Genomic DNA, 56879 nt, shown 5'->3' with positions numbered 1-56879 from the left:
AGCAGCTCGCGCTGGCCGTGGGTCCGGCGGTGGGCGGGCCGATGGCGGCCTCGCTGCACGCGCCGTACATCGTGGTGTTCCTGCTGTTCTCGCTGGGGATCACCGTGCTGGCCCTGCGTCTCGGGCGGCAGCTGACCACCGTGCAGGACCAGCCCTCGGCGGCGGGCAGCCGGGTCGTGGCGCAGGGCGGCACCGAACAGGCGCCGGCTCCGGCCTGACCGCGCGCGTCACAATCCGACGCCGGCGGTCCTCGGCAGCAGGAACTCGCACCAGACGGCCTTGCCGCCGCCCGGGGTGCGTCTGCTGCCCCACGCGGAGGCGATCGTCGCGACGATGGCGATGCCCCGGCCGGACTCGTCGCCGGGCTCGGCCCGGCGGCGTCTGGGCAGATGGTCGTCGCCGTCGGTCACCTCGATGATCAGGCGGCGGTCGGTGCGGCGCAGACGCAGACGCATCGGCGGTGTGCCGTGCTGGAGGGAGTTGGCGACCAGTTCGCTGGTCGCCAGCACACCCAGGTCGTGCAGCTCGGCGGGGAAGCGCCAGCTGGTCAGGACGCCGGACGCGAAGGCACGCGCGCGGGGCGCCGCCTCGACCCCGCCGAGCAGTTCCAGCGCGGCGTTGCGGAACAGCTCGCTCTCGGGGCCCGGGCGCGACGGGTGCTGGAGGACCAGGACGGCGACGTCGTCGTCGTGTTCCGGAGTGACACCGGCCGAGCGGACCAGACGGTCGCAGACGACCTGAGGGCCGCCGGTCGCTCCGGCCAGGGCGCGCTCCAGTGAGGCGATGCCCTCGTCCAGGTCCTCGTCGCGGCGCTCGACCAGGCCGTCGGTGTAGAGGACGGCGGTGGATCCCGGGCCGAGCGGCACGGAGCCGGAGGCGTGCATCCAGCCGCCGGTGCCCAGCGGCGGGCCGGTCGGTTCGTCGGCGCGCCGGACGGTGCCGTTCTCGTCGCGCACCAGGATGGGGAGGTGCCCCGCGGAGGCGTACACCAGGCGGCCCTCGTTCGGGTCGTGGATGGCGTAGACGCAGGTGGCGATCTGGTTGGCGTCGATCTCCATGGCGAGGCCGTCGAGCAGCTGGAGCACCTCGTGCGGCGGGAGGTCCAGGCGCGCGTACGCCCGGACGGCCGTGCGGAGCTGGCCCATGACCGCCGCCGCGCGCACTCCTCGTCCCATCACGTCGCCGATGACCAGGGCGGTGCGTCCGCCGCCGAGGGTGATGACGTCGTACCAGTCGCCGCCGACGGCCGCCTCGGTGCCGCCGGGGTGGTAGGTGGCGGCGACGCGCAGGTCGTCGGGCTCCTCCAGCTCCTGCGGGAGCAGGGAGCGCTGGAGGGTGACGGCTGTCTCGCGCTGCCGGCGCTCGCTGGCGCGCAGCCGCTCGGCGGCCTCGGCGTGGTCGGTGACGTCGGTGGCGAAGACCAGCACACCGCGGCCGTCGCCCTCCCCGGCGGGCGTGCAGGTGAACGTGTACGAGCGGCCGTCAGGCGCCTTGCGGGACTTGACCGTCCGGGGCTTGCCGCTGCGCAGGACCTGGTCGAGGAGAGGCAGCAGGCCCAGCTCGTCGAGCTCCGGGAGCGCTCCCCGGGCGGGTGCGCCGACGGGGCGGAGGCCGAAGGCGGCCGTGTAGGCGTCGTTGAGGTAGGCGATGCGGTGGTCCGGGCCGTGGACCAGGGCGACGAGGCAGGGGACGCGGTCGAGAACCTCGCGGACCTCCAGCTCGTCGACGGCCGGCAGCGGCCGGTCCGCGTCGGTGAGCCTCTCCGCGCGGGCCGCGGGCACGGAGCCCTCTCCCCGCCGGTCCGGGGATGCCGTCTGCTCGGTCCGCGCTGCGGCGCGGCGCTGCGTTCCGGGGAGCCGGGCGCTCCAGCGCGTGAAGTTCACGAATCCTTGCCTCGTGTAGTTGTCGGCGGCCGGATACCGGAACCGGCCGGGGCCCGGGGGCCGCACCGGAGCGGGCCCTCCCGCCCGCGGTGGTGGACCAGTGTGGCAGGGTCCGGCCGGGCCGACATCCGCTAGACGCCGGTCCGGCCCCAGGAGTTCCTGGGTCCGGTCAGGACGACCCCTTCGGGTTGTGCGGTGGGTCGTGGGAAGGCTTTCCACCGGCCGCCAGTTCGAACTCCGCCCGAGGATGTTCGAGTGATCCGAGCGAGACGATCTCCCGCTTGAAGAGGCCCGCGAGCGTCCACTCCGCGGCCACGCGCGCCTTCCGGTTGAAGGTCGGCACCCGGCTGAGGTGGTACGTGCGGTGCATGAGCCAGGCGGGGTAGCCCTTCAGCTTGCGGCCGTAGACCTGGGCGACCCCTTTGTGCAGCCCCAGGGAGGCCACGGATCCGGCGTACTTGTGGGCGTACGTCTCCAGGGGTTCGCCGCGCAGGGAGTGGACGACGTTGTCGCCGAGCACCCGGGCCTGGCGCAGGGCGTGTTGCGCGTTGGGCGCGCATTCCCGCCCTTCCTCCCCCGCGGTGACGTCGGGTACGGCGGCGGCGTCACCGGCGGCCCAGGCGTGGGGGGCGCCCTCGACGGACAGTTCGGCGGTGCAGCGCAGCCGGCCGCGCTCGTTCAGGGGCAGGTCGGTGGCGGCGAGCACGGGGTGCGGTTTCACTCCGGCGGTCCACACGACGGTCCGCGTCGGAAAGCGCGACCCGTCGCTCAGCACGGCCACCCGGTCGGCGCAGGAGTCCAGCCGCGTCTCGAGGCGCACGTCGATGTTGCGCCGCCGCAGCTCCGTCACGGTGTAGCGCCCCATCTCCTCACCCACCTCGGGGAGGATCCGGTCCGACGCCTCCACCAGGATCCACTTCATGTCCTCGGGGCGGACGTTGTGGTAGTACCGCGTGGCGTAGCGCGCCATGTCCTCCAGCTCGCCGAGCGCCTCCACACCCGCGTAGCCGCCGCCGACGAAGACGAACGTGAGGGCGGCGTCCCTCACCCCCGGGTCACGCGTCGACGAGGCGATGTCCATCTGCTCGAGGACGTGGTTGCGCAGCCCGATGGCCTCCTCCACGGTCTTGAAGCCGATGGCGTGATCGGCGAGCCCCGGGATCGGCAAGGTGCGCGCGACCGACCCGGGTGCCAGAACCAGCTCGTCGTACTCGATCCGCCTGCCGTCCGTCCCCTCCTCGTCGGTGGCCGGGGTGCGGACGGTGGCCGTGCGCGCGGCGTGGTCGACGGCCGTGGCCTCCCCGATGACGACGCGGCACCGGTCGAGGACACGACGCAGCGGTACGACGACATGACGAGGGGAAATGGCACCGGCGGCCGCTTCGGGCAGGAAAGGCTGGTACGTCATGTACGGGTCCGGCGTGACGACCGTGATCTCGGCCTCGCCCCGTCCGAGCTCGCGTTTCAGTCTCCGTTGCAGGCGCAGGGCCGTGTACATCCCGACGTAGCCACCGCCGACAACGAGAATGCGCGCACGTTCCTTCACCCTCCCATGACGCACCCGTCGCTTCCGTTTGTCCACAGCCCCGACGAATTGTGTGACCGTAGGACGCACCTGCCGGTGGTTGGCCGAATTGCCGACACAGCACCGATCACCGCAGGTCACACCGCATGATCGGCACCCTGGTGAAGGAACATTCGCGACGTATACGACTCGTGCTCCGATCGAGGGGCGCTCCGTGCGGAACGTGCCCCTTCTGAATTGACCCCCTCTCAACTATGTTCATGTGTCGACGGGGTACAGGGGGATGTGCTCGTCGGATCCGCGACGGGCGGGACCGACAGGCCGGTCCCGTTTTCACGCCCCGGACGTCAATGGCGGGGAGAGTCTCCGGGGGGAGACGTCATTACCGGGGGATACACATGCATGTGCAGGACTCTCGATGGTCGTCCGCTGTCGCCTCTGGCGCGACGATGAGCGCCGCCGCCGGCGGGCGCCCGGACGGCACTCGCACCACACCGCTGCGCGTCGACGCCCAGCGCAACCTGGAGCACGTGCTGCGTGCGGCGCGTGAGGTCTTCGGCGAGCTGGGGTACGGCGCGCCGATGGAGGACGTGGCGCGCCGGGCACGGGTCGGCGTCGGCACGGTGTACCGGCGGTTCCCGAGCAAGGACGTGCTCGTACGCCGGATCGCCGAGGAGGAGACGTCCCGGCTGACGGAGCAGGCGCGTGCCGCTCTGGGGCAGGAGGACGAGCCGTGGTCGGCGCTGTCGCGCTTCCTGCGCACGTCGGTCGCGTCCGGCGCGGGGCGGCTGCTGCCGCCGCAGGTGCTGCGGGTCGGCGTCGCGGAGGAGCGGGGGCTGCCGGAGCACGCGCGGCTGCCGCAGCAGCGGACGCAGCCCGCGGGGGAGCTGCGGCTCGTGCCCGAGGAGCGGGCGGAGGACCACGGTGGCGCGGCGGAACTGCTCGACGTGGTCGGGCAGTTGGTGGAACGAGCCCGGGCGGCGGGGGAGTTGCGGGCGGACGTGTCCGTGTCCGACGTGCTGCTCGTCATAGCGACGGCTGCGCCCTCCCTGCCTGACGCGGCCCAGCAGGCGGCGGCCTCCGCGCGTCTCCTGGACATCCTCCTGGAGGGCCTCCGCAGCAGGCCGAGCTGACCTGCGGTCTTTTTCCACCGCGTGGGCCGGCCCCCGTACGGCACGGGTGCCGGCCCACGCGTGTCGCACCCACGGGCCCGCGAGGTCGCCCGGCGTCGGTGCGGGCCGAGGGTGTTGGCGCACCTGGCGCCGACAGGGTGCCGCCGCCGCGGCCACCCTCCCCCACTCTCGGCTTCGCTCGAGCGGGAGGCACCCCCCTCGCCCTGAGCGGCACGAATGCCCGCGGTGGGCGGAACCCGGTGGCCGCCCCGCGCCGGCGATGTCGGCGTAGCCGCGTACGGCGGGGGGAGGCGGGGTGGGGGTGGGCGCCCGCAGCGGCTGGCGCGTCCGCACCGTTCACTTACCGACAGGCACAATCGCGCCAGACCGAGGACGTCCACCCCCAGCGCGACCCCGTGCCACCCACCGGCCGTAGGCGCTGCATCAGCCCTCACCGGACGGAGCCCTGCGCCGCAGGCGTAAACCTCAAACCCCACCGAACGGAACCCCGCGCCCCAGGCGTAAACCTCAAACCCCACCGAACGGAACCCCGCGCCCCAGGCGTAAACCTCAAACCCACCACACGGAACCCGCGCCCCAGGCGCCCCGCCTCAGCGCGGTCCCGCTGCCCCAGCCCCCAGCGCACCCCGCTGCGGCGCGATCCCCGCCGGCACCGCCCGCTGCCGCGCAGGCGTCCCCGTCCAGCACGTCCCCCGCCGCGCCAGCAGCCTCCGCAGCCACACCTCCAGCGCCACCAGGTCCGCCAGCCCGTCCAGCGGCAGCGCCTCCCCCTCAGCCGCCCCCCGCAGCGCCTTGCGCACGACCCGCGCCTCCACCAACCCCGCCTGAGCCAGCAACGGCGTGTCGAACAGTGCGATCAGCGACCCCGCCGCCACCCGCAGCCCCGTCCGCGCGGCCACCGCCGTCGTGGGGACCGCCGGCGCCCCCCACCCCGCCGGCAGATCCCGCACCCCCGCGCCCTCGAGCACGGACCGCAGGATCGCCGCCCGCGCGCCCGGCCGTACCCGCAGCGCCTCCGGCAGGGCCCTGCAGGCCCGCACCACCTGGTTGTCGAGGAACGGCGTGTGCAGCCGCTGCGACCGGATCTCCGCCGCCTGTTCCAGCACCCGTACGTCCGACGCGTACCGTGCCAGCGCCGCACGCGCCCGGAAGTCCCCCGGCCGCTGCCCGGGGCCCACCTCCGACCGCCACGTCGACGCCTGGAGGCGAACCGATACTTCAGCCAGCGCCTCGCCGGTCAGCCACCGCGCCGCGGGCCCGGGCCGGCCCCAGGTCAGTGCGGCCAGCGAGGCGTCCGCGGCGCCGCCGGGACCGTCGTCGTCCAGCTTCTTGTGCAGCAGCCGCTGCGCGAGGGACTCCAGCCCGGTCCGGTACGGCGTCCGCGCCAGCCTCCTCGCCGCCGCGTACACCCGCGCCGGCACCATCACGGACCCGTCCGCCTTGGCCAGAGCGGCGACCGGCCGCACCAGATGCCGCCGCTTACGGTCCATCAGCAGATCGGCGAGCCGCGCGGGATGAGCGTCCAGCACCTGCTTGGCGCCGTGACCCGTGAAGTGGTCCGCGCTGCCCGCCGCCAGCCGCGCCCGGTGCCGCGCCGCAGCGACCAGCGACGGGCCCGGCTCGTCCGTCAGCGGGACATCCAGCTCGACGTAGGGAAGCGTCGACTCCTCCCCGGCGACCACCACATGGTGCAGCCGAGGATTCGCGGCGAGTGCGCCCGCCCGCTCCAGTTCTCCCTCGTCGCGCCCTCCTGCGTCCCCGGCGGCCAGGTCGTTGAAGGTGACGGCCAGGAGCCGCTCCCCCGCGCCGGTGCCGTGTCCCAGCACGGTCCCCGGTCTCCCCGGCAGCCCGGCGGCCAGCAAGGCCAGGGCACCCGACGCCGGCCCTCCGGACAGATCCGCGCCGATCCCCGCCACCGGCGTCCCCCGCTGCGCACGCCGCTCCGCGGGCCCCATGCCCGGCACCGGTCCGGGGTCCATGTCGGCGCCGGGCACATGACGGGGCGCGGCCAGCCGCGTCCGCACCGCCTCGACCAGCGCGTCCCGCACGGCGTCCACCGCGTGGTCGGGGTCGGCGGGCGGGGCGGCGACGGCCAGGGAGGCGACGGGTTCGTACCCGGCGATCTCGCGGGCCCCGGCGCGCAGGATCAGCGCGTGCCCCGGCGGAACACGCTTCACGCCCTCGTACGGGGTGGAGTCCTGGAGCGCGGCGGGCACGTCGGGCGCCGCGAGCAGCGCGGCGAGGTGTCCGAAGTCGAGGTTGGCCTCGACGAGGTCGGCGAGCGGCAGGGCGGCGGTGGCGTAGGCGACGCCCCGTTCGAAGGGGGTGTAGAAGACGGGCCGGGCGCCTGCGAGGTCGCTGCACACGGTGACGCGGCGACCGACCTGGACGACCGCGGTGTAGCTGCCCGGCCAGGCGGTGAGATGCCGCAGAGCCCCGCCCCGCGCGGCGAACAGCGCGACGCGCAGCTGTTCGTCGGAGGCGCCGCAGGTGCCGAGGACGGCGACGCGGGTCTGTTCGTCGGCGGCGACCACCCGCACCTCGTCGGGGCGCCAGTCCCCGACGGCCCACAGCGGGTCGGGGTCGCCCCACAGCAGGTGGGAGCCGACGGGCTGCAGGGTCTCACCGTCGACGCCGGTGGTGCCGGCTGAGCCGACGGGGCCGTATCCCCCGGCCGCCGCGGCGGTGCTGCTCCATCCCACCAACCACCGCATCGCCGCCTCCACAAGCTGTGGACAACCAACCCACCGTACGAACCGGTTCCCCATGCTGCCATGAAGGAGGCGCTCGGTAACGCCGCCGGAGCGGTGTGTGCTCCGTCGAGTGCGCCCCGGCGGATACACCTACCCTCGGCGGGCGTTGGCGGACCGCGCACCCGAACACCCGCCCGAGACACGGAGATCGACATTCGGGCGGTCGCCGCCCACCAGGCCACTTCGACGCGAATGCGCCCCCGATGCGCGCCCCCAAAACCACCAACGCGCCCTTAACTACCTGGATAGAAGCGCGGATTCGCCGAAACGAGCGGCATCGATTTTCGGCCAAATCGAAGCGGTGAGATCACACTCGAACACGCTCCGTACAGGCTTTGCGCACCACAGCGGGGCGTACGGTCCGGGAGGCGGAGCTCGTCTCCCGGACCGTTCCGCCGCCCGCGGGGATGAAGGCGGCGGTGTTCCCCCAGCCCACTGGATCCAGTACAGCGGGCCGACCCACGCACGGACCATGGAATCGCTCCCGGTATGGCCGGAGAAGAGCGCACGGACAGGCGCACGGCCACACACCGGGAGCACGCCGCAACTGCGCGTATCGGACCCGTACTTCAGTACGGACCACAATCCCGCCATCCGGAAGAATGCCCCTTAACGCTTGGGATGCGGCGAACTACGCTGGGTTTACGAATGCCGCGTGGTTATGCCAGAGCGGCAGCCGTCTGTGTCGAGGGGTGGCGCATGTCCAGGGAGCAACGCGGGCCGAACGAAAAACTCGGCGCCGTTCTCGCCCTCGCGGGAATCAGCAACGCCGGCCTCGCACGGCGCGTCAACGATCTCGGCGCACAGCGGGGACTGACGCTTCGCTACGACAAGACGTCGGTGGCACGCTGGGTGTCGAAGGGCATGGTGCCGCAGGGCGCCGCCCCGCACCTGATCGCCGCCGCCATCGGCCAGAAGCTGGGCCGCCCCGTGCCGCTGCACGAGATCGGCCTGGCGGACGCCGATCCCGCGCCCGAGGTGGGTCTCGCCTTCCCCCGTGACGTCGGCCAGGCGGTGAAGTCCGCGACCGAGCTGTACCGGCTGGACCTGGCCGGCCGCCGGGCAGGCTCCGGCGGCATCTGGCAGTCCCTCGCCGGGTCGTTCGCGGTGAGCGCGTACGCCACGCCCGCCTCACGGTGGCTGATAACCCCGGCCGACAGCTCGGTCGCGCGCGAGGTGAGCCCGTCCGAAGGCTCCGGCGCACCGCTCAAAGTCGGCCACAGCGATGTGCAGAAACTGCGGGAGGCCGCGGAGGACGCCCGCCGCTGGGACTCCAAGTACGGTGGCGGCGACTGGCGTTCGTCGATGGTCCCGGAGTGCTTGAGGGTCGAGGCGGCCCCGCTGCTGCTCGGCTCCTACTCCGACGACGTGGGCCGCTCCCTCTTCGGCGCGGCCGCCGAACTCACCCGCCTGGCGGGCTGGATGGCGTTCGACACGGGCCAGCAGGAGGCGGCGCAGCGCTACTACATCCAGGCCCTGCGCCTGGCCCGCGCGGCGGCCGACGTGCCCCTCGGCGGGTACGTCCTCGCCTCGATGTCGCTCCAGGCGACGTACCGCGGCTTCGGCGACGAGGGAGTGGACCTCGCCCAGGCCGCCCTGGAGCGCAACCGCGGCCTGGCCACCGCCCGCACCCTCAGCTTCTTCCGCCTGGTCGAGGCACGCGCGCACGCACGCGCCGGGGACGCCCAGGCGGCCGGCGCCGCGCTGAAGTCGGCGGAGAGCTGGCTGGAGCGGTCCCGCCCCGGCGACAGCGACCCGACCTGGCTCGGCTTCTACTCCTACGACCGGTTCGCCGCCGACGCGGCCGAGTGCTACCGGGACCTGAAGGCGCCCCGTCAGGTGCGCCGCTTCACCGAGCAGGCGCTGTCGAAGCCCACCGAGGAGTTCGTGCGCTCGCACGGACTGCGCCTGGTGGTCTCCGCGGTCGCCGAACTGGAGTCCGGGAACCTGGACGCCGCCTGTGAGCAGGGCGTACGGGCCGTGGAGGTGGCGGGCCGCATCTCCTCCGCGCGCACCACGGAGTACGTCAGGGACCTGCTGCACCGGCTGGAGCCGTACGGCGACGAGCCGCGCGTGGTCGAGCTGCGCGAGCGCGCCCGCCCGCTGCTGATGACCACGGCCTGACCTGCCCCGCCCCCGCCCTTGGTTTGAAGCCGTTGTCAGTGGCGCAGTGCACTATCGACGCGGGAGGTGGCGCAGGTGGCGGCGGGGTCGTACGACTGTGACGTGGTGGTGATCGGCGGCGGGATCGTCGGCCTGTCGACGGCGTATGCCATCGGGCGGGCCGCCCCGGGCACGCGGGTGACCGTGCTGGAGAAGGAGCAGGGCACGGCCCGGCACCAGACGGGACGCAACAGCGGGGTGATCCACAGCGGCATCTACTACCGCCCCGGCTCCCTGAAGGCGCGGTACGCGGTGTCGGGCGCGGCCGAGATGGTCAAGTTCTGCGCCGAGTACGACATCCCGCACGCGGTGACGGGCAAGCTGATCGTCGCCACGGAGCGCGAGGAGCTGCCCCGGCTGCACGCCCTGGTCCAGCGCGGCCGGGAGAACGGCCTGTCGGTGCGGGAGCTGTGCGGCGCGCAGATCGCGGAGTACGAGCCGGAAGTCGAGGGCCTCGCCGCGATCCATGTCGGCACCACCGGCATCTGCGACTACGCGGCGGTGGCCCGCCGGCTCGCGGATGCGTCCGGTGCGGACGTGCGGCACGGCGCGGAAGTGGTCCGGATCGACCGCCGGCCCGACCGGGGCGTGGCCGTGCTGACGGCGGCCGGCGACATCGTGCGCGCCCGCACGCTGGTGAACTGCGCGGGGCTGCACTGCGACCGGATCGCGCTGCTCACGGGCGACGAGCCGGGCGCCCGCATCGTGCCGTTCCGCGGGGAGTACTACGAGCTGGCCCGCCCCGAGCTGGTGCGGGGCCTGGTCTACCCGGTGCCGGACCCGGCGTTCCCCTTCCTCGGCGTCCACCTCACCCGGGGCACGGACGACGGGGTGCACGTGGGGCCGAACGCGGTCCCGGCGCTGGCCCGCGAGGGCTACGACTGGCGGACGGTGCGGCCGCGCGAGCTGGGGGCGACCCTGACCTGGCCGGGCTCCTGGCAGCTGGCCCGCCGCCACTGGCGGTACGGCGCGGGAGAGCTGCACCGCTCGCTGTCCAAGCCGGCCTTCGCGCGGGCCGTGCGCCGGCTGCTGCCCGCCGTGCGGGACGAGGACCTGGTGCCGACGGAGGCCGGGGTGCGGGCGCAGGCGGTGCTGCGCGACGGCACGCTGGTCGACGACTTCCTGATCCGGGAGGCGCCCCGCGCGGTGCACGTGCTGAACGCCCCCTCGCCCGCCGCGACCGCCTCGCTGCCGATCGGCCGGGAGATCGCCCGCCGGGCGCTGGCCGGCCTCGCCGAGAGCGAGCGGTGAGCGCGCGTGGCGGGAGCGGCCGTCGGGCGGGCGTGCGCGGCCGGGCGGCCGTGCGCGCCGTCCCCGTAAAATCGAGGGCACTGTGTCTGATTCCGTGATGAGCACCCCCGAAGCACCGCACGCCGAGCGGACCGCCGGCGAGCCGGCCCCCCGCGCCCGCGCGAAGGGGGAGCCGCGCTTCCCCGACGGCCCGAAGGCCGACCCCGCCGGGTCGCACTTCGAGCGCCGCATCCGCAGCTTCCAGCCCCGCCGCAGCCGCGTCACCGCGGGTCAGGCGGATGCGCTGCAGCGGTTGTGGCCGGCGTGGGGGCTCGACATCGACGGCAGCCGCCGGCTGGACCTGACCGAGCTGTTCGGGAACGGCCGGCCGGTCGTCCTGGAGATCGGCTTCGGCATGGGCGAGGCCACCGCGGAGATGGCCGCCGCCGACCCGGACACGAACATCCTCGCCGTCGACGTCCACACCCCCGGCCAGGGGCATCTGCTGCACCTCGCCGAGAAGCGCGGCCTGACCAACGTGCGCGTGGCGAACGGGGACGCGATCATCCTGCTGCGCGAGATGCTCGCCCCGGACGCCCTGAGGGGGCTGCGCGTCTTCTTCCCGGACCCGTGGCCGAAGAAGCGGCACCACAAGCGGCGGCTGATCCAGCCGGAGTTCCTGACCCTGGCCGCGTCCCGCCTCGCGCCGGGCGCGATCGTCCACTGCGCCACCGACTGGGAGCCGTACGCGGAGCAGATGCTCGAGGTGCTGACCGCGCACCCCGCCTTCGAGAACACCCGGGAGGACGGCGGTTTCGCGCCGCGTCCCGCGTTCCGGCCGCTCACCCGTTTCGAGCGGCAGGGGCTGGACAAGGGTCACGTGGTGAACGACCTGCTCTTCCGCCGCGTACCGCACGACGACCGCGCCGGCCGCCCGGACGGGGACACCGTCTGACCTCCTCCGGGGCCCCGCGCCGGCACGCAGCCCTGCCCCTTCCTCGTTAGGGTCGAATCCGTGGCCAGCAGCCCTCCGTACCCGCCGTACCCCGGCGCAGCTCCCGGCAGCACGCTGCGGCACCCGCATTGGTGGCAGCGCCCGGCGGTCCGCTACGGAGCGATGGTGACGCTGCTGGCCCTGTCCGGCCTGGTGATCCTCGCGCTGGTGCGGGAACAGACCGGCACGCAGGGCTTCCTCGTGGGTCTGGGGCTGGCCGTGCTGCCGGTCCCGCTGCTGCTCGCGGCGTTCCGCTGGCTGGGCCGGGTGGAGCCGGGCCCCTGGCGGAACCTGCTGTTCGCCTTCGCCTGGGGAGCCTGCGCGGCGGCGCTCATCGCGATCGTGGCGAACAGCTTCGCCACCCGGTGGATAGCCACGACCACCGCCGACCCGGCCGGCGCCGACACCCTGGGCGCGACGGTCATAGCGCCGGTCGTGGAGGAGACGGCGAAGGCTGCGGCGGTGCTGCTGCTTTTCCTGTTCCGCAGACGCGACTTCCACGGGATCCTCGACGGTGTGGTGGCGGCCGGATTCACCGCGACCGGTTTCGCGTTCACCGAGAACGTCCTCTACCTGGGCAACGCCTTCGGCACCGACCAGCTCACCGGCGGCAGCGGCATCGCCTCGGTCACCGCGGCGACCTTCTTCGTGCGTATCGTCATGTCGCCCTTCGCGCATCCCCTGTTCACCGTGCTCACCGGCATCGGGTTCGGCGCGGCCGCGCTGGCCGCCGACCGCCAGCGGGTGCGGCGCGTCCTCCTGCCCCTCGCCGGGCTGCTCCTCGCCATGGGCATGCACGCCCTGTGGAACGGCTCCGCCACGCTCGGCCAGTTCGGCTTCATCGCGGTGTACGGGGCGTTCATGATGCCGACCTTCGGGCTGCTGACCTGGCTGGTGGTGTGGACACGGCAGCGGGAGCTGCGGACCGTGCGCGCGGAGCTGCCCGCGTACGCGGTGGCGGGCTGGCTGCGCCCGTCGGAGCCGTTCGCGCTGGGCTCGATGCGGGCCCGGCGCCTCGCCCGGAAGTTCGCCCGCGAGCACGGCGGCAGACCGGCCGCGCGGGCGGTCGCCCAGTACGAGGCGTACGCGACGCAGCTGGCGTTCCTGCGCCACCGGGGCCGTGCGGGGAAGGCGGGGGCGGACTTCGTGACGCGGGAGCGGGAGCTGCTCCTGGAGCTGTGGCACCGGCGCGCGGCGGCCCGTCCGGCGCTGGAGCACGCGGCCCGGCTCACGGCGCCCCGGCTGCCGTACGGCGCGGGTTGGGCGTACGGGCCCGTCCCGGCGGTGTGGCCGCCGCAGGGGCAGCCGACGTATCCGGCGTACGGGGAGAACCCCTACCGGCGCTGAAAAGGCCTCGGACATGCGGAACCGGCAGCCCTGACGTCGGGGGGTCGTCGTCGGGGCTGCCGGCGTTCACGGCGTCGGAGGCCGGGAGCCGGCCTCCGTGGTGGCTCAGATGCTGAGGCCCTTGCCGGCCAGCCAGGCGGCCGGGTCGACACTGCCGGAGCCGGTGTGAACCTCGAGGTGGAGGTGGGCGCCGGTCACGTTGCCGGTCGCGCCGACACGGCCGATCACGTCGCCGGTGGCGACCTTCTGGCCGACGCTGACGTTGATCGACGACTGGTGGGCGTACCAGACCTCGGTGCCGTCGTCGAGCGTGAGCACGGTCTTGTAGCCGTACGAGCCGTCCCAGCCGGCGGAGGTGATCGTGCCGGTGTGGACCGCCTTGATCAGGGTGCCGGTGGGCGCGGCGAAGTCGAGGCCGGTGTGGTAGCCGGAGGACCAGTAGGCGCCCGCCTGACCGAAGGTCGAGGTGATGGTGTACGAGGAGGTCGGGAGCGCGTACTGCTTGGCCAGCTCGGCGAGGCGCTCGGCCTCGGCCTTCTTCGCGGCCTCCTCCTCCGCCTTCTTCTTGGCGGCCTCGGCCTTCTCCTTGGCCTCCTTCTCGGCCTTGGCGGCGGCCTCGGCGGCCTCCTTCTCGGCGGCGGCGAGGGCGGCGGCCTGCGCCTTGCTCTGCGCCTGGCCCTGCTGCTGCTCGACCTGGGCCATGATGCGGGCGCGCAGCGCCTCACCGGCGTCGGCGCCCTCCTCGGCGCCGGTGTCGGCGGCGGCCATCCTGCCGATGTCGCTGAGGGGGGTGCTGGATCCCTTGGGCGTTTCCTCGTCGGAGATGAGGGAACCCACGTTGGGAAGGTCGGGCATGGAGATGGAGACGGGCGGCTTGCCGGTCTGGGCGCTGGCCATGCCGCCGGCGCCGACAGCGGCTATGACGCCGACGCCGAGGACGGTGGAGCTGCGGGCGAGTCCGCCTCCGCGCTGCTTGGCGACGCGGTGCCGGCCACGCACGGGCCGCACGGACTCCGCGGTGGGGTTCCACTCCTCGAAGGGGCCCTCTTCGACGCCGGGGGCGCCGTACGCGAAGGTGTCGTTCGGCTTGAACGGGGCCTCGGGGGCAGGCGGGTTGGACGCCACGTGGGCGCGCTCCTTTCCTTCCGTCTTCGCCTACCGGGTTAGCTGACGGGTTCGGAGCGGGAAGGTCTCCTACGCGCGTATACGAACCGTGTTTCCACGGCGGTATCCGCCCGATTCACCCCATGGTGGTGGTTCCCCGGTTCCCTTGCGGGATTCGGCGCATGCGCACGGAGCCGACTTCTGTGACGGCTGGGACGACCGCGCTGCGTTATCGAACGTTAATAGACGCGGGGGCCGGATTCCAAGCCGTTCCTCTTGATCGTTAACGGTTTTCGCGTGGACTTAAGCGCCACGAGCGGGCGAAAACGGGCGAGTTGACCGCGCCTCGGACGACCGGCCGAACCTGACGGTTCGTCAGTTGTTATGCGCTGCGACGCCGTTCGCTCACTGTGCGTGAAAGGCGGGGTGGAGGGCGCGTGAAGAGGAGGGCGACGAGCACCGCCATGGAGAAACACCGAGGGCCGGAACCCTTTCGGATTCCGGCCCTCGGCCTTCAGTAGCGGGGACAGGATTTGAACCTGCGACCTCTGGGTTATGAGCCCAGCGAGCTACCGAGCTGCTCCACCCCGCGTCGGTAAACACGAGTGTACGGCATCCACGGGGTCCGGTGCACATCGCTTCCCCGGCGGGCGCGATCAGCCGCCCAGCAGGTGCGCGTTCGGCGCCTTCGCACGCTGCTCGAACTCCGGCAGCACCAGCACCGTGGCGCCCCCGTCCGCCAGTACGGCGCTGCCGTCGGCGTCCGTCACGAAGGTGTCCGGCTCCCGCCAGGCCGTAACCACCCGGCGCACCCCCGCGTCCAGGATCAGCCGCGCGCAGGGCGCAGGACGGGACGCGCGGCGGGCGCACGGCTCCAGGCTGGAGTAGACGGTGGCGCCGGCCAGCCGCGGGTCGGTGGGGTCGGCCTTGGCGAGCGCGGCCTCCTCCGCGTGCACCACCGGGTCGTCACCCTCCCGGGAGTGGCCCCGCGCCAGCTCGGTGCCGTCGGCGGCGACCACGACCGCACCGACGCTGAACGCGGTCCCGGAGGGCGGACACTGTCCGGCCAGGTCGCAGGCGAGGGCGAGCCAGTGGCGGTCGGCGGCGGACGGCAGCGCGCCGGTGCCCGGCGCGGTGGGCTCGTAGCGCATCAGGACGACGTCGCCGACGGGGCGGGTCTCGACAAGGCGCAGCCGGCCGCCCTGGTAGGGACCGGGGCCGAACAGGCGGGGGGCGTCCGGGTCGCCGACGAACAACGGGGCGAGGACGAGTTGGAGCTCGTCGGCGAGGCCCTCGGTCATCAGCTGGGTGTGGATCTGCCCGCCGCCCTCCACCATCAGCCGCCGTACCCCGCGCACGTCGTGCAGGTGCTCCAGCAGCCGCCGCCAGTCCAGCACGTCGCCGAGCGGCACGACGTCGGCGGCGATGCCCAGGGCTCGGGCCCGTTCGGCGCCCTTGCCGGTGGTGTACAGGACCTTCTCGCCGCCGGTGTGCCAGAAACCGGCCGCCGGGTCCAGGTCGCCCGAGCCGCTCACCGTGACCTTCAGCGGGTACTCGGGCAGGCCGTCGGCGACCCGGGCGGCGCGCCGCCCGGGCGAGTTGACCAGCAGGCGGGGATTGTCGGCGCGGATCGTGCCGGCGCCGACCAGGATGGCGTCCACGGACGCCCGTACCTCGTCGACCCGGTCGAAGTCGGCCGGGCCCGACAGCAGCAGCCGCTCGGGGCCGGTGTCGTCCAGATAGCCGTCGAGGGAGACGGCGGCGGACAGCAGGACGTACGGGTACGGCATCGGCGGGCTCTCCCGGGTGCGGGCGGCGGCGGGACCGCTGCGCGGTCCGGCTCCAGTCTGGCAACCCGTGCGGCCGGGGGCGGAGGTCAGGGCTCGATCAGGCCGACCCGGATGGCGTACCGGGTGAGTTCCAGCCGGTCCTTCAGGCCCAGCTTGGCGAGCAGGTTGGCGCGGTGCCGCTCCACCGTCTTGGGGCTGATCACCAGCATGTCCGCGATCTGCTGCGAGGTGTGGCCCTCGGCGACGAGCTTGAGGATCTGCTCCTCGCGGTCGGTGATGGCCTTCGCGGGCAGGGACCGGCCCTCCCGCGCGAGGTCGAGATAGTTGTGGATGAGGGCGTTGACCGCCCCCGGATAGAGGAAGGGCTCGCCCCGCATGGTGGCGTGGCAGGCCTCCACGAGGTCGCGGTCGGCGACCGACTTGAGGACGTACCCGGAGGCTCCGGCGGCCAGCGCCTCGAAGAAGAACTGCTCGTTGTCGTACATGGTCAGCACGAGGATCCGGGTCTCCGGCAGGGTGCGGGAGAGTTCACGGGCCGCCTGCAGACCGGTCAGGCGCGGCATGGCGATGTCGAGGATAGCCAGGTCGGGGCGGTGCTCCCGGGCCAGTTCGAGGGCCTCGGCGCCGTCGGCGGCCTCCGCCACCACGGTCAGGTCCGGTTCGCCGTCCAGGATGAGACGGACCCCCCGGCGGACCAGCGCGTGGTCGTCGGCGAGGAGGATGCGGGTGGGGGAGGCGTCTGTCATGGTTCAGCGTTTCCGGTCGGGGGACGTCGGTCACGGGGGCGGCGCGTGCGCGGGCGCGGAGCGGCGCACGACGGCCGGGGTGGTCGAGGGGACGGACTTCCGCTCGGGTCGTACGGGGACGAGGACGTGCGCGGGGAAACGCGCGGGGACGGGCACGGCGAGCCGCAGCTCGGTACCGCCCTCAGCACGGGGTTCCACGGTCAGCTCGGCGCCCACCAGCAGCGCCCGCTCCCGCATGCCGCGGATGCCGGCGCCCTCGTCGGCGCCGCCGACGCCGCGGCCGTCGTCGCGGACCCGCAGCTCGACCCCGCCGGGCGTGCGGCGCAGCGCCAGCTCGGCGCGGCGCGCCCGCGCGTGCCGCGCGACGTTGGTGAGGCCCTCCTGCGCGACCCGGTAGAGGACCAGCTCGGACTCGTGGTCCAGGTCGGGCAGGTCGGGGTCGAGGCAGTGCTGGACGGACAGTCCGGGCCCGCCGAACTCGGTGGCAAGCGCCTTGAGGGCACTGGCCAGGCCCAGCTCGTCCAGCACGCCGGGGCGCAGCCGGCGGGCGATCCGCCGGATCTCCTCCAGGGAGGCGCGGGTGGTCTCCTGCACCTGGCGCAGCTCGTCGCCGAGCTCGGCAGGGGCGTGGTCGGCGGCACGCTTGAGCTGGAGCAGCACGGCGGTCAGCGACTGGCCGACCTCGTCGTGCAGCTCACGGGCGATACGGCGGCGCTCCGCCTCCTGCGCGGACAGGGCCCGCGCGCTGCTGGTCGCCCGCTCGTCCTCCAGCCGGTCCAGCATCGTGTTGTACGTGGTGATCAGCTCGGCGATCTCGCCGCGCCCGCCGACCGCGGTCCGGTGCCCCGGGCGGAGCAGGTCGGTGGTGTTCATGGCACGGGTGAGGCGCTGCAGCGGGGCGAGTCCGACGCGCAGCAGCAGCGCGTTGGCGACGAGCATGGCGGCCAGGCCCACGGTGAGCACGGCGGCCTCGGTGAGCAGCACCGGCGTGGACACGGTGACGGGCCCGAGGAGCAGGGCGGTGGCGACGATCAGCACGACGGCGTTCAGCAGGAAGATGCGCCAGAACAGAGGCACCCGGTTCCGCCTCCTCGCCGTCGTATGCTCAAGGCCCCGACGGCCCGCGGCCGGGGGCGCGGCGCGGACCGTCACCGTCCAGCCTCCGCCCATGACCGGGACGGCGCCATCGGTGACAGTCCCCATTTTCCCGGCGTGTGCGGACCCCTGCACAGGCTTGTGTGCGTGCCGGTCCCCCCCTGGAGTTGGGGGGCACGACGGATGGCTCCGGCCGTGCGCCCCGGGCGACCCTGGAGGGACCGTACCGGGCGGGTGACGACCTCGGCGCACGGGCAAACTCCTGGATATCGGCCCGAGTTCACGGCATGCCGGCGGTTCGCGCACGTCCCGGTGCTCGGAGCGACGGCCGTCGACGGTGTGACCGGACGGCCACCCCCTGGGAAGGAGGAGCCGTGCCCCAGTCCGACGACGACCGCCTGGTCGATCTCGCGGCCCGACTCGAGCACGAGGACCCCCGTTTCGCCCGCTCCCTCGCCACCGGCCGCCCGACCCGCCCGCGCGAGTACCGGCGGACCAGTGCCTGGTGGGTGCTGATCGCGGGGCTGGGCATGCTGGTCGCGGGCATCGTCGTGCCCGACGGGCTGCTGATCGCGGCCGGCCTGGTGACCAGCGGCATCGGGGTGCAGCTCATCGACCCCTACGAGCGGCCGGGTGACGACGACGTCCGGCGCCCGTCACCCCGCTGAGCCGCTCCTTCCGAAGAACGCGAACGGCGCTCGTACCGGCCTGGCCGGTGCGAGCGCCGTTCGCCGCGTCGGGGGGGCTCCCCCTCCCGCGGGAGGTAGGCCCTGTGGGACTCGAACCCACAACCAATGGATTAAAAGTCCACTGCTCTGCCAATTGAGCTAAGGGCCCCTGGCGATGTTGCCTCCCCGAGCATAGCCGGACGTGGCCGGGGAGCCGATCGGGTATCGGCAGGCGCGTGGCGGCCGGAGGGGGCACAGATGCGCGAGGGCCCGCGCGACGGGTGTCGTGCGGGCCCTCGGCGGTCATTCCGGTGAGGCGGTGTCAGCCGTTGCGCTTCCAGCGCGGCTTGTCCTCGCGGCGCTGGAACGAGCCGCCGCCGCGGTGGTCGTCACGACGGCCGTTGGGCCGGTCGTGGCCGCCGGGGCGGAAGCCCGGGCGGTCGCCCTGACGGTCACGGTTGAACGGGCGGTCGCTGCCCCGGTGGCCGGGACGGTCGTCACGGCGGAAGCCGCCGCGGTCGCCGCCGTCCCGTCGCTCGAAGGAACGGCCGCCGCGGTCGCCGCGGTCGTCACGGCGCTCGAAGGAACGGCCACCCCGGTCGTCACGACGGTCGTCACGACGGAACCCGCCACGGTCGCCACGGTCGTCACGGCGGAACCCACCGCGGTCGTCACGACGGTCGTCACGACGGAAACCGCCACGGTCACCACGGTCGTCACGGCGCTCGAAGGAACGGCCACCCCGGTCGTCACGACGGAAACCGCCACGGTCGCCACGGTCGTCACGGCGGAACCCGCCACGGTCACCACGGTCGTCTCGGCGGAACCCGCCACGGTCACCACGGTCGTCACGGCGCTCGAAGGAACGGCCACCCCGGTCGTCACGGCGGTCGTCGCGACGGAAACCGCCACGGTCGTCCCGGTCGTCACGGCGCTCACGCCGCTCGTACGGGGCCGAGGCCGCCGGGCGCTCGGCGCGCTCGGTCCGCTCGACGTCCCGCGCGGTCGGCTGCTCCGGCAGCGTCACCTCGGCCTCGGCCTCGGCCACCACGGCGGCCGCCTCGGCGATCACGGCCTGCGGGTCCTCGCCCCGCTCACGCGCGGCGCGGGCCAGCAGCCGGTCGGCCTCCTCGCGCAGCTCGGTGGCGCGGCGCTGGGCGCGCTCCAGCTCCTTGGTGAGCTGGCCGACCTCACGCTCGGCCTGCTGCGCGGCGTTGCCGGCGGACTCGGCCTGCACCTCGGTCATCGAGCGGGCGCCGGTGATCTCGGCGACCTCCGGGTCGAAGGCCGCGCCGCCCTGGATGATGTGACGCGTGGCGTCGACGCCCGCGTCCTCCATCAGGCGGAAGATCTGGCGCCGCTGGTGCGGCAGCGACAGGGAGACGACCGTGCCGGTACGGCCGGCGCGCGCCGTGCGGCCCGCGCGGTGCAGGTAGTCCTTGTGGTCGCCGGCCGGGTCGACGTTCAGCACCAGGTCGATGCCGTCGACGTGGATGCCGCGGGCGGCGACGTCGGTGGCGACGAGGACGTTGACGTAGCCGTCCTTGAAGTCGGCGAGGGTGCGGGTACGGGCGCCCTGGGTCATGCCGCCGTGCAGCGCCTCGGCCTTCACGCCGCTGTCGCGCAGCTGCTCGGCGACGCGGTCGGCGCCGAGCTGGGTGCGGACGAAGATGATGGTCCGGCCCTTGCGGGAGGCGATGGCCGCGGTGACCGGCGCCTTGTCCTTGGGCTTCACGACGAGGATGTGGTGCGACATGGTCGTCACCGCGCCCTGCGCCGCGTCCACCTCGTGCGACACCGGGGAGTCGAGGTAGCGGTCGACGAGGGTCTTGATCTCGTTCTCCATGGTGGCGGAGAAGAGCATGCGCTGACCGCCCGCGGGGACCTGGTCGAGCAGCTCCGTCACCTCGGGCATGAAACCGAGGTCGGACATCTGGTCGGCCTCGTCGAGGACGGCGATCTCCACGTTCTCGAGGGAGCAGGCGCCGCGGTTGATGATGTCGCGCAGCCGGCCCGGGGTGGCGACGAGGACGTCGACGCCGCGCTCGAGCGCGTAGATCTGGTTGCCCATGGAGGTGCCGCCGCAGACGACCTTCATCTTGAGGCCGAGGACGTCGCCGTAGGGCTGGAGGGCGTCGGCCACCTGCATGGCCAGCTCGCGGGTCGGCGTCAGGATGACGGCGCGCGGCTTGTGCTTCTCGGTGCGGCCGCCGGCGAGCTGCGTCAGGGTCGGCAGACCGAAGGAGAGGGTCTTGCCGGAGCCGGTGCGTCCGCGGCCGAGGATGTCCTTGCCGGCCAGGGCGTCCGGGATGGTCGCGGCCTGGATCGGGAAGGGGCTGGTCACGCCGTTCTGCGCGAGCTTGCGCACGACGCCCTCGGGCAGGCCGAGGGAGGCGAAGGTGAGTTCGGGGGCCGCCGCCTCGATGGCGGCGGTGGCGTCGGTGTCCTCGGTGTTCTCGGGCACGACGACGTGATCAGTACTGGCGATGGGCATACGAATGCGAAACCTTCCGGAGTCTCTTCGGCACGCGCCCGTCAACTCCGTGATTCGCAGTTCGCAATTACGACCGCCTCAATGCGGTCCACCACGGCAAGGGAGAGAGTACGCGCCACACGGCGCGCTCTGCAGTGGCGCCGGGCAAATAGGATCAAACGATCTGCCACCATACGCACCCGGGCCCCTCGGATGCAAATCAGCAGGTGAGAAGCGCGGGACGGGCCGCGCCGACGCTAGGCCGGCGCCCCCGCGCGCGGCGCGGGCTCCCGCTGGGCGAGCTGGGTGTCGGGCGGCTGGTGGGCGGACGAGGAGGGCTCGGCCTGGGTCGGCTCGGACGTCGGTCCCGGGTCCTGCGGCGGGTCCGAGGGCTGCGGGTCCGGGGTCCGGCTGGGCCCGGGCGGGTCGGGGCGGTCGTCGGGCGTCGGACGCGCGGGCTCGTCCGGGCCGCCGCCGTCTGACGCGGGGCGGCTCTCCTCGGCGGACGGCCGGTCGCCGGACGGGGACGGGCGCTCGCCCTTGCGCTTCTTCTTCCCGTCCTTCCCGTCCTCGTCCTTGCCGTCCTTCTCGTCGCGCCCGCCGTCGGCCCCGGCCGCTCCGTGGCCGGCCTGGCCGCCCACCCGGTCGGTGCCGCCGTCCGGGGCCTCGCCGCCCGAGCGTCCCGCGGAGTGGGACGGCGCCGCCTTCCCTCCGGCGTCGTCACCCACGCTCACGCATCCGGCGGCGGCGGCGACGGCCACGACCGTGGCGGCCAGGCGGACGGGTACGTACAAGCGGCGCACGGGGCCACCTCCGGTTGGAGTACAGGGTCGACAACCCCAACTCCCGCCACCCGCAGGAGGACACGCGGACGGCCTATCCGTAGCCGAGCGCGTGCAGCCTCGCGTCGTCGATCCCGAAGTGGTGCGCGATCTCGTGCACCACCGTGATCTCGGTCTCCGTGACCACGTCCTCACGGGACTCGCACATCCTCAGGGTCGGCCCCCGGTACACGGTGATCCGGTCGGGCAGCACCCCGGCGTACCACTCCCCCCGCTCGGTCAGCGGCGTCCCCTCGTAGAGCCCGAGCAGCTCCGGGTCGTCCGCCGGCGGCTCGTCCTCCACGAACACCGCGACGTTGTCCATGAGCCGCGTCAGCTCCGGGGGGATCCGGTCGAGCGCCTCGGCGACCAGCTCCTCGAACTCCTCGCGCGTCATCTCCAGCACGAAGCCATTGTCGGGGACGATCGGTCCGTACGAGAGGCGGGCGACGCCCGCATATCCGGCCGCCCGTAGGGGCATAGGGGATCAATGGCCCGCGTCCCGACTGCCGTCATGAACCTGATCCACCGCTTCCCACGGCTCCCGCAGGCCCCGACCCGCCGCCGGCGGTCCGGCACCCGGCCCCCTGCCGCGCCGGCCCTCGCTCTCACTTCCGGGGCACGCCCGCGCCCCTGGGTGCGCGCCCTCGGTCTCGTCTCGGTGGTGCTGCTCGGCGCGTGGCTCGGCCTGCTCGTCGTCGGCAACGTCCGTGTGCCGGTGGGCCCGATGGACACCACCATGACCCTGCGGCCGTCCTTCACCGGCGGCACGAAGATCAACGTGTCGCCCCTGGGCGCGCTGCAGCTCGACAGCCACATCGCGCCGGTCCGCCTCGACGTCAACGTCGACCAGCTCGACCCCGAGCGCTCCCGCGCGCTGGTCGACCACCCTGAGCGCCTCTCGGGGCTGCAGGACGAGGTCACCGACGACATCACCCGCGGCACCGCGGACCTCGCCGTGCGCTCCTGCGTCGCCGTCGTCACCGGCGCCGCCACGCTCGGCCTCCTCGTCTACCGCCGTCCGCGCCGCGCCCTGGCCGCCGGAGGGCTCGCCCTCGGGCTGCTGGCCGCGTCCGGCGGCACGGCGTACGCGACCTGGAACCCGGACTCGGTGCTGGAACCGAAGTTCTCCGGCCTGCTGTCCTCCGCACCCTCGCTGGTCGGCGACGCGCGCAGCATCGTGACCGAGTTCGACGTCTACCAGCAGGAGTTGGCCCGTCTGGTCACCAACGTGACCAAGCTCTACGACGCCACGTCCACGCTCCCCGTCTACCAGCCGGACCCGACCACCATCCGGGTCCTGCACGTCTCCGACATCCACCTCAACCCCGCGAGCTGGAAGATCATCGCCTCGCTGGTGGAGCAGTACCAGGTGGACGTGATCGTCGACTCCGGCGACACGATGGACCACGGCACGGCCGCCGAGAACGGCTTCTTGGACCCGATCGAGGACCTGGGCGCCCCGTACGTCTGGGTGCGCGGCAATCACGACTCGCTCGTCACCCAGCGCTACCTCGACCGGATGAGGAACGTGCACGTCCTGGACGATGGCCGGGCGCGGACCATCGCGGGCCTGCGTTTCGCCGGGATCGGCGATCCGCAGTTCACCCCCGACCGCACGCAGAGGACGGGCGCCGAGCAGTCCCAGGAGCTGGCGGGCGCCCGGCTCGCCTCCGCGATGCGGGACCAGAAGCGGGCCGGCACCCCGGTGGACGTGGCGGTCGTCCACGAGCCCTCGGCGGCCCGCGAGGTCGACGGGACCGTGCCGCTGGTCCTCTCCGGCCATCTGCACCGGGAGGACACCGAGGTCATGCGGTACGGCACCCGGCTGCGCGTCGAGGGCTCCACCGGCGGCAGCGGCCTGCGGGCGATCGAGGGCAAGTACCCCGACCCGATCGAGACGTCGATCCTCTACTTCGACCGGGACACCAAGCGCCTCCAGGCCTGGGACTCGATCGAGCTGGGCGGCCTCGGGCTCACCACGGCGGAGGTCAGCCGGCACCTGCCCGAGGAGAACCAGCCGGGCGCGGGCAGCTCCCCGTCCCCCTCCGGAAGCTCCCCCGGCGCACCGTCCGGCAGCCCGTCGGGGACGACCCCCTCGCCCCCCACCGCCACGCCGTCGCGCCCCCGGTCATGAACCGTTTTGGCGAACCATCCCGCCATCCCATATGCTTCTCACGTCCCCGACGCGCTGAGAAGCGCCCAGGCGGGCCGATAGCCCTCATCGTCTAGCGGCCTAGGACGCCGCCCTTTCAAGGCGGTAGCACGGGTTCGAATCCCGTTGGGGGCACGCACCACCCTGTGCGACACTGTCGTACGACACAAGCTTGGTCCTGTGGAGCAGTTTGGAGTGCTCGCCACCCTGTCAAGGTGGAGGCCGCGGGTTCAAATCCCGTCAGGACCGCTGATGTTTCACGTGAAACATCGCGGCTGGGTAGCTCAGTTGGTACGAGCGTCCGCCTGAAAAGCGGAAGGTCGCCGGTTCGACCCCGGCCCCAGCCACAGCAAAGGCCCCGATCTCCGATCGGGGCCTTGTTGTGTGCCCCGGCAAAATGGCTCGCCGCGCTTTTCGGCGGTCTGAGATCCTGGAGTCCGTATGTCTACGCACTCTGCCCCCGCCCTCGGCTCCCTCGCCTCCCGCCTCTCCGAACTGTCGCTGCGCGATGCGCACCGGCTCGGGCGGCGGCTCGAGGGCGCCCGCAAGATCCGCAAGCCGGAGGCGCGCACCGCCGTGCTCGGCGAGATCGAGGCGGAGGTCGCCGCGGCCGAGAAGCGCATGGCGGCGCGCCGGGCCAGGGTGCCGGAGGTCAGGTATCCCGAGCAGCTGCCCGTCAGCCAGAAGAAGGACGCCATCGCCGAGGCCATCCGTGATCACCAGGTGGTGATCGTGGCCGGTGAGACGGGATCCGGGAAGACGACGCAGATCCCGAAGATCTGCATGGAGCTGGGGCGCGGCGTCCGCGGCATGATCGGGCACACCCAGCCCCGCCGGATCGCGGCCCGTACGGTGGCCGAGCGGGTGGCCGAGGAGCTGGACACCCCGCTCGGCGAGGCCGTCGGCTGGAAGGTCCGCTTCACCGATCAGGTGGATCCGGAGGCCACGTTCGTCAAGCTGATGACGGACGGCATCCTCCTCGCGGAGATCCAGACCGACCGCGAACTGCGCGCCTACGACACGATCATCATCGACGAGGCGCACGAGCGGTCCCTGAACATCGACTTCCTGCTCGGCTATCTCGCCCAGCTGCTGCCGAAGCGCCCCGACCTCAAGGTCGTCATCACCTCGGCGACGATCGACCCGGAGCGTTTCTCGCGGCACTTCGGCGACGCCCCGATCATCGAGGTCAGCGGGCGGACGTACCCGGTGGAGGTGCGGTACCGGCCGCTGCTGGAGGAGAACCCCGACGACGACGCCGACGCCGACCGGGATCAGATCACCGCGATCACCGAGGCCGTCGAGGAGCTGATGGCGGAGGGTCCCGGCGACATCCTGGTGTTCCTCTCCGGCGAGCGGGAGATCCGGGACACGGCGGACGCGCTCACCAAGAAGCGGTACCGCTCCACCGAGGTGCTGCCGCTGTACGCGCGTCTGTCGCACGCCGAGCAGCACCGGGTGTTCCAGCCGCACGGCGGACGCCGCATCGTGCTGGCCACCAACGTGGCCGAGACCTCCCTCACCGTCCCCGGCATCAAGTACGTCATCGACCCCGGCTTCGCCCGCATCTCGCGCTACAGCCACCGCACCAAGGTGCAGCGGCTGCCGATCGAGCCGGTCTCACAGGCCAGCGCCAACCAGCGCAAGGGCCGCTGCGGCCGCACTTCGGACGGCATCTGCATCCGGCTGTACAGCGAGGACGACTTCCTCTCCCGCCCGGAGTTCACCGACGCGGAGATCCTGCGGACCAACCTCGCCTCGGTCATCCTCCAGATGACGGCGGCCGGCCTGGGCGAGATCGAGAAGTTCCCCTTCATCGACCCGCCGGACCACCGCAACATCCGTGACGGCGTCCAGCTGCTCCACGAGCTCGGCGCGCTGGACCCCACGCAGAAGGACCCGCGCAAGCGCCTCACGCAGACCGGCCGGAAGCTGGCCCAGCTGCCGGTGGACCCGCGTCTGGCGCGCATGGTGCTGGAGGCCGACCGCAACGGCTGCGTCCGCGAGGTCATGGTCATCGCCGCCGCCCTGTCCATCCAGGACCCGCGTGAACGTCCCGCGGACAAGCAGACGCAGGCCGACCAGCAGCACGCCCGTTTCCGCGACGAGACCAGCGACTTCCTCGCCTTCCTCAACCTGTGGCGGTACATCCGCGAGCAGCAGAAGGAGCGCGGCTCGTCGTCGTTCCGGCGGATGTGCAAGCAGGAGTACCTGAACTTCCTGCGCATCCGCGAGTGGCAGGACATCTACGCCCAGCTGCGGACCGTCGCCAAGCAGATGGGCATCCACCTCAACGACGAGGACGCCCCCGCCGACCGCGTCCACGTGTCCCTGCTGGCCGGTCTTCTCTCGCACATCGGCATGAAGGACGTGAAGGAGTCCAAGGACTCCGGGCAGGGCGGCGGCCGGCGTGACGGCGGGCGCAACGAGTACCTCGGCGCCCGCAACGCCAAGTTCGCGATCTTCCCGGGCTCCGCGCTGTTCAAGAAGCCGCCGCGGTTCGTGATGTCGGCGGAGCTGGTGGAGACGTCCCGGCTGTGGGCTCGGGTCAACGCGAAGATCGAGCCGGAGTGGGTCGAGCCGCTCGCCGAGCACCTGCTCAAGCGCACCTACAGCGAGCCGCACTGGGAGAAGGACCAGGCGGCCGTGCTGGCGTACGAGAAGGTCACGCTGTACGGCGTGCCGATCGTGGCGCAGCGGAAGGTCAACTACGGCCGGATCGACGCGGAGCTCTCCCGGGAGCTGTTCATCCGCAACGCCCTGGTGGAGGGCGACTGGCGCACGCACCACAAGTTCTTCGCGGACAACCGCAAGCTGCTCACCGAGGTCGAGGAACTGGAGCACCGGGCGCGGCGCCGGGACATCCTGGTCGACGACGAGACGCTCTTCGACTTCTACGACCGGCGGATCCCCGAACATGTGGTCTCGGGCGCGCACTTCGACTCGTGGTGGAAGCACAAGCGGCACGAGCAGCCCGACTTCCTCGACTTCGAGCGGGAGATGCTGGTCCGTGAGTCGGCGGACGCGGTCACCAAGGCCGACTACCCCGACACGTGGCGGCAGGGCCCGCTCAAGTTCCGTGTGACGTACCAGTTCGAGCCCGGGGCGGACGCGGACGGTGTGACCGTCCACATCCCGCTCCAGGTACTGAACCAGGTCACGGACGAGGGCTTCGACTGGCAGATCCCGGGTCTGCGCGAAGAGGTCGTCACGGAGCTGATCCGCTCCCTGCCCAAGCCGATCCGGCGCAACTACGTGCCGGCGCCGAACTACGCGAAGGCGTTCCTGGAGCGCGCCGTGCCGCTGCAGGAGCCGCTGCCCGTCACCATGGCCCGCGAGCTGAAGCGGATGGTCGGGGTGCCGTTCGAGGCGGAGGACTTCGACTGGTCCCGCGTCCCCGACCACTTGAAGGTGACGTTCAGGATCGTGGACGAGCGGCGCCGCACGCTCGCCGAGGACAAGGACCTGGAGGCGCTGAAGCTCAAGCTGCGTCCCAAGGCGCGCAAGGCGCTGTCGCAGGCGGCCGCCGCCACGGCGCAGCGTCAGGGCGGGGAGTCCCTGGAGCGCAAGGGGCTGACGGACTGGACGATCGGTTCGCTCACCCGGGTGTTCGAAACGCGCCGGGCCGGTCAGCCGGTGAAGGCGTACCCGGCGCTGGTGGACGACGGCGACTCGGTGTCGGTGCGGCTGTTCGACTCGGAGGCCGAGCAGGCGGAGGCGATGTGGAAGGGCACCCGGCGGCTGATCCTGCTGGGCATCCCGGTCAATCCCGCGAAGTTCGCGTCCGAGAAGCTGACCAACCCTCAGAAGCTCGCCCTGTCGGCCAATCCGCACGGCTCGGTGCAGGCGCTGTTCGACGACTGCGCCATGGCCGCGGCGGACAAGCTGATCGCGGACTTCGGCGGCCCGGTGTGGGACGAGGAGTCCTACCGCAAGCTGTTCGACAAGGTGCGGGCGGAGATCGTCGACACGACGGTCCGCGCGGTCGGGCAGGTGCAGCAGGTGCTGGCCGCCTGGCAGGCCTGTGAGCGCCGCCTGAAGGGCGTTCGCAGCCCTGCGCTGCTGCCGAACCTTCAGGACGTCCGGAAGCAGCTGGACGGGCTGGTACGGCCGGGCTTCGTGACCGAGGCGGGGCTGCGCAGGATGCCGGACCTGATGCGGTACCTGGTGGCCGCCGACCGCCGGCTCCAGCAGATGCCGACGAACGTTCAGCGGGACACCACGCGCATGGCGAAGGTCCACGAGATGCAGGACGAGTACGCCTGGCTCCTGGAACAGATGCCGCAGGGCCGGCCGGTGCCGCAGCAGGTGCGGGACATCCGCTGGATGATCGAGGAGCTGCGGGTCAGCTACTTCGCCCACGCACTGGGCACGGCGTACCCCGTGTCGGACAAGCGGATCGTGAAGGCGATCGACGCCGCGGCGCCGTGACGGGACCCGCACGCAGGGTGAGTTCGACCAGGGGGCTCCCGCTCCTGTACAGTCCTTCTCGCAGCGCAACGCAGGAAAGCGCCGCGATTCTGGTCCTGTGGAGCAGTTTGGAGTGCTCGCCACCCTGTCAAGGTGGAGGCCGCGGGTTCAAATCCCGTCAGGACCGCATACCGGAAGGCCCGCCCCCCGTAAGGGATGGCGGGCCTTCCGCATGTGCAGGTCCGTGCAAGCCTGTGCGGGCGCCCCGGAGGCGCCGTGACGCACCCTCCGCAGGCTGAGCCCCGGGAAGGGCTTCAACGCCCTTGTCCGGGGCCTCTGCGCCGTCTTGACGGCCCTGCCGTCCCTCGGTACTCCAGGAACAGGGCACTGTCCGCGGGGGACCGGAGGTGGCGTATGACGGCATCGGTCAGGCACGAGACGAGGGCACTGCTCCGCGCACATCTCGCGGCCGCGTCGTCGTACCGGCATCTCACCCGTCACTGCCCGGTCTGCCACCGTCTCCAGCGCCTGGCGATGGACTCCGCGCCCGCTGACGACGACGGGCCCGTGGAGCCGTCCGAGCCCGTCGAAGATCCCCAGGAACAAGCCGCCGCCGACGCGCGTTGCGTCTAGCGCATATGCCGTCGGCCCAACAACCCAGCTGGTATGTGACGGGTGTCACCGCATGAGTTTTCACGAGGGCGGAACTTACGCCTCGCCTACAACAGGTCAATTTAATATGTGCAATTGCACTCTCCTGAGCGCTCCGCCGTGCCCTCTCCGGAGCCGATCCCACAGGCGTCCTCAGAGTCCGACAAGCCCGCGCACAGAAGGCTGTTGAGGCCGTCCGGACCCGCGCGCGGACCCATCACCGGCGCACAAAAAAGATCGCGCTGGACCCGGCGGAGTCCAGCGCGATCGACGACGCACCCGGTGTTCAGTTGGCCGTGAAGCTCTGATTCGGTTGGGCTGGGGGGCTGTTGGGGCAGTCCCCGCGTCGCTTGGAGCTAAAGTTGCCGGGCGTCGCGGCCGGTGGGGGACCAGCCGGTTCTGCCCGGTTCATGCAGGTTCAGGCCTCGCTGCGCTGCTGCGGGATGCCCGCGAGCAGTGCGCGGACCTCGGCCTCGCGGTAGCGGCGGTGCCCGCCGAGCGTGCGGATCGACGTGAGCTTGCCGGCCTTCGCCCAGCGCGTGACCGTCTTCGGGTCGACGCGGAACATGGTGGCAACCTCAGCGGGGGTCAGCAGCGGCTCGGCATCAGGGGTGCGAGCGGTCATGAGCGGCCTCCTCGGGAGAACCGAACCTTCTCGGTTCTTTCCTCTAAATTCTGCACCTTGACCCGCGTTGCCCGAAATGGCGGACGCGAGTCGAGTCGGTTATAGGACGAACGGCTTGTCCTCGGCACTACAACTACACCATCTGTCCAGCCACGTCGGCCAAACCGATGGAATTGCCCTCCCAGGTGTTCATCAGCCGCGGAAGCCGATGGACCATGCCATAGCGGACAGTCACGCCCCTGTGACGATCAGTCACAGCAGCGTGCAGGAGTCACCGGACCCCCCAAAGCGTGCAATGCTGAGATTCCGCCCATAGTGGAGCACAGCAGGACGGAGGAGCCCTCCCCGGACTCCTTGTCCTATTTTGGCATGAGGAGGGGCAAGGGACGCAAGGGCCTTGTACGTGCGGTCCGTCACGCTTGACACACTTGAGACTTACGCCCGGTACGGCCGCTACGTCCGATGTCGCATCCGGATTGACGCGACTTCAACCAACCTCAGGGCGAAGACAAAACCCCATGAAGGGCGTTTGGTCAAACGTCAGTTCGCCGAGCGCAGGTCACGGACCGCGCGCCAGCGCTCGACGAGGCGCCCGTACGCGTCCGCCGCGCCCCCTTCGTCGCCCCGCCGCAGCGCCGCGATCCCCTCGCCCACGTCGGCCGCCGAGTGGTCGTCCTCCAGGGCGCTGGCCGGCAGGGCGTGGACCAGTCCTCCGTAATCCAGCTCGACCAGCGAGCGCGGGTGGAACTCCTCCAGCCAGCGGCCGACGTCCACCAGGCCGTCGATCAGCAGGCTCTCGTCCACCGCGTCCCGCAGCGCCCGCAGCCCCCGTGCCACCCGGCGTCGCGCCTGCACCATGGGCGTGCGGTAACGCAGGACCGGTACCTCGCCCGCGGGAGCCCTGGCGTACTCGCGCTCCTCGTCGGCGAAGAGCACGAACCAGTTGATCGGCACCTGCCAGGTGGAGGTGCGGATCCACGGCCGCGCGTCGGGGTGCTCGGCCAGCCAGCGCTCGTAGTCCCGGCTCGTCTCGTCCCGCACGACCGGGGGCAGCAGGGCGTCCAGGACCGGCAGCGGGTACTCCTCCGCCAGGCCGCCCAGGGCCAGCCAGCCGCGCAGCCTGGTGCGCCACGGGCAGACGCGGACCTCGCCGTCCGTCTCCAGCACGAAGGCGTCGTCGCTCTCGTGCACCGGGACCGGCGCCGGCGGGACCGCCGCGAGGCCGGCCAGCGACCGGCGCAGCTCCTCCTGGTAGGAGGGAAGGTCGTCGCGCCGGGCGTACCGCTCCCAGTGGCCGCGCTCCGGCTCGGGAAAGGCGGCCAGCGGTTCGTACACGCGCAGGTAGGAGGCGTAGGGGACGATCACCGAGGACACCTTGGTCACGCTCTGCTCCCTCCCCCGCGGACCGCCGCGAAAACCTGCCCGTCCTCCGCCCGGACGGGTGGGAAACCCCGGCAAATCGTCGCACGCGGTACTCCGGACGGAGGTGATCCGGGACACAGTGCCGCCGACCGGCAAGTAAGGATCTACTCTCGTGCCACAGCCCCCGCCACCCGTACGGGAGCCCGTCCCACCCGCCGCTACTTACTCAGGAGTCACCACAGTGACCGACGTATCTGACGGCGTCCTGCACACCCTGTTCCGTTCGGACCAGGGCGGCCACGAACAAGTCGTGCTCTGCCAGGACCGTGCCAGCGGCCTCAAGGCCGTCATCGCCCTCCACTCCACCGCTCTGGGCCCCGCCCTGGGCGGCACGCGTTTCTACCCGTACGCCTCCGAGGAGGAGGCCGTCGCCGACGCGCTCAACCTCGCGCGCGGGATGTCGTACAAGAACGCCATGGCCGGTCTCGACCACGGCGGCGGCAAGGCCGTGATCATCGGCGACCCGGAGCGGATCAAGACCGAGGAGCTGCTGCTGGCCTACGGCCGGTTCGTCGCCTCCCTCGGCGGCCGCTACGTCACCGCGTGCGACGTCGGCACGTACGTCGCCGACATGGACGTCGTGGCCCGGGAGTGCCGCTGGACCACCGGCCGCTCCCCCGAGAACGGCGGCGCGGGCGACTCGTCGGTGCTCACCTCCTACGGCGTCTACCAGGGCATGCGGGCCGCCGCCCAGCACCTGTGGGGCGACCCCTCGCTGCGCGACCGCAAGGTCGGCATCGCGGGCGTGGGCAAGGTCGGGCACCACCTGGTGGAGCACCTGCGGGCCGAGGGCGCCGAGGTCGTGATCACCGACGTGCGTGAGGACGCCGTCCGCCGCATCCTCGAGCGGCATCCCGAGGGCGTGTCGGCCGTGGCCGACACCGGGACGCTGATCCGCACCGAGGGCCTGGACGTCTACGCCCCGTGCGCGCTCGGCGGGGCCCTGAACGACGACACCGTGCCGGTGCTGACCGCCAAGGTGGTCTGCGGCGCGGCCAACAACCAGCTCGCCCACCCGGGCGTGGAGAAGGACCTCGCGGACCGCGGGATCCTCTACGCGCCGGACTACGTGGTGAACGCCGGCGGCGTGATCCAGGTGGCGGACGAGCTGCACGGCTTCGATTTCGACCGGTGCAAGGCGAAGGCGTCGAAGATCTTCGACACCACGCTCGCCATATTCGCACGTGCGAAGGAAGACGGTATTCCGCCGGCCGCCGCGGCCGACCGGATCGCCGAGCAGCGGATGGCGGAGGCGCGTCCACTGCGATGAGGTCCGTGCGCGGTGCCCCCGATCGGGGCTCTTCGCACACCTGAGCGGTACCCGCCGGGGGGCACTTGGAGAGAACTCTCACTTCTCCCGGCGGGTCGACCGCCGATAAGTGGTTAAAATCGCGATTGACCAGCGAGGACAGGGCGCCTCGACGGTCCCGGGCACGGGCACGTCATGCGGGCGACGTACCGTATGGCCGCGGGCTCAGGTACCGTGGAAGCCCTACAGACCGGTCTCTCCACGGAGAGCCCGTTCTGGACCATGAACGCGTGTCAAGACTCTGGGGCCGTCGAGCCCCGTCGTTGAGGGGGTCGAGCCATGGGGCGCGGCCGGGCCAAGGCCAAGCAGACGAAGGTCGCCCGCCAGCTGAAGTACAACAGCGGTGGGACTGACCTCTCACGCCTGGCCGAGGAGCTGGGCGCATCGACATCGAATCAGTCACCGAACGGTGATCGTTTCGAGGACGATGAGCAAGACGACGACCTGTACGCAAAGTACGCCGACCTCTACGAGGACGACGACGAGGACGAGGACGGCCCGTCCTCGCAACAGCGTCGCGGCGCTTGACCTTGCGGGTGCATGAGCCCGGTCGGTGACCCAGGTCACCGACCGGGTTCAGTGCTGCCCGGGCCAACTGCGTCGGCCGGTGTGCCGCCCGCCCGTTCACCGGGCGGGCGGCACCTCCGTGCTCAGTTCGCGTAGTCACCGACAAGAGCAGCACCCGTGGTGTGGTCACCGCGCTCGGTGATCTCGCCGGCCACCCAGGCGTCCACGCCGCGGTCCGCCAGCGTGGTCAGCGCCACGTCGACGGACTCCTGCGGCACCATGGCGATCATGCCGACGCCCATGTTCAGCGTCTTCTCCAGCTCCAGCCGCTCGACCGAGCCGGTCCGTCCGACCAGGTCGAACACCGGGGCGGGCGTCCAGGTGGAGCGGTCCACCGTGGCGTGCAGCCCGTCCGGGATCACCCGGGCGAGGTTGGCCGCCAGTCCGCCGCCGGTGACGTGGCTGAACGCGTGCACCTCGGCGGTGTGGATCAGCGACAGGCAGTCCAGCGAGTAGATCTTGGTGGGCTCCAGCAGCTCCTCGCCGAGGGTGCGGCCCAGCTCGTCGATCCGGGCGTCCAGCGACAGTCCCGCCCGCTCCAGCAGTACGTGGCGGACGAGCGAGTAGCCGTTGGAGTGAAGTCCCGAGGACGCCATGGCGATCACCGCGTCACCCGAACGGATGCGGTCGGCGCCCAGCAGCCGGTCGGCCTCCACCACGCCCGTACCGGCGCCGGCGACGTCGAAGTCGTCCGGACCCAGCAGACCCGGGTGCTCGGCCGTCTCGCCGCCCACCAGGGCGCATCCGGCCAGCACGCAGCCTTCCGCGATGCCCTTGACGATCGCCGCGACACGCTCGGGGTGGACCTTGCCGACGCAGATGTAGTCGGTCATGAACAGCGGCTCGGCGCCGCACACCACGATGTCGTCCATGACCATCGCGACCAGGTCGTGCCCGATGGAGTCGTACACGCCCATCTGGCGGGCGATGTCGACCTTGGTGCCGACGCCGTCCGTGGCGGAGGCGAGCAGCGGGCGCTCGTAGTTCTTCAGGGCGGAGGCGTCGAAGAGGCCGGCGAATCCGCCGAGGCCGCCGAGAACCTCGGGACGCTGCGTCTTCTTCACCCACTCCTTCATCAGCTCGACCGCGCGGTCGCCCGCTTCGATGTCGACGCCCGCCGCTGCGTAGCTGGCACCAGTGTTCTGGGACATGGCTGTGAGAGCTTTCGTGTCGTCCGTCAGGGCTTACGGGCGGCGGATCGCGTCGACCGCGGCCGGGGCGGCGGTGCCGGCGGCCAGCTCGGTCTCCAACAGCTGCTTGCCGAGGAGCTCGGGGTCGGGCAGCTCCATCGGGTACTCGCCGTCGAAGCAGGCGCGGCACAGGTTGGGCTTGGCGATGGTGGTCGCCTCGATCATGCCGTCGAGGGAGATGTACGCCAGGGAGTCGGCGCCGAGCGAGGTGCCGATCTCCTCGATGGTCATGCCGTTGGCGATCAGCTCGGCGCGGGTGGCGAAGTCGATGCCGAAGAAGCAGGGCCACTTCACGGGCGGCGAGGAGATCCGGATGTGGACCTCGGCGGCGCCCGCCTCACGGAGCATGCGGACCAGGGCCCGCTGGGTGTTGCCGCGCACGATCGAGTCGTCCACGACGACCAGGCGCTTGCCCTTGATGACTTCCTTGAGCGGGTTGAGCTTCAGACGGATGCCCAGCTGCCGGATGGTCTGCGACGGCTGGATGAACGTCCGGCCGACGTACGCGTTCTTGACCAGGCCGGCGCCGAAGGGGATGCCGGAGGCCTCCGCGTAACCGATGGCGGCGGGCGTGCCGGACTCCGGCGTCGCTATCACCAGGTCGGCCTCGGCCGGGGCCTCAGCAGCGAGCTTCCGGCCCATCTCGACGCGCGAGAGGTAGACGTTCCGCCCGGCGATGTCGGTGTCGGGGCGGGCCAGGTACACGTACTCGAAGACGCATCCCTTGGGCTTCGCTTCCGCGAACCGGGACGTTCGCAGTCCGTTCTGGTCGATGGCGACGAACTCGCCCGGCTCGATCTCACGGACGTAGCTCGCGCCGCAGATGTCGAGGGCGGCGGACTCGGAGGCGACCACCCAGCCGCGCTCCAGTCGGCCGAGGACCAGCGGACGGATGCCCTGCGGGTCGCGCGCCGCGTAGAGGGTGTTCTCGTCCATGAAGACGAGGCTGAAGGCGCCTTTGACCTTGGGCAGGACCACATGCGCGGCCTGCTCCACGGTGACCGGCTCGCCGTCGGCGGCGCGCTGGCCGGCCAGCAGGGCGGTGATCAGGTCGGTGTCGTTGGTCGCGGCCACCTTGGGCGCGCGGCCGTTCTCCTTGGGGAGCTCGGCGACCATGTCGGCGAGCTGCGCCGTGTTGACCAGGTTGCCGTTGTGGCCGAGCGCGATGGATCCGTGCGCGGTGGCGCGGAACGTCGGCTGGGCGTTCTCCCACACGGAGGCTCCGGTGGTCGAGTAGCGGGCGTGACCGACCGCGATGTGACCTTGCAGGGAGCCGAGCGAGGTTTCGTCGAAGACCTGGGACACGAGGCCCATGTCCTTGAAGACGAGGATCTGGGAGCCGTTGCTGACCGCGATTCCCGCGGATTCCTGGCCCCGATGCTGGAGGGCGTAGAGCCCGAAGTACGTGAGCTTGGCGACCTCTTCGCCCGGAGCCCAGACACCGAAGACGCCGCAAGCGTCCTGGGGGCCTTTCTCACCGGGGAGCAGGTCGTGGTTGAGTCGTCCGTCACCACGTGGCACGTCTCCGAGTGTAGGCGAGATCGACCACTGGTCCGAATGCGGGATGTGGCCGCACGGGTGGATCAGCGCGCCGCGACGGCCCGTACCTCGGTGCCGTTTTGGCTGGTCAGCGTAAGGGTGTCGCCGTCCACCGCATATCGGGCGGGGCCGTTGAAGAGCTTCGTCAGGGCCTTCTCGGCGTCCATGAGTGAGTCTTCGCACATCATTCGGGTCAGGGACGGGACGCCGAGGGTGATATGGCCGTCGCGCACGGTGGCCTTCGCCCGGACCCGGTTGCATCCCAGGTTCCCGGAGACCACGCCGCGCTCCCGGTCGAAGGTGAGATGGGCACGGCCGGCGCCGTCGGGGGTGGTGACGTTCCAGCGGGTGCCGTGCACCGGGCTGTCCTGGGCCTCGCTGAGTCGCACGGTGTCGCCGGACGCAGTGGTCAGCGTGAGGCGGTCGCCTTCGACGTCGGCCTTCAGTTCTCCGGCGGCCAGAGCACGGGAGACGGCGCTCTCGCCCGCCATGACCCGGTCGTCGCAGGCCCGCAGGGTGGTCTCGGGGGCGGTCAGGCGGACGCGGTCGCCGTCGGTGCGGACGCGGGCCTCGAAGAGGTTGCAGCCGTAGTTGCCGGTGGCGCGTCCGTCCTCGCCGAGGGTGAGGTGGGCGCCGTCGGGGGCACGGTGGGTGGCGCCGTCCACGGTGACGCTGTCGACGTTCCAGCGGACGCCGGTGACCGGCCGCTCCGCCTCGGCGGCGCCGCTTCCGGCGCCCGCCTTCTCGCTGCCGCAGGCCGCGGCGAACGGGACGACGAGCACGGCAACGGCCGCCAGGGTCCTGCGCGAGGTGTGCTTCTGTCGGTCCATGCCGCTTCGACGGAAGGGCGGAGCGGGCGGTTCCCTCCGGTTCCGGCGTCCGTCTCCTGGTGCCCGTCCGTCGTGCCGTCCCTCGGCGCCCGTCTTGGCGTCCGTCCCTCAGCCGAGCAGCGGCAGGTACGGCCCGAGGTCGGCGCGCTCGCCGCTCGCGCTGACCTCGGCCGAGGCCAAGGCCTCCGTCCAGGAGAGCCGGCCGCCGGCCAGCCGGATCCAGGTGAGCGGGCCGGTCTCCACCACGTTCGGCGGGGTGCCGCGCGTGTGCCGGGGCCCCTCGACGCACTGCACCACCGCGAACGGCGGGACGCGCACCTCCGTGGAGCCGCCGGGCGCCTTCGCGGCGAGCGCGTCGGCCAGCAGCCGGACGCAGGTGGCCAGCGCCTGCCGGTCGTACGGGACGTCCAGGCCGGGGAGGGCGGCGTTCAGGTCGTCGGTGTGGACGACCAGCTCCACGGCGCGGGTGACCACGTAGTCGGTGAGGGGCAGGGCGCCCGCGCTGGTCGGGAGCAGCCTGCCGCTCGGGTGGGCGTCGAGGCGGACGGTGAAGCGCCGCTCGGCGTCCGCCAGGTAGGTGTCGAGGTCGGTGTGGCCTGCCGCGAGCCGGTGCGCGGTGTCCGCGATGGTTCCGGCGTCGGCGGCGATGGCGGCGGGCCAGTCGGTCAGCCGGGCGTCCTGCTTCGCGGGCTCCGGCTCGTCCAGCAGGCGGTCGACGGCCAGCAGCGCGACGCCGATGTGGGCGACCAGCTCCCGGACGGCCCAGTCGCCGAGCCGGGTCGGCGCGGCGAGCTGCTCCGGGCTGAGGGTGCCGACCGCGGTGCGCACGTGCCCGAACTGGGCCAGGACGGCGGCGCGGGTCTTGGCGGGGTCGTAGGAGCGGGGACGTTTCCTGGCCGGTGGCATGGCGGAAGCCTATGCGCGGGCGCCGACAGGTCGGGCCGGGACGTCGAACACCTCGTTGTTGCGGGGGACGCCGATGGCGCGCCAGGTGAACGGTATGCCGCGCGCGGTGTCCGGGTCGGGGCCGTCCATGAGCTGGAAGTGCAGGTGGGGCTCGGTGGAGTTGCCCGAGTTGCCGACCTGGGCGAGCACCTGGCCCGGGTGGACCCGGTCGCCCTCGCGGACGGTCAGTGAGCCGCGGCGGAGGTGGGCGTAGAGGGCGTAGGCGCCGTCGCCGAGGTCGAGGACCACGTGGTTGCCGAGGATCCTTCCGGCGCCGAGCAGGTCGCGGACGTTCGCCTCGAGGATCATCAGGTACGCGAGGGCGGGCAGCGAGCCGCGGCTGAGGTGGTCGCGGGCGGTGTCGGTGGCCCGCACGACGGTGGCATCGGCCACCGCGTGCAGCGGGGCGCCGTGGGCGGGGAAGTCGGCGTTGCGCCGGGCCACGGGCCACAGCGCGCGGAACGACGGGCGGGACCCCGGCTCGGGCTCGGCGACCACGTCGATGGCGAAGGTCTGGCCGTAGGCGTGGGTGTGGTGGCTGGGGGTGTGGTCCGCCGGGCTGTTCAGCGCGATCCAGCGGCCGGTCACCGGAGGCTCGACCTCGACGGGTGCCCGGGCGGCGCGGGCGCTGTCCGGGGCTCCGCCCCACCGGTTGGCGACGATCAGCACCGCGTACGCCAGCACCAGCGGCGCGAAGTCCCACCACACCGGATGGCCGAGGTCCAGCGCCACGTGGGCGATCACCAGGGCGAAGAAGGCGATCAGGAGCGCGCGGTAGGCGGTCTTGGCGAGTTTGCGTGCGGACATGCTTCCCCCAGTGCTCGTCGGTGCGGTCAGGGCCGCGCCGACGCCAGCGCCACCAGCAGCGGCACCACCCGGCCCGCCGGGATCTCGTGGCGGCCCCGGCCGGTGCTGTGCAGCCAGCCGGCGGCGGACAGCTGGCGCAGGTGGTGGTAGATCTGCCCGGTCGTGCCGATGTCGTCCAGCTCCGCCAGCTCGGCGGCGGTGCGGCGGCCGCCCGCTATCTCGCGGAGCAGCCGGAGCCGGACCGGGTGGCCGAGGGCCGCGAAGGACTCCGCGGCGTCCGGCCACTCGAAGGTGAGCAGGTCCGAGGTGAGCGCGCCGTGCTGCCAGTCGTACCGCTCGCCGGTCGGCAGCCGGACCGCGCCGGTGAACAGCACGCCTCCGTCGGCGGCCTTCAGCGCGGCGAGCTGCTCCTTGAGCCCTTCCAGGGCCCAGAAGTCACCCTCCTCCACGGGAGGAGCCGTGCGGTCGGCCGCTTCGAGCGCCGCGATGCGCCGCTCCAGCTCGGTCATGCGCTCTTCCAGTTCCACGAATTCGAGATTACGTAACTACGTAATCCTTCGCAAGTGTCTGTGCACACCTGTGGAAACACGTGGACAAGCACGCCGGTGGACAAGCACGCCTGTGGAGAAACGGCCCCGGCCCGGCGGCCGGCACGACGAAGCCCCCGCCGAAGAGGGCGGGGGCTTCGCGTGCAGAGGATGCCGGGGCTCAGGCCAGCAGCGCCGGGATCGTCCCCTCGTGGGCCTCGCGCAGGTCGGCCAGGGGCAGGGAGAACTCTCCCTGGACCTCGACCGTGTCGCCGTCGACGACACCGATGCGGGTGACCGGCAGGCCGCGCGCACCGCACATGTCGTTGAAGCGGACCTCCTCCGAGCGCGGCACGGCGACGACCGCGCGGCCGGCCGACTCGGAGAACAGGAAGGTGAACGCGTCCAGACCGTCCGGAACCACCAGACGTGCGCCCTTGCCGCCGAGCAGCGCGGACTCGACCACGGCCTGGATCAGACCGCCGTCCGACAGGTCGTGCGCGGAGTCGATCATGCCGTCGCGGGAGGCGGAGATCAGGATCTCGCCGAGCAGCCGCTCGCGCTCCAGGTCGACCTTCGGGGGCAGGCCGCCGAGGTGGTCGTGGATCACCTGCGACCAGGCCGAGCCGCCGAACTCCTCGCGGGTGTCGCCGAGGAGGTACAGCAGCTGGCCCTCCTCCTGGAAGGCGACCGGGGTGCGGCGGGCCACGTCGTCGATGACGCCGAGGACCGCGACCACCGGGGTCGGGTGGATGGCGGCCTCGCCCGTCTGGTTGTAGAGCGAGACGTTGCCGCCGGTCACCGGGGTGCCGAGCTGCTTGCAGCCGTCCGCCAGACCGCGCACGGCCTCCGCGAACTGCCACATGACCGCCGGGTCCTCCGGGGAGCCGAAGTTCAGGCAGTCGGAGACGGCGAGCGGCTTGGCGCCGGTCGTGGCGACGTTGCGGTACGCCTCCGCGAGAGCGAGCTGCGCGCCCGTGTAGGGGTCGAGCTTGGCGTAGCGGCCGTTGCCGTCGGTGGCGATCGCGACGCCGAGGCCTGACGCCTCGTCGATGCGGATCATGCCGGAGTCCTCGGGCTGGGCGAGGACGGTGTTGCCCTGCACGAAGTGGTCGTACTGCTGGGTGATCCACTGCTTGGACGCCTGGTTCGGCGAGCCGACCAGCTTCAGGACCTGGTCCTTCAGCTCCTCGCCCGTCGCCGGGCGCGGCAGCTTGTTCGCGTCGTCCGCCTGGAGCTCGTCCTGCCAGGACGGGCGGGCGTAGGGGCGCTCGTAGACCGGGCCGTCGTGCGCGACCGTGCGCGGGTCGACGTCGACGATCTTCTCGCCGTGCCAGAAGATCTCCAGGCGGTCGCCGTCGGTCACCTCGCCGATGACGGTGGCGATGACGTCCCACTTGTCGCAGATCTCGAGGAACCGGTCGACCTTGTCGGGCTCCACGACCGCGCACATGCGCTCCTGCGACTCGCTCATGAGGATCTCCTCGGGCGAGAGCGTGGAGTCGCGCAGCGGCACGTCGTCGAGGGTGACGCTCATACCGCCGGAGCCGTTGGAGGCGAGCTCGGAGGTGGCGCAGGACAGGCCGGCCGCGCCGAGGTCCTGGATGCCGACGACCAGCTTCTCGGCGAACGCCTCCAGGGTGCACTCGATGAGGAGCTTCTCCTGGAAGGGGTCGCCGACCTGCACCGCGGGGCGCTTCGAGGGCTTGGCGTCGTCGAACGTCTCGGAGGCCAGGATCGACGCGCCGCCGATGCCGTCACCGCCGGTGCGGGCCCCGTACAGGATGACCTTGTTGCCCGCGCCGGACGCCTTGGCGAGGTGGATGTCCTCGTGCCGCATGACACCGATGGCGCCGGCGTTGACCAGCGGGTTGCCCTGGTAGCAGGCGTCGAAGACGACCTCGCCGCCGATGTTCGGCAGGCCCAGGCAGTTGCCGTAGCCGCCGATGCCGGCCACCACGCCGGGCAGGACGCGCTTGGTGTCGGGGTGGTCGGCCGCGCCGAAGCGCAGCGGGTCCACGACCGCGACCGGGCGGGCGCCCATCGCGATGATGTCGCGCACGATGCCGCCGACGCCGGTGGCCGCGCCCTGGTAGGGCTCGACGTAGGAGGGGTGGTTGTGCGACTCGACCTTGAAGGTGACGGCGTAGCCCTGGCCGACGTCCACGACGCCGGCGTTCTCGCCGATGCCGACGAGCAGGGCGTCGGACTCGGGGGCCTTCTCGCCGAACTGGCGCAGGTGGACCTTGGAGGACTTGTACGAGCAGTGCTCGGACCACATCACCGAGTACATGGCGAGCTCGGCGCCGGTCGGGCGGCGGCCGAGGATCTCCACGACCCGCTCGTACTCGTCCTTCTTCAGGCCCAGCTCGGCCCAGGGCAGCTCGACGTCGGGGGTCGCGGCCGCGTTGTCGACCGTGTCCAGGGGCGTCTTGCTCATGCGTTGACCAGCTTCTTGAGGATCGACGTGAAGAAGGGCAGGCCGTCGGTACGGCCCGTACCGATCAGCGACTCGACGGCGTGCTCGGGGTGCGGCATCAGGCCGACGACGTTCCCGGCCTCGTTGGTGATGCCGGCGATGTCGTTGAGCGAGCCGTTCGGGTTGACGTCGAGGTAGCGGAACGCGACCCGCCCCTCGGCCTCCAGCTTGTCCAGCGTGTACCGGTCGGCTACGTAGCGGCCGTCCATGTTCTTCAGCGGGATGTGGATCTCCTGGCCGGCCTCGTAGTCCGTGGTCCAGGCGGTGTCCGCGTTCTCCACCCGCAGCTTCTGGTCGCGGCAGATGAAGTGCAGGTGGTCGTTGCCCAGCATGCCGCCGGGGAGCAGGTGCGCCTCGGTGAGGATCTGGAAGCCGTTGCAGATGCCGAGCACCGGCAGACCGGCCTTGGCCTGGTCGATGACGGTGTCCATGACCGGCGAGAAGCGCGCGATGGCGCCGGCGCGCAGATAGTCGCCGTAACTGAAACCGCCGCAGAGCACCACGGCGTCGACCTGCTTGAGGTCCTTGTCCTTGTGCCAGAGAGCGACGGGTTCGGCGCCGGCGACGCGGATCGCGCGCTGGGTGTCCCGGTCGTCGAGGCTGCCCGGGAAAGTGACGACGCCAATACGAGCGGTCACTTGGCCGCCTCCGCGACTTCCTCGACCCGGACGGTGAAGTCCTCGATCACGGTGTTGGCGAGGAAGGATTCCGCAAGATCGTGGATACGGGCGAGCGCGGTCTCGTCGACCGGCCCGTCAACTTCCAGTTCGAATCGCTTTCCCTGACGGACGTCCGAGATCCCTTCGAAACCCAGACGCGGCAGTGCGCGCTGCACCGCCTGGCCCTGGGGGTCGAGGATCTCCGGCTTGAGCATGACGTCGACTACGACGCGTGCCACTGGCACTCCCGGTGTGTGGTGCTGAGCAGGTCCCTTCAGACTACCCGTACAAAATTTCTACGCGAGTAGAGTTGTAGGAAACTACGTGAGCACCGTCACGATTCGGCATCGCCGGGAGACTCCCTGGAAAAGATCCGGGAAAGATCCGCGATCTCCCCCACAGCGCTATTGCGCCCGGACACGCGGGCAGATTTAGTCGGGCTTCCCATTGCATTGCCGGGCACTGTACAAATGAATTGTCATTAGCAGATACTTTGCCCGATTACAGGCGGACAGCCGACATCTCGGCGACCGTACCGGCACGTCGTCAGGACGGCCGGACGGAAGAGGTGTCGCACGAAGGGACCGATATTCGTGGCGCAGAAGGTCGTGGTCACTCTCTTCGACGACATCGACGGCTCGGAAGCGGCGGAAACGATCGCCTTCGGGATCGACGGCACGTCGTACGAGATCGACCTGAACGAAACCAATGCCAGGAAACTGCGCGAGGCGCTCGAGCCCTACGTGGACGCCGGCCGCAAGCGCGCCCGCTCCGGCAAGGCCTACCGGCAGACCGAGGTCGCCCCGGACCCGGCCGCCGTACGCGCCTGGGCGCAGGCGAACCGGATGGACGTCCCGGCCCGCGGCCGCATTCCCAAGAAGGTCTACGAGGCGTTCGCCGCGGCCCGCTGAACCACACCCGGCCCGGCACGCGGAACCGCACCCGCGTGCGGAGCCGGCCCCGGCCGGGTGACCCCGCCGACGGGCGGTCACCGGGCGCTCCGGGCAACCGACTTGCGCAGCCCCCCTGCTGATCAGCTAAAGTCTGGAGCACGCCGAGGGGCGAGGCCGAAAGGCCCGGCCCGAGGACATGCGGGTGTAGTTCAGTAGTAGAACATCCCCCTTCCAGGGGGAAGGCGCAGTGTGCAATTCCTGTCACCCGCTCTGCACCACTTCACCGACCACGCTTGTGGATCAGGTAGGCTGGTGCCCGCGCCGATCGGTGAGAGCCGGTCGGAGGCAATGCGGACGTAGCTCAGTTGGTAGAGCGCAACCTTGCCAAGGTTGAGGTCGCGAGTTCGAGCCTCGTCGTCCGCTCGGGAACAAGACCCCGGTCCATCGGACCGGGGTCTTTCGTGTTCCAGCCTCAACGGTCCTGTCCCGACTGACATTTGTCATGTCCGGTGATGACACCGCGCACTGCCGGGCTCCTCCGTCCGCCGCAATGCTCGAGGCATGGAAACCAACGGACTTGAGCACGTGATCGAGGTCACAGGCCTGCGGCGCGTCTACGGGGGCGGGTTCGAAGCGGTGCGCGGCGTCGACTTCACCGTGCGACGCGGGGAGATCTTCGCCCTGCTGGGCACCAACGGCGCCGGGAAGACCTCCACCGTCGAACTCCTCGAAGGACTGGCCCCGCCGGCCGGCGGACGGGTACGGGTCCTCGGCCACGACCCGTACACCGAGCGCGCCTCCGTACGGCACCGCACCGGCGTGATGCTCCAGGAGGGCGGCTTCCCCTCCGAGCTGACCGTCGCCGAGACCGCCCGTATGTGGGCCGGCTGCGTCAGCGGCGCGCGCCCCGAGCGGGAGGTGCTGACCATGGTGGGCCTCGGCTCCAAGACCGACGTCCGGGTCAAGCAGCTGTCCGGCGGGCAACGGCGCCGTCTGGACCTGGCGCTCGCGCTGCTCGGCGACCCCGAGGTGCTGTTCCTCGATGAGCCGACCACCGGGCTCGACGCCGAAGGCCGCCGCGCCACCTGGGAGTTGGTGAGCGCCCTGCGCGACTCCGGCACCACCGTGCTGCTCACCACGCACTACCTGGAAGAGGCCGAGAACCTCGCCGACCGGCTCGCGATCATGCACGAGGGCCGGATCGCCGTCACCGGCACCCCCGCCGAGGTCACCGCGACCGAGCCGTCCCGGATCACCTTCGACCTGCCCGACGGCTACCACCTGGGCGACCTCCCGCCGCTCGGACCGATGGGCGTGGACGACCACACCGTGGACGGCCGCACCGTCCGGCTGCGGACCCGCGACCTCCAGCGCTCGGCCACCGAGCTGCTGCTGTGGGCACGGGACGCGGGCGTGGAGCTGCGCCGGCTCGACGTGCGCTCGGCCTCCCTGGAGGAGGCCTTCCTCACCATCGCCAAGGACGCCTCGGCCCCGGCGGGGAACGGCGTGACCACGGAGGAGTACGCGGCATGAGCATCACCACGACCACCCCGACCGGCCGGATGGCCTCTCTGGCCCGGGCCGAACTGACCCTGCTGGGACGCAACAAGAGCGCCCTCGTCGCCGGGCTCTTCGTGCCGCTGATCCTGCCGGTCAGCGTGCGCTCCGCCGCCGAGGAGATGAACCTCGCGGAGGCCGGGCTCACCCCCGGTGAGCTGGTCCTGCCCGCCGCCGTCGGCTTCTCGCTGCTCTTCGCCGTGTACTCCACCCTCGTCGGCGTCTACGTCGTCCGGCGCGAGGAGCTGGTGCTGAAGCGGCTGCGCACGGGCGAGCTGCGGGACGCGGAGATCCTCTCCGGGGCCGCGCTCCCCGCCGTCCTCACCGGGCTGCTGCAGTGCCTGCTGCTGATCACGGGCTGCGCCGTGCTGCTCGACCTGTCCGCGCCCTCCGCGCCGCACCTGGTCGTGCTCGGCCTTCTGCTGGGCCTCGTGATGAGCGCGGCGCTCGCCGCCGCCACCGCGAGCTGGACCCGGACCGGCGAGAGCGCCCAGGTCACGCCCATGCCGCTGATGTTCGCCTCGATGCTGGGCTCCGGAATGTTCGTCCCGCTGGAGCTGTTCCCGGACCGTCTGGCGTCCGTCTGCGAGCTGCTGCCGCTGACCCCGGTCGTCACCCTGGTGCGCGGCGGCTGGACCGGCGACCTCTCGGCCGGGGACGCCCTCGGTGCCCTGGCGGTGGCGCTGGCCTGGACCGCGGTGGCGGTGTTTGCTGTACGGCGGCGGTTCCGCTGGGAGCCGCGGCGCTGAGGCGCCGGCCAGGGCGAAGGGCGCCCGCACGGCTGTGACCGGTGCGGCGTCGGAGATCGGCAGGAACAGGAGCGGCGGATGGCGGGCCCGGGCGGCTGGTGGGGGCGCAAGAGCACACCCGCGAAGGTCGAGACGTACACGCGGTGGTCGTTCCACTTCATCGCGCTGTCCGAGCCGACGGTGATCGGGGTGACCGCGTTCGGGCACGTGGAGGCGCGGTTCGCGCTGCTCGTGATGGTGCCGGTCGCGGCGCACGTCGCGCTGGCCATGGTGACCGCCTCCCGCGCCCTGGACTGGACGGTCGGCCGGCGTCCCCAGCCGCTGCGGCTGCTGTGGGCGCTCGGCGCCGCGACCGCCGCGGTCGCGGTCGCTGCCGTCGCTCTCGGCCGGCACGGCCCCGGCGGGGCCGGGGAGGACACCGGCACCGTCCTGGGCTCGGTCTTCGGCGCCACGCTCTGCTACGGCGTGGGTCTGATGGCCCTCGGGATGAAGCACCGGCGTCGCGTCGTCTGGCTCGTCCTCGGGTTCGGGACGGGCGCGGGCCTGGCGGCCTGGGCAGTCGGCATGCCGGCCCTCGCCGCGCTGACGACGGCGGCGTTCGTGACGGCCGCGAGCGGCTTCTTCGCCGCCACCTCCGCCTTCTCCATCTGGCTGCTCAATGCCGTCTACACCCTCGACGAGGCACGGGAGACGCGGGCCCGGCTCGCGGTCGCCGAGGAGCGGCTGCGGTTCGGACGGGACCTGCACGACGTGATGGGCAGGAACCTCGCCGTGATCGCCCTCAAGAGCGAGCTGGCCGTCCAGCTGGCGCGGCGCGAGCGGCCCGAGGCGGTCGAGCAGATGATCGAGGTGCAGCGCATCGCCCAGGAGTCCCAGCGGGAGGTGCGCGAGGTGGTGCGCGGCTACCGCCGGGCCGACCTGGAGGCCGAACTCCACGGCGCCCGTGGCGTGCTGCGCGCGGCCGGGATCGACTGCGAGATCGGCGGCGCCACCGACGGGCTGCCCGCCGAGGTGCAGTCCGCGCTGGGCTGGGTGGTGCGGGAGGCGACCACCAACGTGCTGCGGCACGGGGACGCGAAGAAGTGCACCGTCAAGGTGCGGAGGCCGGAGGGGCGTGTGGTGCTGACGGTGCGGAACGACGGGGCGACCGCCCCGCACGGGTCGTCCCGCACGGGCGGAACGGGGCTGGCCGGACTGCGGGAGCGGCTGTCCGCCGTCGGCGGCACGCTGGACGCCGGGGAGGCCGGGAACGGCGAGTTCCGGCTCGTCGCCGAGGTCCCGCTCACCGCGCGACCCGCGCTGGAGGTCGCCTCGTGACCGGCATGGTGCGGCTGCTGCTCGCCGACGACGAGCATCTGATCCGCGGGGCGCTGGCCGCCCTGCTGTCCCTGGAGGACGACCTGCTGGTGGTCGCCGAGGCCGCGTCCGGCCCGGAGGCCCTGGCGATGGCGCGGGCGCACGTGCCGGACGTCGCCGTGCTGGACCTCCAGATGCCCGGCGCGGACGGTGTGAAGGTCGCCACAGCCCTGCGGGCGGAGCTGCCCGGCTGCCAGGTGCTGATCGTGACCGGGCACGGACGCCCGGGCCATCTCAAGCGGGCGCTCGCGGCGGGGGTGCGGGGGTTCGTCCCCAAGACCGTCAGCGCCCAGCGGCTCGCGGAGATCATCCGCACCGTGCACGCGGGAAACCGCTACGTCGACCCCGAGTTGGCCGCCGACGCGATCGCGGCGGGCGACTCGCCGCTGACCGCGCGCGAGGCGGAGGTGCTGGAGCTGGCGGCGGACGGGGCGCCCGTGGCGGAGATCGCGGATCGGGCCCGGCTGTCCCAGGGGACCGTGCGGAACTATCTCTCCTCCGCCGTCTCGAAGCTCGGCGCGGAGAACCGCCACACCGCGGTGCGTCTCGCCCGCCAGCGCGGTTGGGTATAGTGGTGCTCGCGCCACGGCGCAGCAGGCGAACGTAGCTCAGTTGGTAGAGCGCAACCTTGCCAAGGTTGAGGTCGCGAGTTCGAACCTCGTCGTTCGCTCAGAGGACGAAGGCCCCGGTCGATGACCGGGGCCTTCGTCGTGTGCCGCCGTCCGTCTCCCGGGGCCGGGGGCGTCCCCCGGCCCCGGCCCGGTGTCAGCTCCAGGTGGTGCCCGTCAGGCGCTCGTACGCCTCCACGTACTTCGCCCGGGTGGCGTCCACGACCTGCTGCGGCAGCGCGGGCGGCGGCTGCTCGCTCTTCCGGTCCCAGCCCGACTCCGCCGAGGTCAGCCAGTCCCGGACGAACTGCTTGTCGTACGAAGGCTGCGCCCGCCCCGGCTCCCACTGGTCGGCCGGCCAGAAGCGGGACGAGTCGGGGGTGAGCACCTCGTCCGCGATGACCAGGCTGTCCCCGTCGTACCCGAACTCGAACTTGGTGTCCGCGAGGATGATGCCCCGGTCCCGGGCGATGTCCCGGGCGCGGGAGTAGGCGGCGAGGGTGGCCTGGCGCAGCTGGGCGGCGGTCTCCGCGCCGACCTGGCGGGCGACCTCCTCGTAGGAGACGTTCTCGTCGTGCTCGCCGACGGCGGCCTTGGTGGCCGGGGTGAAGATCGGGGCGGGCAGCTCGGAGCCGTCGACCAGACCGTGCGGGAGGGCCAGCCCGCAGACCGTCCGGCTCTCGTCGTACTCGACGAGCCCCGACCCGGTGAGGTAGCCGCGGGCCACGCACTCCACCGGGACCATGTTCAGCGACCTGCACACCAGCGTGCGGCCCGCCCAGTCGGCGGGGGCGCCCTCGGGGAGGTCGGTGCCCAGGACGTGGTTGGGGAGCAGATCGGCGAGCTGGTCGAACCACCACAGGGAGAGCTGGGTGAGCACCCGGCCCTTGTCCGGGATCTCGGTGGGCAGCACCCAGTCGTAGGCGGAGATGCGGTCGCTGGCGACCATCACGAGGTCGCCCGCCTCGTTCCGGTACAGCTCGCGCACCTTGCCGGTGTGCAGATGCACCAGGCCCGGAACCTGGATCGGCTCGGGCTTGTCGACGAATCCGGACACGGTTCCTCCGCGTGGTTGAACAGAAGGGACGCCCGCAGCGCTCCCGGCTCCCGCACGAGCTCCCGGAGGGCGGTGGCGGGAGGGGGCCGGACGCTACGTCGATTCTCCCGTATGTGCGGACGGGACGGCGGTCGGGGTGGTGCGGCCGGGTTCGCCGGGCGCCGGTCCCGTGCCCGGCGTCAGTCGCGTTTGCGGATGCGGTCGAGCAGGTTGGCGGTGGCCCGCTGGACGCGGGGGTCGGCGTGCCCCGGCCGGTCCAGCGCCGGCGACCAGCCGAGCGTGCCCGAGGCGAACACCCACGCCCCGGACGGCGCGCGGTACAGGGACGTCTCCTGATGGCGCCGGGCGCCCTGCCGGTCGCCGTACGGGGAGTGCGCGAGCAGGATGCGCTCCTCGTGGGCGGGCAGCGGGGTGCGCGGGTAGTAGCGGTCGGCCCCGCCCGCCACCAGGCCGTCGAGGACGTCGCCCTCGTGCGCGCCGGTCCCCTCCCACAGCCAGTGGCCGGCGTTGCGGACGATCAGCGGGCGCGGTCTCGGCACGGGACCCGCGTACTGGATGCCGAGCAGCAGCTGCTCCGCGCGGTCGTTCTCCCGCCACGGGGCGGGTCCGGACCGGCCCCGGCGTCTGCCGCAGGTCAGCAGGCGGTCGGCGCCGGACGGGGAAGGGGCCAGCTCGATCTGCCGGTGCAGGGTGCGGGCGGAGAGGAACACCAGCGAGGTGCCGTGCTCCCGGGCGCGCTCCACGGCCGCGCGCATCTCCACCGTCCAGTACTCGTCCCGGCCGGGGAAGACGAGCCCCCGGTGGCGGGCCGGGTCGACGCGCCCCGCGTGCAGGTCGCGGGCGGTGGCGTGGGCGAGGTCGAAGCCGTAGCGCTCCGCCCAGCGGATCACGTCGTAGGCGTGCCCGGCGTGCGGCGGGAGCCCGTCGCCCGCGTAGGGGCGGTCGAAGGTGACGGTCGTGACCGGGTCGTCCGCCTCGTGCTCGTCGTCGGCGGGGGGTGCGAGGCTCGCGCCGGTGCGGCCGTCCGCCGCCGGGTACGCGTTGTACGCCTGCCAGGTCAGGTCCGGCAGCACCAGCAGCAGGTCCGCCGGGCGGTCGTCCCGCACGGTGAACGGCACGTGCGCCTGGTGCCGGCCGTCCTCCGTGGCCAGCACGGCGACGTACGCGCCGGTGCTCCAGTACGTCGGGACCGGCAGCCGCCAGGACAGCCACCAGTGGTGGCAGGAGACGGTGCGCCCCGCGGTGAGCGGCGGGAGCTGCGCCGTGCCGTGGAGGCGGGGGCTCGTGGTGATCTCGGCGGCGCCCCGGCCTTCGTAGTGGCCGATGCGGTGGACCGTGACGCGGAACGGGCGGGGCGGGTCGACGGTGACGTGGAAGTCGACGGAGTCGCCGGGGGCGACGGCGGAGGGGGAGGCGAAACCTTCGATGCGGCCGTCGGCGTCGTGGGGCGAGGGGACCGGCCAGGGGAAGGTGACGGGTGCGAAGGGGTCCCCGCCGTCGGGTGCCGGTGCCCCTGTCGCTTCGTGCCGGATCCGCTCCGGTCGCATGCCGTTCCCCCTCCCCTGAGCGTGAACGGCCCCAGCACATCACATTCCGCACGGGTGTCGTCACCGTTCGTCGCGCGTGCGTTGAAGTGGAGGAACACGCTCCGGACGGGGCGGGCAGGGCGCGGCTCAGGCGAGGCGTACGGGCTTCTCCGGGCGTATGCCCTGCCGGGTGAGCCAGGTCCCGAGGCCCGAGGGGTCGCCGTCCTCGATGAGGGTCAGCACCTGGGGCGGAAGGTCGGTGGCGCGGGTGCCGCCGACGAGGAGGGTGGGCCCGTCGAGCCAGTCGAGACCGGGGACGGCGCCCACGGTGTCCATCGCCGCGCAGCAGACCATCGCGGTGATGTGGTCGGCGAGCAGCTCCCGTCCGGTGCGGGGCGGCTGGAGAGGGAAGAGGGGGAGCGCGCGGTCGTCGCGGAAGGGGTCGGGATCGGACGCCGCGGCCCCCCGGGGACCGGCCGGGACGGCGGCCGCGGCCGCCTCCTCGCGGGCCAGCTCGGCCGTGAGGCGCGCGGCGAGGGCGGCGCTGCGGGCGGTGCCGCCGCCGAGGTCGTCCTCGTCCTGGGCGACGCCCGGGACGGGCGCCGGGGGCAGGTCGGGTCCGGCGGTGAGATGGGTCAGGACGCGGGCGAGGGTGGGGCCGTCGGCAGCCCGGGTCTCCTCGTCCGCGGGCGGTACGCGCAGGGCGTCGAGTATCCGGTGCAGGCGGGCGGCGTCGGTGCGCCACTTGCGGTCGACGACCTCCTCCGGATAGTCGCCCCAGTGGACCGGCGACCAGTCGGGGCCGGTCTCCGCCGGGCCGCCGTGGAAGAGGCGGGCTGCGAGCAGGGAGGTGGCCTCGTCGACCGCGCCGGGCTCCTCCAGCAGGTCGCAGGCGGGGCGCTCCCCGAGCCGGGAGGCGAACCCCTCGGCCAGCCGGTCCCGGCGCGACAGCTCGGTGAGGGCGGCGACGACGCCCGCGTTGAGCCGGGAGGGCCAGCGGCCCATCCGCCAGGCGGGCAGCGCCACCCGGGTCAGCAGCCGGTCCCAGCCCGCGTAGGCGAGGCCGACCTGCTCCTGGGCGACGATCCGCAGGCCGTAGTCCACGGCCTTGGCGCGCTCGGCCGCGGCGGCGGCGACCCCGCGCTCCATCTCCGCGGCGTGCACCCGGCTGCCGTGCAGCAGCAGGCGGGCCACCCGGCCGACCCCGGCGAGCATCGCGCGGGAGACCGGCCCGCGGTCCGGCGCCGACGTGACGGCGACCGCGGCGTCCAGGCCCCGGACGAAGCGCCGGGCGGCGGCTATGTCCGGGTGCGCCGACGGTCCCGTGCCGGCGACGACCGGGGCGAGCAAGGCGCGCAGCTCGGCCACGCGCATCCACCACAGGAACGGCGAGCCGATGACCAGCACCGGCGCGGCGGGCGCGCGGCGGGACGGCCGGCCCGCGTGGGCCACGTCGTCGTGCTCCTCCGGCGGCGGGGGCGCGTGCGCCGGATGTGTACGGTCCTCCAGCCAGCTGTCGCAGTCCGGGGTGAGCGCTATCGCGGACGGCGCGGGGACGCCGAGGCGGTCGGCGAGGTCACGCACCATCCGGTACAGGTCCGGCGCCGACTCCTCGGCGATCGGCACGGTGGGGGTGACGGCGGGCCGGGCGCGGGCGACGACCAGGGCGACACCGGCGGCGAGCAGCAGCACCAGCACCGCGAGGGGCGTGACGATCCGGCGGGCCACGTCCCAGCCGGGGCCGGTCATGTGGCCGGTGGACCCGCCGGCCAGGAGGATCACCGCGGCGGCGGCGGGCAGCAGCGCGACGGCCAGCGCCCGGCTGCGGACGCGCAGCACGTCCAGCGCCCGGGCTCTGGCGCCCGGAGCTCCCTGCTCTCTTCCCGCACCGCTCATGCTCATGACCCGCCCTCACCCCCTCCCGGCGCCTGACACGGTCCTGGCTTGCCCATGCCCCCACTGTGGCACCCGCCACCGACATCGCAATGCCGGTGGGCCAAGTGCCGGAACGCTTGCGCGGCACCCTAGTTGGGGCCTTGGCCCCCGTCAGCCGGATGGCACATCGCTCACTCGATGGAATGGCTTTGGGGAGAGGTGGTCGACGGACGGCAAAGGTCAGGCCCCGGATCCTGGGGGATCCGGGGCCTGGGGTGACCTGGGCGTCGCGCGGGCCGGTTACGCGTCCTCCGCCGCCTTGCGCGCGATGTCGGTGCGGTGCTGGGAGCCGTCGAGGCCGATACGGGAGACCGCACGGTAGGCGCGGTCGCGGGCCTCGGCGAGGTCCTTGCCGGTCGCCGTCACGGACAGCACGCGCCCGCCCGCGCTGACGACCGTGTCGCCCTCGAGCCGGGTCCCGGCGTGCAGGACGTACGCGTGCGGGGCGTCCTGGGCGGCGACCTCGTCGAGGCCGGTGACCGGGTCACCGGTGCGCGGGGTGCCGGGGTAGTTGTGCGAGGCGACGACCACGGTGACCGCGGCGTCGTCGCTCCAGCGGACCGGCTCCAGGTGGGCGAGGTTGCCGGTGGCGGCGGCCATCAGCAGCCCGGCCAGCGGGGTCCTCAGCCGGGCCAGGACCACCTGGGTCTCGGGGTCGCCGAACCGGGCGTTGAACTCGATCACGCGCACACCGCGCGAGGTGATCGCGAGACCGGCGTAGAGCAGACCGGAGAACGGAGTGCCGCGGCGGCGCATCTCGTCCACGGTCGGCTGGAGCACGGTCTGGAGGACCTCGTCGACCAGCTTGGGGTCGGCCCAGGGCAACGGGGAGTACGCCCCCATGCCGCCGGTGTTCGGGCCCTCGTCGCCGTCCAGCGCGCGCTTGAAGTCCTGCGCGGGCTGAAGGGGCACGACGGTCTCGCCGTCGGTGATCGCGAAGAGGGAGACCTCGGGGCCGTCGAGGAACTCCTCGACGACGACACTCCCCCGCTGCCCGGACGGCGCGGGAGGCGCCCCCAGACAGGCGGCGGCGTGCGCGCGGGCCGCCTCGATGTCGTCGGTCACGACGACGCCCTTGCCGGCCGCGAGCCCGTCGTCCTTCACCACGTACGGGGCGCCGAAGGCCTTGAAAGCCGCGTCGGCCTCGTCCGGGGTGGTGCAGACGTAGGAGCGGGCGGTCGGCACGCCGGCCGCGGCCATCACGTCCTTCGCGAAGGCCTTGGAGCCCTCGAGCCGCGCCGCCTCCTTGGAGGGGCCGAAGACGGGGATGCCCGCCTCGCGCACGGCGTCGCCGACCCCGGCGACCAGGGGCGCCTCGGGGCCGACCACCACGAGGTCCGCGCCCAGCCGCACGGCCAGTGCGGACACGGCGGCGCCGTCGAGGGCGTCGACCTGGTGCAGCTCGGCGACCTCGGTGATGCCGGCGTTGCCGGGCGCGCAGTGCAGCGCGGTGACATCGGGGTCGAGGGACAGGGAGTGGCACAGGGCGTGTTCGCGGGCGCCGCTGCCGATGACGAGGACCTTCACGGGGGTCAGCCTAACGGCAGCCGGCGGGCACGCTTTGTGCGGGCTTCCGAAGGGGCGGGGAGCGCGCTGTTGTGCGTTCCTCCGAACGAGCTGGTCAGGGCGCCGGGAGCGGGGTGCGGACTGCGGGCGCCCCGCCCGTCGCACCCGCTCGTACTACTCGTTCGTGATCTCCTCGACGACCGTCGCGCCCAGCTCGCGGACGAGCAGCTCCTTCCCGGAGAGGGCGGACTCGTCGAGGTCGGGATCGTCGTCCGCCGGGATGTCGTCCTCGGGCGAGACCGGGGGCGGCTCCGGGGCGGCGGGCCGGGAGGGGGCGGCCGGGGCGGGCGTGGAGGGGGCGGGGGAAGGAGACGAGGGGGCCGACGCCTGGGGGGTGGAGGGGCGTCGGGTGTCGGCGGGGCCGCCACCGCCGGGCGCCCCGTAACCACCGCCGCTCGGTGTCCCGTAGCCGCCGCCACCACCGCGGCCGCCGGACGGGCCGCCCGCGGTACCGGACGCGGCCGGGGAGCCACCGCCGGACGGGTCGACGACCGCCTCGATCTTCCACTGCACGTTGAACTGCTCGGTCAGCGCCTGACGCAGCACGTCCTCGCTGCCGCTGCTGAGGAAGTTGTCGCGGGCGCCCGCGTTCACGAAGCCGAGCTGGAGCGTCGTGCCGTCGAAACCGGTCACCTGGGCGTTCTGACTGAGCAGGATCCAGGTGAAGCGGCGGCGGTTCTTGACCGTCTCCAGGATGTTCGGCCAGAGCATGCGGGGGTCGAGCCCGCCGCCTCCGCCGGGAGGCGCAGAGGGTGCGGCCGGCGCAGAGGGCGCGGACGGGGCCGCGGAGGCCGGCGGGGCGGTGGGCTGCGGCGACTGCGCCCTGCTCGCGCCGCCGCCCGCGGAGGCGGCCGTGGGCCAGCCGCCGGGCCGCCGGCCCGCGCCGCCGCCCGCGGGGGCGGCGGCGGGCCAGGCGCCGGGGGCGGTGGCTGCGGGCGCCGACGGAGCGGGTGCCGGTGCGGCGGCGGCCGGGGGCGACTGAGGGGCGGCGGGGGGCGGAGTCGGGGCGGGAGCCTCCGCCTCCGGCTGGGGCTGCGTCCGGGCCGGGGGAGCCATGGGCGACGGGGGAGCCATGGACGACGGGGGCGTCGGCTGGCCCTGTGCCCGTACGGCGGCGCGGGCCGCGGCGGGGCCGCCGCCGGGCTCGACGACGTCCTGCGGAGCCGGAGCTGCCGCCCCCTGGTGGGCCTCCGGGCCGGGGGCGTACCCCATGGCGGGCACGCCGCCGGCGGCACCGCCCGCGGAGAACTGCACACCGCGCTCGATGCGGTCGAGCCGGGCCATCAGCGAGCGCTCGTCGCCGTACGCGGCGGGCAGCAGCACGCGCGCGCAGATCAGCTCCAGCTGGAGCCGGGGCGAGGTGGCGCCGCGCATCTCGGTGAGGCCCTCGTTGACGATGTCGGCGGCACGGCCGAGCTCGGCGGGCCCGAACGTGCCGGCCTGCGCCTGCATGCGCTCGAGCACGTCGGCGGGGGCGTCGATGAGGCCCTTGTCCGCGGCGTCGGGAACGGCGGCCAGGATGACGAGGTCACGCAGCCGCTCCAGCAGGTCGGCGACGAAACGGCGCGGGTCGTTGCCGCCCTCGATCACCCGGTCGACGACCTCGAAGGCGGCGGCGCCGTCACCGGTGGCGAAGGCCTCGACGACGGAGTCGAGCAGCGAGCCGTCCGTGTAACCGAGCAGGGAGGTGGCCATGGCATACGTCACGCCTTCCTCCCCGGCGCCGGCGAGCAGCTGGTCCATGACGGACATGGAGTCACGCACGGAACCGGCGCCGGCCCGCACCACGAGCGGCAGCACGCCCTCCTCGACGGCGATGCCCTCCTTCTGGCACACCTCGCCGAGGTACTCGCGGAGCGTGCCGGGCGGCACCAGCCGGAACGGGTAGTGGTGCGTGCGCGACCGGATGGTCCCGATGACCTTCTCGGGCTCGGTGGTCGCGAAGATGAACTTCAGGTGCTCCGGCGGCTCCTCGACGACCTTGAGCAGCGCGTTGAAGCCGGCCGACGTGACCATGTGGGCCTCGTCGATGATGTAGATCTTGTACCGGCTGGACGCGGGCCCGAAGAACGCCTTCTCCCGCAGGTCACGGGCGTCGTCCACACCGCCGTGGGACGCGGCGTCGATCTCGATGACGTCGATCGAACCGGGCCCGTTGCGCGCGAGGTCGCGGCAGGACTGGCAGGTGCCGCACGGGGTGGGGGTGGGCCCCTGCTCGCAGTTCAGGCACCGCGCGAGGATCCGGGCACTGGTCGTCTTGCCGCAGCCGCGGGGTCCGCTGAACAGGTACGCGTGATTGACCCGGTTGTTCCGCAGCGCCTGCTGCAGCGGGTCGGTGACATGCTCCTGCCCGATGACCTCGGCGAAGGACTCGGGTCGGTAGCGGCGGTACAGCGCGAGAGACGACACGTCTACGAGGTTATAGGCGCGCACCGACAACCGGACCGGCCCGCCGGGGAACGCAAGCGCCCCCCACGCACCCGCCAGAGCCGACCTACCCTTGCTGCCTTCCGGCCCTGGGGGAGTTCAGTCAGATAGCGCCGCGTGAGGGGCTACGCAGAGGCTACCTCATCCCCCGGGCAGGGAACGAGTTCGCGAGCACTCCTCTCGGTCATGTAATGTTTCCGGCGGAGGATTCGCCTAGAGGCCTAGGGCGCACGCTTGGAAAGCGTGTTGGGGGCAACCCCTCACGAGTTCGAATCTCGTATCCTCCGCCAGTGCCTCACCGGGCACGATGTCGAAGGGCCCCACCGTTCGCGGTGGGGCCCTTCGACGTTGTCCGACCTCGCCCCGCGGAGCGTGACCCCCGTCACATGTAAGGAGGGGGCCCGCATCCGCGCCTCCCCAGGTCAGCGGCATGAAGCGGCCGCAGTCGTCCGGGTCTGTGCCCATGGACACAGCGGGCGCGGCGCGTAAAGGCGCATACTGAGCCATGACCAAGCCCTCGGCGCCGAAGCGTCATCTGCCCACCAGCCCCTTCAAGGCCCCGGTCGCACCGGCCCCCAAGCACTTCGACACCGGTGATCAGGTCACCCACGACGTGTACGGCCTCGGCCGGGTGGTCGGCATCGAGGACGGAGTCGCGGCGCTCGTGGACTTCGGCTCGGCGCAGATGCGGATCCTGAGCCCGTACCCCAAGATGACCAAGCTCTAGGACCACCGTGCCCGCTCCGGGCACGCCAGGCCCGCTCGCTCAGCGGCCTGCAATGAAAGGCAGACCTCTCATCGACTCCACATCGCTGTTCTCGGCCCCGGAAGGGCAGACGCACAGCTCCACCGGCTCGCCCCGTCCGACGACCCAGCCTTTCCAGGCTCCGGACTTCGGCGAGGACGAGACCCTCTGGGCCGAGGACGCGCAGCAGCCGGCCCCGGACACCAGCGCGCGGCGGCCCAAGTCCGCCTAGCGGGGTGTGCCGGCCCGGCAGCATCGCGTGCATGAACACTGCCGTGGTCCGGACAAGCCTGCGCAGGTGAGGCGATGGCACGCTCCCCGCATGGGCAGCGTGTCTGACGTGACGTGCCGTACCCGGTCGAAGCGGCTTCCGTGGTTCTTCCTCGGTGCCGGTGCGGCCGGGCTGATCCTGGTTGTGGCCCGCCTCGTGATCACGGGCGGGCCCCCGACGGGTGGTTGCTCACGGGTCTTCTTCTCATGCCGCTGGGTGTCGGGGGCGCGTACGCCGCCGTCGTCCGCGTGCACGCCGACGCGGACGGACTGTCGTACCGCACGCTGCTGCGCCGCCGCAGTGCCCGGTGGGAGGACATCGCGGACGTGCGGGTGTACCTGCAGCGCGG

The 56879-nt window shown here is 72.6% G+C and carries 45 protein-coding genes, 10 tRNA genes, 1 other RNA gene, 1 pseudogene and 1 riboswitch (1 of these 58 cut by a window edge); of the genes and pseudogenes, 28 read left to right on the top strand and 29 right to left on the bottom strand.

Translation table 11 applies throughout. From position 1 onward, the window contains the following. On the top strand, positions 1 to 218 hold the 3' portion of the coding sequence (locus ACF1AG_RS30155; protein WP_359751028.1) for an MFS transporter. 1051 nt of this gene lie to the left of the window's left edge; only the last 218 of its 1269 coding nucleotides appear in the window; its start codon lies beyond the left edge, outside the window; it ends in the stop codon at positions 216 to 218. Positions 219 to 227: 9 nt separating this feature from the next. Here the strand turns inward: ACF1AG_RS30155 and ACF1AG_RS30150 are convergent, their stop codons facing one another. Together ACF1AG_RS30150 and ACF1AG_RS30145 are read right to left on the bottom strand one after the other, a co-directional pair. Further along, positions 228 to 1883: a SpoIIE family protein phosphatase gene (locus ACF1AG_RS30150; protein ID WP_359605091.1), complete on the bottom strand. Its 1656-nt coding sequence runs from the start codon at positions 1881 to 1883 to the stop codon at positions 228 to 230. A gap of 169 nt (positions 1884 to 2052) precedes the next feature. After that, positions 2053 to 3429, bottom strand: coding sequence for an NAD(P)/FAD-dependent oxidoreductase (locus ACF1AG_RS30145; RefSeq protein ID WP_387798562.1), 1377 nt, complete (start codon positions 3427 to 3429; stop codon positions 2053 to 2055). Between the two features lie 377 nt (positions 3430 to 3806). Between ACF1AG_RS30145 and ACF1AG_RS30140 the strand changes: the two genes are divergently transcribed. Beyond that, the gene (locus tag ACF1AG_RS30140) at positions 3807 to 4541 is read left to right on the top strand and encodes a helix-turn-helix domain-containing protein (protein ID WP_359605095.1); all 735 of its coding nucleotides are present in this window, start codon (positions 3807 to 3809) and stop codon (positions 4539 to 4541) included. A 590-nt stretch (positions 4542 to 5131) separates the two neighbouring features. Here the strand turns inward: ACF1AG_RS30140 and ACF1AG_RS30135 are convergent. Next, positions 5132 to 7255: an asparagine synthase-related protein gene (locus ACF1AG_RS30135; RefSeq protein WP_359605097.1), complete on the bottom strand. Its 2124-nt coding sequence runs from the start codon at positions 7253 to 7255 to the stop codon at positions 5132 to 5134. A gap of 738 nt (positions 7256 to 7993) precedes the next feature. On the opposite strand from ACF1AG_RS30135, the gene ACF1AG_RS30130 reads away from it, so the two are divergent. From ACF1AG_RS30130 to ACF1AG_RS30115, 4 genes are all read left to right on the top strand, one after another. Next, entirely contained in the window at positions 7994 to 9418 is a 1425-nt protein-coding gene (locus ACF1AG_RS30130) for a hypothetical protein (RefSeq protein WP_048460380.1), read from the top strand. Positions 9419 to 9484: 66 nt separating this feature from the next. After that, complete coding sequence (gene lhgO / locus ACF1AG_RS30125) at positions 9485 to 10708, top strand: L-2-hydroxyglutarate oxidase (RefSeq protein WP_387798569.1); 1224 nt, start codon at positions 9485 to 9487, stop codon at positions 10706 to 10708. A gap of 97 nt (positions 10709 to 10805) precedes the next feature. Further along, entirely contained in the window at positions 10806 to 11642 is an 837-nt protein-coding gene (trmB, locus tag ACF1AG_RS30120) for a tRNA (guanosine(46)-N7)-methyltransferase TrmB (protein ID WP_387798571.1), read from the top strand. A gap of 60 nt (positions 11643 to 11702) precedes the next feature. Further along, positions 11703 to 13028, top strand: a complete 1326-nt coding sequence (locus ACF1AG_RS30115; RefSeq protein ID WP_387798574.1) for a PrsW family intramembrane metalloprotease — start codon at positions 11703 to 11705, stop codon at positions 13026 to 13028. 105 nt (positions 13029 to 13133) lie between these two features. On the opposite strand, the gene ACF1AG_RS30110 is transcribed toward ACF1AG_RS30115, so the two are convergent. From ACF1AG_RS30110 to ACF1AG_RS30090, 5 genes are all read right to left on the bottom strand, one after another. Continuing rightward, the gene (locus ACF1AG_RS30110; RefSeq protein ID WP_359605105.1) at positions 13134 to 14153 is read right to left on the bottom strand and encodes a M23 family metallopeptidase; all 1020 of its coding nucleotides are present in this window, start codon (positions 14151 to 14153) and stop codon (positions 13134 to 13136) included. A 12-nt stretch (positions 14154 to 14165) separates the two neighbouring features. Then, a riboswitch (cyclic di-AMP (ydaO/yuaA leader) is annotated at positions 14166 to 14323 on the bottom strand. A gap of 327 nt (positions 14324 to 14650) precedes the next feature. Further along, positions 14651 to 14724, bottom strand: a tRNA-Met gene (locus ACF1AG_RS30105). 64 nt (positions 14725 to 14788) lie between these two features. Next, on the bottom strand, positions 14789 to 15922 hold the full coding sequence (locus ACF1AG_RS30100) for a dihydrofolate reductase family protein (protein ID WP_359605107.1): 1134 nt from the start codon (positions 15920 to 15922) through the stop codon (positions 14789 to 14791). A gap of 86 nt (positions 15923 to 16008) precedes the next feature. After that, entirely contained in the window at positions 16009 to 16668 is a 660-nt protein-coding gene (locus tag ACF1AG_RS30095) for a response regulator transcription factor (RefSeq protein WP_359605109.1), read from the bottom strand. A 30-nt stretch (positions 16669 to 16698) separates the two neighbouring features. Next, complete coding sequence (locus ACF1AG_RS30090; RefSeq protein WP_359605111.1) at positions 16699 to 17745, bottom strand: histidine kinase; 1047 nt, start codon at positions 17743 to 17745, stop codon at positions 16699 to 16701. A 392-nt stretch (positions 17746 to 18137) separates the two neighbouring features. Here ACF1AG_RS30090 and ACF1AG_RS30085 point away from each other — a divergent pair, with 392 nt between their 5' ends. Next, complete coding sequence (locus ACF1AG_RS30085; RefSeq protein WP_102642257.1) at positions 18138 to 18431, top strand: DUF3040 domain-containing protein; 294 nt, start codon at positions 18138 to 18140, stop codon at positions 18429 to 18431. Positions 18432 to 18527: 96 nt separating this feature from the next. Here ACF1AG_RS30085 and ACF1AG_RS30080 read toward each other — a convergent pair. The 4 genes from ACF1AG_RS30080 to ACF1AG_RS30065 form a co-directional block, all read right to left on the bottom strand. Then, positions 18528 to 18600 (bottom strand) — tRNA-Lys (locus ACF1AG_RS30080). 153 nt (positions 18601 to 18753) lie between these two features. Beyond that, positions 18754 to 20925, bottom strand: coding sequence for a DEAD/DEAH box helicase (locus ACF1AG_RS30075; RefSeq protein WP_391810698.1), 2172 nt, complete (start codon positions 20923 to 20925; stop codon positions 18754 to 18756). Positions 20926 to 21161: 236 nt separating this feature from the next. Next, a complete protein-coding gene (locus ACF1AG_RS30070) occupies positions 21162 to 21707 on the bottom strand; it encodes a hypothetical protein (RefSeq protein WP_359606434.1) in 546 nt (181 codons plus the stop codon). A gap of 73 nt (positions 21708 to 21780) precedes the next feature. Beyond that, a complete protein-coding gene (locus ACF1AG_RS30065; protein ID WP_026244081.1) occupies positions 21781 to 22131 on the bottom strand; it encodes a metallopeptidase family protein in 351 nt (116 codons plus the stop codon). Positions 22132 to 22215: 84 nt separating this feature from the next. Here ACF1AG_RS30065 and ACF1AG_RS30060 point away from each other — a divergent pair, with 84 nt between their 5' ends. The 7 genes from ACF1AG_RS30060 (at position 22216) to ACF1AG_RS30030 (ending at position 28923) form a co-directional block, all read left to right on the top strand. Beyond that, positions 22216 to 23862 carry a metallophosphoesterase gene (locus ACF1AG_RS30060; RefSeq protein ID WP_359606436.1) on the top strand — a complete coding sequence of 549 codons (1647 nt, stop codon included), beginning with the start codon at positions 22216 to 22218 and terminating at the stop codon, positions 23860 to 23862. Between the two features lie 80 nt (positions 23863 to 23942). After that, positions 23943 to 24015, top strand: a tRNA-Glu gene (locus ACF1AG_RS30055). A 39-nt stretch (positions 24016 to 24054) separates the two neighbouring features. After that, positions 24055 to 24129 (top strand) — tRNA-Asp (locus ACF1AG_RS30050). Between the two features lie 24 nt (positions 24130 to 24153). Further along, positions 24154 to 24227 (top strand) — tRNA-Phe (locus ACF1AG_RS30045). Between the two features lie 94 nt (positions 24228 to 24321). Next, positions 24322 to 28311, top strand: a complete 3990-nt coding sequence (gene hrpA / locus ACF1AG_RS30040) for an ATP-dependent RNA helicase HrpA (protein WP_391810697.1) — start codon at positions 24322 to 24324, stop codon at positions 28309 to 28311. Positions 28312 to 28402: 91 nt separating this feature from the next. Next, positions 28403 to 28477 (top strand) — tRNA-Asp (locus tag ACF1AG_RS30035). Between the two features lie 227 nt (positions 28478 to 28704). Continuing rightward, positions 28705 to 28923: a DUF6274 family protein gene (locus ACF1AG_RS30030; protein WP_359606440.1), complete on the top strand. Its 219-nt coding sequence runs from the start codon at positions 28705 to 28707 to the stop codon at positions 28921 to 28923. 436 nt (positions 28924 to 29359) lie between these two features. Here ACF1AG_RS30030 and bldC read toward each other — a convergent pair whose 3' ends face one another. Continuing rightward, positions 29360 to 29566: a developmental transcriptional regulator BldC gene (bldC, locus tag ACF1AG_RS30025; protein ID WP_003949541.1), complete on the bottom strand. Its 207-nt coding sequence runs from the start codon at positions 29564 to 29566 to the stop codon at positions 29360 to 29362. A 540-nt stretch (positions 29567 to 30106) separates the two neighbouring features. Further along, positions 30107 to 30949, bottom strand: coding sequence for a hypothetical protein (locus ACF1AG_RS30020; protein ID WP_391810696.1), 843 nt, complete (start codon positions 30947 to 30949; stop codon positions 30107 to 30109). Between the two features lie 220 nt (positions 30950 to 31169). Between ACF1AG_RS30020 and ACF1AG_RS30015 the strand changes: the two genes are divergently transcribed. Continuing rightward, positions 31170 to 32258 (top strand): Glu/Leu/Phe/Val dehydrogenase dimerization domain-containing protein, encoded by a 1089-nt coding sequence (locus ACF1AG_RS30015; RefSeq protein ID WP_359606444.1) that lies wholly within the window; start codon positions 31170 to 31172, stop codon positions 32256 to 32258. A gap of 318 nt (positions 32259 to 32576) precedes the next feature. Beyond that, entirely contained in the window at positions 32577 to 32825 is a 249-nt protein-coding gene (locus ACF1AG_RS30010) for a DUF3073 domain-containing protein (RefSeq protein ID WP_191882871.1), read from the top strand. Positions 32826 to 32947: 122 nt separating this feature from the next. Here the strand turns inward: ACF1AG_RS30010 and purM are convergent, their stop codons facing one another. The 9 genes from purM to purS form a co-directional block, all read right to left on the bottom strand. After that, the gene (purM, locus tag ACF1AG_RS30005) at positions 32948 to 34015 is read right to left on the bottom strand and encodes a phosphoribosylformylglycinamidine cyclo-ligase (protein WP_359600957.1); all 1068 of its coding nucleotides are present in this window, start codon (positions 34013 to 34015) and stop codon (positions 32948 to 32950) included. A gap of 33 nt (positions 34016 to 34048) precedes the next feature. Continuing rightward, positions 34049 to 35575, bottom strand: coding sequence for an amidophosphoribosyltransferase (gene purF / locus ACF1AG_RS30000; protein WP_359600958.1), 1527 nt, complete (start codon positions 35573 to 35575; stop codon positions 34049 to 34051). Between the two features lie 62 nt (positions 35576 to 35637). Continuing rightward, positions 35638 to 36423 carry an META domain-containing protein gene (locus ACF1AG_RS29995; protein WP_391810695.1) on the bottom strand — a complete coding sequence of 262 codons (786 nt, stop codon included), beginning with the start codon at positions 36421 to 36423 and terminating at the stop codon, positions 35638 to 35640. 108 nt (positions 36424 to 36531) lie between these two features. Beyond that, positions 36532 to 37329, bottom strand: coding sequence for a sterol carrier family protein (locus ACF1AG_RS29990; protein WP_391810694.1), 798 nt, complete (start codon positions 37327 to 37329; stop codon positions 36532 to 36534). Positions 37330 to 37338: 9 nt separating this feature from the next. Then, positions 37339 to 38175, bottom strand: a complete 837-nt coding sequence (locus ACF1AG_RS29985) for a M23 family metallopeptidase (protein ID WP_359600961.1) — start codon at positions 38173 to 38175, stop codon at positions 37339 to 37341. 26 nt (positions 38176 to 38201) lie between these two features. After that, positions 38202 to 38684, bottom strand: coding sequence for an ArsR/SmtB family transcription factor (locus tag ACF1AG_RS29980; protein WP_391810702.1), 483 nt, complete (start codon positions 38682 to 38684; stop codon positions 38202 to 38204). Positions 38685 to 38883: 199 nt separating this feature from the next. Further along, positions 38884 to 41142: a phosphoribosylformylglycinamidine synthase subunit PurL gene (gene purL, locus ACF1AG_RS29975; RefSeq protein ID WP_359600962.1), complete on the bottom strand. Its 2259-nt coding sequence runs from the start codon at positions 41140 to 41142 to the stop codon at positions 38884 to 38886. Beyond that, complete coding sequence (purQ, locus tag ACF1AG_RS29970; protein ID WP_190004518.1) at positions 41139 to 41819, bottom strand: phosphoribosylformylglycinamidine synthase subunit PurQ; 681 nt, start codon at positions 41817 to 41819, stop codon at positions 41139 to 41141. Before purQ ends, purL begins: the two co-directional genes overlap by 4 nt. Next, positions 41816 to 42079, bottom strand: a complete 264-nt coding sequence (purS, locus tag ACF1AG_RS29965) for a phosphoribosylformylglycinamidine synthase subunit PurS (protein WP_031065570.1) — start codon at positions 42077 to 42079, stop codon at positions 41816 to 41818. Before purS ends, purQ begins: the two co-directional genes overlap by 4 nt. Before the next feature lie 354 nt (positions 42080 to 42433). Between purS and ACF1AG_RS29960 the strand changes: the two genes are divergently transcribed. From ACF1AG_RS29960 to ACF1AG_RS29925, 8 genes are all read left to right on the top strand, one after another. Next, the gene (locus ACF1AG_RS29960) at positions 42434 to 42751 is read left to right on the top strand and encodes an Lsr2 family protein (protein ID WP_006133354.1); all 318 of its coding nucleotides are present in this window, start codon (positions 42434 to 42436) and stop codon (positions 42749 to 42751) included. Between the two features lie 180 nt (positions 42752 to 42931). Next, positions 42932 to 43003, top strand: a tRNA-Gly gene (locus ACF1AG_RS29955). A gap of 80 nt (positions 43004 to 43083) precedes the next feature. Then, positions 43084 to 43156 (top strand) — tRNA-Gly (locus ACF1AG_RS29950). Positions 43157 to 43294: 138 nt separating this feature from the next. Next, positions 43295 to 44266 carry an ABC transporter ATP-binding protein gene (locus tag ACF1AG_RS29945; protein WP_387798596.1) on the top strand — a complete coding sequence of 324 codons (972 nt, stop codon included), beginning with the start codon at positions 43295 to 43297 and terminating at the stop codon, positions 44264 to 44266. Beyond that, entirely contained in the window at positions 44263 to 45039 is a 777-nt protein-coding gene (locus ACF1AG_RS29940) for an ABC transporter permease (protein ID WP_359600964.1), read from the top strand. Before ACF1AG_RS29945 ends, ACF1AG_RS29940 begins: the two co-directional genes overlap by 4 nt. 78 nt (positions 45040 to 45117) lie before the next feature. Further along, positions 45118 to 46356: a sensor histidine kinase gene (locus ACF1AG_RS29935; protein ID WP_359600965.1), complete on the top strand. Its 1239-nt coding sequence runs from the start codon at positions 45118 to 45120 to the stop codon at positions 46354 to 46356. Positions 46357 to 46361: 5 nt separating this feature from the next. Then, on the top strand, positions 46362 to 46967 hold the full coding sequence (locus ACF1AG_RS29930) for a response regulator (protein ID WP_391810701.1): 606 nt from the start codon (positions 46362 to 46364) through the stop codon (positions 46965 to 46967). 25 nt (positions 46968 to 46992) lie between these two features. Beyond that, positions 46993 to 47065, top strand: a tRNA-Gly gene (locus tag ACF1AG_RS29925). A gap of 95 nt (positions 47066 to 47160) precedes the next feature. Here the strand turns inward: ACF1AG_RS29925 and ACF1AG_RS29920 are convergent. The 6 genes from ACF1AG_RS29920 to ffs all read right to left on the bottom strand — a co-directional run bounded on the left by ACF1AG_RS29920 (position 47161) and on the right by ffs (position 55644). Then, positions 47161 to 48060 carry a phosphoribosylaminoimidazolesuccinocarboxamide synthase gene (locus ACF1AG_RS29920; protein ID WP_359600966.1) on the bottom strand — a complete coding sequence of 300 codons (900 nt, stop codon included), beginning with the start codon at positions 48058 to 48060 and terminating at the stop codon, positions 47161 to 47163. 179 nt (positions 48061 to 48239) lie between these two features. After that, positions 48240 to 49607, bottom strand: coding sequence for a N,N-dimethylformamidase beta subunit family domain-containing protein (locus ACF1AG_RS29915; protein ID WP_391810693.1), 1368 nt, complete (start codon positions 49605 to 49607; stop codon positions 48240 to 48242). A gap of 126 nt (positions 49608 to 49733) precedes the next feature. Next, entirely contained in the window at positions 49734 to 51488 is a 1755-nt protein-coding gene (locus ACF1AG_RS29910) for a hypothetical protein (RefSeq protein WP_391810692.1), read from the bottom strand. A 273-nt stretch (positions 51489 to 51761) separates the two neighbouring features. Next, positions 51762 to 53048, bottom strand: a complete 1287-nt coding sequence (gene purD / locus ACF1AG_RS29905; RefSeq protein ID WP_359600969.1) for a phosphoribosylamine--glycine ligase — start codon at positions 53046 to 53048, stop codon at positions 51762 to 51764. A gap of 153 nt (positions 53049 to 53201) precedes the next feature. Next, on the bottom strand, positions 53202 to 55496 hold the full coding sequence (locus ACF1AG_RS29900) for a DNA polymerase III subunit gamma and tau (RefSeq protein WP_391810691.1): 2295 nt from the start codon (positions 55494 to 55496) through the stop codon (positions 53202 to 53204). 49 nt (positions 55497 to 55545) lie between these two features. Continuing rightward, positions 55546 to 55644, bottom strand: an RNA gene (gene ffs, locus ACF1AG_RS29895) — signal recognition particle sRNA small type. A 72-nt stretch (positions 55645 to 55716) separates the two neighbouring features. On the opposite strand from ffs, the gene ACF1AG_RS29890 reads away from it, so the two are divergent. The 4 genes and pseudogenes from ACF1AG_RS29890 to ACF1AG_RS29875 form a co-directional block, all read left to right on the top strand. Then, a tRNA-Ser gene (locus tag ACF1AG_RS29890) sits at positions 55717 to 55804 on the top strand. A 215-nt stretch (positions 55805 to 56019) separates the two neighbouring features. Further along, positions 56020 to 56241 carry a hypothetical protein gene (locus ACF1AG_RS29885; RefSeq protein ID WP_093553428.1) on the top strand — a complete coding sequence of 74 codons (222 nt, stop codon included), beginning with the start codon at positions 56020 to 56022 and terminating at the stop codon, positions 56239 to 56241. Between the two features lie 52 nt (positions 56242 to 56293). Further along, a complete protein-coding gene (locus ACF1AG_RS29880; RefSeq protein ID WP_359600971.1) occupies positions 56294 to 56491 on the top strand; it encodes a hypothetical protein in 198 nt (65 codons plus the stop codon). Positions 56492 to 56736: 245 nt separating this feature from the next. Continuing rightward, positions 56737 to 56829: pseudogene (locus ACF1AG_RS29875) on the top strand (hypothetical protein); the annotation flags it as partial. Positions 56830 to 56879: the final 50 nt, after the last annotated feature.

Source organism: Streptomyces sp. NPDC014764, assembly GCF_043082785.1.
In the GTDB taxonomy this organism is placed as follows: Bacteria; Actinomycetota; Actinomycetes; order Streptomycetales; family Streptomycetaceae; genus Streptomyces; species Streptomyces althioticus.
This window is presented reverse-complemented; position numbering and strand designations above follow the sequence as displayed.

Bases quoted from the DNA above. Each gene is read 5' to 3' on its own strand.
- trmB (WP_387798571.1), top strand. From the start codon at position 10,806: ATGAGCACCCCCGAAGCACCGCACGCCGAGCGGACCGCCGGCGAGCCG.
- ACF1AG_RS29995 (WP_391810695.1), bottom strand. From the start codon at position 36,423: ATGGACCGACAGAAGCACACCTCGCGCAGGACCCTGGCGGCCGTTGCC.
- ACF1AG_RS29915 (WP_391810693.1), bottom strand. From the start codon at position 49,607: ATGCGACCGGAGCGGATCCGGCACGAAGCGACAGGGGCACCGGCACCC.
- ACF1AG_RS29930 (WP_391810701.1), top strand. From the start codon at position 46,362: ATGGTGCGGCTGCTGCTCGCCGACGACGAGCATCTGATCCGCGGGGCG.
- ACF1AG_RS30100 (WP_359605107.1), bottom strand. From the start codon at position 15,922: ATGCCGTACCCGTACGTCCTGCTGTCCGCCGCCGTCTCCCTCGACGGC.
- ACF1AG_RS29985 (WP_359600961.1), bottom strand. From the start codon at position 38,175: ATGTCCGCACGCAAACTCGCCAAGACCGCCTACCGCGCGCTCCTGATC.
- ACF1AG_RS29980 (WP_391810702.1), bottom strand. From the start codon at position 38,684: ATGACCGAGCTGGAGCGGCGCATCGCGGCGCTCGAAGCGGCCGACCGC.
- purM (WP_359600957.1), bottom strand. From the start codon at position 34,015: ATGTCCCAGAACACTGGTGCCAGCTACGCAGCGGCGGGCGTCGACATC.
- ACF1AG_RS30135 (WP_359605097.1), bottom strand. From the start codon at position 7,255: ATGCGGTGGTTGGTGGGATGGAGCAGCACCGCCGCGGCGGCCGGGGGA.
- ACF1AG_RS30030 (WP_359606440.1), top strand. From the start codon at position 28,705: ATGACGGCATCGGTCAGGCACGAGACGAGGGCACTGCTCCGCGCACAT.
- purL (WP_359600962.1), bottom strand. From the start codon at position 41,142: ATGAGCAAGACGCCCCTGGACACGGTCGACAACGCGGCCGCGACCCCC.
- ACF1AG_RS30075 (WP_391810698.1), bottom strand. From the start codon at position 20,925: ATGCCCATCGCCAGTACTGATCACGTCGTCGTGCCCGAGAACACCGAG.
- ACF1AG_RS29940 (WP_359600964.1), top strand. From the start codon at position 44,263: ATGAGCATCACCACGACCACCCCGACCGGCCGGATGGCCTCTCTGGCC.
- ACF1AG_RS30095 (WP_359605109.1), bottom strand. From the start codon at position 16,668: ATGACAGACGCCTCCCCCACCCGCATCCTCCTCGCCGACGACCACGCG.
- ACF1AG_RS30140 (WP_359605095.1), top strand. From the start codon at position 3,807: ATGCATGTGCAGGACTCTCGATGGTCGTCCGCTGTCGCCTCTGGCGCG.
- ACF1AG_RS30010 (WP_191882871.1), top strand. From the start codon at position 32,577: ATGGGGCGCGGCCGGGCCAAGGCCAAGCAGACGAAGGTCGCCCGCCAG.
- ACF1AG_RS29945 (WP_387798596.1), top strand. From the start codon at position 43,295: ATGGAAACCAACGGACTTGAGCACGTGATCGAGGTCACAGGCCTGCGG.
- ACF1AG_RS29935 (WP_359600965.1), top strand. From the start codon at position 45,118: ATGGCGGGCCCGGGCGGCTGGTGGGGGCGCAAGAGCACACCCGCGAAG.
- bldC (WP_003949541.1), bottom strand. From the start codon at position 29,566: ATGACCGCTCGCACCCCTGATGCCGAGCCGCTGCTGACCCCCGCTGAG.
- ACF1AG_RS29910 (WP_391810692.1), bottom strand. From the start codon at position 51,488: ATGAGCATGAGCGGTGCGGGAAGAGAGCAGGGAGCTCCGGGCGCCAGA.
- ACF1AG_RS29990 (WP_391810694.1), bottom strand. From the start codon at position 37,329: ATGCCACCGGCCAGGAAACGTCCCCGCTCCTACGACCCCGCCAAGACC.
- ACF1AG_RS29885 (WP_093553428.1), top strand. From the start codon at position 56,020: ATGACCAAGCCCTCGGCGCCGAAGCGTCATCTGCCCACCAGCCCCTTC.
- ACF1AG_RS30130 (WP_048460380.1), top strand. From the start codon at position 7,994: ATGTCCAGGGAGCAACGCGGGCCGAACGAAAAACTCGGCGCCGTTCTC.
- ACF1AG_RS29880 (WP_359600971.1), top strand. From the start codon at position 56,294: ATGAAAGGCAGACCTCTCATCGACTCCACATCGCTGTTCTCGGCCCCG.
- ACF1AG_RS30060 (WP_359606436.1), top strand. From the start codon at position 22,216: ATGGCCCGCGTCCCGACTGCCGTCATGAACCTGATCCACCGCTTCCCA.
- hrpA (WP_391810697.1), top strand. From the start codon at position 24,322: ATGTCTACGCACTCTGCCCCCGCCCTCGGCTCCCTCGCCTCCCGCCTC.